The organism is Natronorubrum halalkaliphilum, assembly GCF_009834785.1.
Classification (GTDB): Archaea; Halobacteriota; Halobacteria; order Halobacteriales; family Natrialbaceae; genus Natronorubrum; species Natronorubrum halalkaliphilum.
The window spans coordinates 1-57,671 of the sequence record NZ_WUYX01000022.1 but is presented as its reverse complement, the minus strand read 5'-3'; the positions used below and the strand labels follow the sequence as shown (position 1 = coordinate 57,671).

The following is a 57,671-nucleotide window of genomic DNA, read 5'->3' as shown; positions in this document are numbered from 1 at the left end:
GGCTATCTAACAACTACAGCCGTGTATTCCCGAAACCAGCTAGATACCGTCTTCGGCATCTAACACCCTCCGTTGTCGAGTTGTAAGGGATCGCCAGGAATTTCTATCGTCGAACTCCCTCGATGACCCAGACCCCCCGTTTTCGAGTTGTAAGACTTCGAGGAGCGTCACCACACCTGGTTCGATTCTCCCACCCGCCCCATTTTCGAGTTGTAAGTAACAGTGAGTCGCACTGAGTATAGAAGCAGATCTATATCGGCTGAATTTTTCGAATGATGCTTAGGGTGAAACGGTGTATCCCACACCCCCCGTTTTCGAGTAGTAAGCACCAGAATTGTCGCGAAAGGGTAACGCTCGTAGGAGTAGTTCACAAATGAGAGAAATGCCGGTTAACAAACATGATGGGTGGTGAAGTTCGTGTGGTGTACTCGAACCTTCTACCCTCCCCCTCCCCCCTTTTTCGAGTTGTAAGTCGCCGGGTGCAGACCACTTCAGACCCCATGGAGTGAGAATGAAGTTCACAAAATAGGACGTAGAGGCGATGAAACCTGTTAGTTCTCGAGATTGGGACCATGTACGAGATGAGGAGATTTTCTATACCCAGAGATTCTAATCTTCTAACTGGCCTAGAAGATTTATTTCTTCTGTCCCCATTACGGATATGGTTAGATAGCGGGCAGCATAAACTTTCGCATTTTTAGTTGCATCTTAGAGAAATGGATGTTCAGATCTTCTATCGTGTGTATCTGCCACAATCGGCTGTTTTGCAGCCCCCTCTTTCTGTTCACCCCCTCCCCGTCGTCACGAGTTTACAACTCGAAAAAGGGGGGAGGGGGTTCGTTAGGCCCAGTCCGTGATATCGACTACACGTGTTCCATTGAACTCGCGTCGGATGTCGTTCTAATTCCAGTCAAAGGGAGACAGTAGGATCTCGGCAGCTCGGACCAGCTGCGTCTCGTAGTACAATGCGTCGTAGGTGTCGATCTCTACGGGGCGAGGGCGACGTGGTCCCGTGAGGATTTCTCGTCGACGATGGCGTACTCGATATCCTGTCCAGGATGGACGGTGAGATTCTGGTCGCGAGCCCGTTTCAGGGCCGCCACATTCTGGGTGTTCTGCGTGTACCCCTCCAGCAGCTTGGAGACGCGATTCCGTTCCACGAGGTGCTAACCGTTCCAGCGTAGGGGGCACTTGATGGCGTCCCGTAGACAGTCAAGTACAGCGCCCGGAGATCGAGTCGTGTCGAGTCGTTCGAGACAGTCGCGCTAGACGTCCTCGATGAACGGAAGGGTTGAGCGCTGCCGGGCTTCGATGCCTCTGATCTGAGTAAATGGAGGCTGAGAAAGGAACTCTATCGATAGCGCTAGACGTGTAGTGGGGGAGGGGTTGGATTGCAGATGAGTCGCCGAATGTGTCGAGGAGCATGTCAGTTGCCAGACCCAAAGCTCACGTAGAACTCCCCACCCCGCAGCTTCTCCCAGAGGGGTTCATCATCCTCTTCAAACTTCCCGTAGTCAACGAAGTCCTGAATGTCTCTAACCGTGATGCCGTTCCCACGGTCATCCTCACTGCGCCACGCACGCGGGAGACTCACTAAGCGGAGCAGGTAGCGGTCTGTTGATTCCCGGATTTTCTTCGGTAACTCACCCGGCAATGGATCGGGACCTCGCCGGCGGGCCATCCGGAACTCGTTTCCGGTCAATTTGATGCGGCCATTGGTCGCTCGGTCCGGTGTAACGGCCTTGACTTCGACCCGTCTCATATGTTCCGGACCCCAGCCCGAGTTCGCTTCTTCGTCCATGCCGGCGAAGGGGTCGATATAATCGAATCCGGGCCCACGCTCGTCAGAAACGTCGAACAACAGGCGGAATGCAGTCCGATACGCTGATTCATCGGGGATTGTTGCCTGCCGAAGGACCACTTCCGGGCGTTCGCCCTCGATTGCTGGCTCATTTGTATCGATATCGGCGATGGCTTCAACCGCTTTCATCCGCCAGATATCGGCGCTCCGCCATCGAGTGAGTTCCTCGAGGATTCGCTCTCGTGTCGATTGGTCTTGTGTCCGGAACTGGTTCCACGTACGCGCCAGACACAGCAGTTCGGCTTCACGCCCTCGGTCGTCAGCAATCTCTGCGTTTGATGTCGGGGTGCTAGATGAACTTGATCCAATACTGGGAGCGCCCCCATCGTCAGGTGCATCTTCCAGTGTGAGAGATGAGTTAACCGCATCATCCAGCTCGGTATCCGACGCTGACACCCACTGCATTGTGAGCTCCCGTCGCTTGGCGTGGCTCGTAGGTCCACCGCCGCCACCAGTGTCCTCACGATACCCGTTCAGTGCGTCAGTAACAGTCGCGAGCGACTCGGTGGGGTTCTCGAGTGCCGTCGTGAACGCCCTGAGGAGCTTATTGGTGTCATCGTCCTCACTGAGTGAGGCGGCGAACGTTTTGTGGCGGGTTGCGTGCCACTCGGCGACGGTCGTTATGATGGACTCGAGAACGGGCCCGTCACTCTGTTTTGGGAGTTCGATCAGCAAGCGGTCCCTGAGCGCTGTCGCCACGCGGTCGCCGTCGGGAATGCCCTCTATGACTGGTGTCAGTGGCTCCGGTGGCGCTGTTGGGTTGGCAGCTGCATCGACGGCGAGGGCGATAGCGGTTTTTGAATCCGATTCGCTATCGGTGTACGTCGCCCAGAAGGCGTCAATTTTGGCGACAGCGGTGAGGTACTTTCGGAGGGACTCGACGTCGCTGTCGGTCGGCCAGGAGTCGAGTTCATCCCAAACTTGGTGGTCTCTCAAGTCCTCGCGGTGAAGCTCTGAGGCGTTCTGGAGTGCTGTAGAAACATGTTGGAGTCGTGCGTAGTTCTCCTCCATCGCTGCGGCCGCAATACATTGCCGGGTGGCCGGCTCGGCAAGCCCCGCAGTCGTGAATGCCTCCACCCATGCATTGACGACCGTGTCCTCAGTCCCGTTCGGTGCGTTCGCCATTTTCTCCAGTGTCGATTCGACGTCGTCGTCCGGATTGATATGGAACTCCGGTGGGCTTGCCGTCTCGTCGATGTTCGAAAGTAGTGTTCTCAGTGCCGCTTGAACCAGCTCGAATCGCTGTTCTCGAAGCTCAGAGAGTTCTGCGCGGACATTCTCTTTCTGTTCGGCGTAATCGTAATCGAGCGCGTCATCCGGCTTGATGAGTATGTTCTCGAAGACATCCCTAAGCGAATATTGGTCGATGACTTGGGCAAGGCCATCTGCTGCGAGGTATAGCGGGATCAGCGTCGAATCGTCACTGTGCTCGTCGATTGCGCTCCGATAGATGGCGATCTGATTTGGCTTTTCCTCATCAGTGGTTGGCGGTGACCACTGCGTCGACCGCCTTGAACTCGTGCCGTCGGTGCTCTCGATGATCCCGATTGGATTGTCGACGACCGCATTGAGCTGGTTGTAGACCGCCCGATGGTTTGCCTCAGATACATTTGCATCGTATGCGGCTAGCAGATAGATTATCCGGGGCTCCAGTGTCGATTTGAGGTCCTTAATCGCTTCTTGTTCTTGGGGTGTTGGTTCAAACTCGTCCTCGGAAACTCCGAGATCCGGCTGTTCTGTCTTTGTTTGAATTCCAAATGGCGGTGTCGGGCCGTCGGGGGCACCGCCAAACAGGTATGCAATGGCTCGTGCCTCTCGACTGGGCCGTTCGACGATCGCGATGGAATCGTCACTGGCGAACTGTTCGCGTGCGTGCTGCGGGATTTGCTGCGTGTAGACTCGTAGCTCAGGCTCCTCGACCTGTGGGATGTCCTCCTCAACGTGGAGGATAAGCGAGTTGTCGGCCCATCGGACTGGGAGTCGAACGCCAGTATGCCAGATATCCCGCCGAAGCCACTGGCGCTTGGGTTCCTCATCAGTGAGTTTTCGACTGACCTGCGAGGTCGCCGTGAGCCGCCGTAGCAATCCATAGGTGGGCACTGTATTCGACTGGGAATCCCATGTGGATTCCATCGCCGAAAGCGCTTGATGGTCGTATGTGCGGTGTGTATCGGCAACCGCACGGCTGGATAAGAACTCGTTGAGTCGATCGGCCGCTTGGGCTGGGGTGAGTTCATCCAGCGGCCGTGCGCCAAGCTTTGTCGGCAGCGATGCGATTTCGACGCCCGGCAGTTCTCCATCCGCATCGAACCGCGACTCGATGCTTGCGATAATTTCGTCGAGGTTGAGTCGTGGCAGATAGCTGGCCGCACCGCGTTGCTCGTCGGCGGTGATTAGTGGCCTTGCTGTGTGGAGGTCCTCTGGCCTCAACCCACCGGGCGGTTCCGCAGGATCGTCATCTGTATCTGGTTCCGTGACCGGCCAGAGTGCCGCATCCTGTAGTTGGACGACCCCGAGCGCCGGAATCGTGGCGTCGTGTGTATTCGGTTGGTGGCTGTAATGCGTACCGTCACAGTACCACGCAGTGTCTGTGATGGTCGACGTGAGTTCTGGCCAGATGAGCGCCGTCGCATCCCGAACTGCCTCCCGATGACCCCGGTCAGCGTCTGGATCGAGTTCCGTGAGATGCCACCACGTTGGGATCGCCAGATCCTTGTTGTACTCCCACTCCTCAATATCGCAGTCTAACCAATCTTCTTGACAGCTGCTCGAGTGGCCGGCACTGAACGCTGGATGGTGTTCTGAGCGCCAACTAATTGTTTGGTACCGCTCCAGTAGGTCTTCGGATGGGGAAATCGGTGGATTGGCTTCGAACTCGGGATCGGCATCTGTGAGGGACTGCACTTCCGAGAGTGATAACGCGCCCGTGCGACGGTCGTCGGTGCCACGGCCAGGGAAGAGCCATCCCCAATCGATGTGGGGGCCGACCTGCACGCCCAGATGCAACAAGAAGTAGAGTTCCCACCGCTTGCGTTCCGCGCCCGAGAGGTCCATCTGTGCATGGATGGCTTCCCACTGCTCGTCACTGGGCGGCGCGAGGGTTGGGGTGTCCGTGGGTTCGAAGTCCTGGCGGCACTCGATTGCTGCGGCCCAGCGTCGGAACTTCGCGCCCGGCTCGGCCTCACTATCATCAGTCCCGCCAAATGGATACTCGACGCCATTTTCACTTGCGAGCGAATCCGAAACGTCGCTGAATCGCTCCGCCCATTCGGGGCCGAACACCAGTCGCTCGGCTGGGAGTTGGTTGCCGTCGTCGGTCGGAAGCGGGGTCGTCTGCACGTATCGTCGCTCGAGAAACGCGTCGTAGTCCGTTGGGGTACCGGTGAGTGTATCATACGCGAAGACTTCCTCGACGTCGTCGAACTGCTTGTTGTGGAACGGCTGGGGGGTCACCCACTCGGCAGTTTGCCCGGCTGTCGATTGCTTGTATAGATCGGCAAGGTAGCCGACGACGTCTGGGTCGCCATTTTCGTCGCCCGAGAACCCACCCGCTTCGGCGCCGACACGGCGATAGAAGGCCGCTTGCCCTTCCAGCTCTCGGGTCCCCCAGCGTCGGTTATGCCGCTTGAGCGGGCCGACCCACTCGTTTTGATACGGAATGATATAGACCGGCAATTGTTGCGGTGGAGTGGGGAGTTCCGCCATGGATTGTTGTGACTCACCGGGTTCCTGGCGGCGGAAGACGATGCGTTCACTCCGTTGGCGGGATCCATCATCGGATTGCCCCTCGCTGGGCCTCGCGCGAACTAACCGGGTTACGGTTGTCTCCTCCGCCTCAGCAGTCGATGTGCCCTCCTTGTGTTTCTCTGCCGGCAATAGGGGGACACCATGTCTACCGAGTCGGGTTGCTGCATCGACTTCTGCGTCGTTTTCATCGTCGCCATCCGCATCTGCGCCGTGATCGGCTAGGGCCTCCGCTATGGCCTCGAAGTACAGCTCTGCATGGGCTGGATGCTCGACAGTCACATGCCACGCATCGAACCCATCATCCGGTGTGGTTGTACCGGCTTGCTCCCAGAAGTCACAGAGGACCGTCACAAGGTCATCTTCCGATGCATCTGCTGCAATCGTCTCGATAAGCGTGGTCAACCCGATTTGGGAAAGGAACCCGTTGAACCGGGATTGGTCACTCGGTGCCGATTCAGGGAGGTTGGCTTTCCACGCTTCCCCATTCGCGATGACCTCTGCAGCAGGAATCGGCGGCGCGGCATCCCGCCCACGCAACGCCTCGAAGGCTTCCAACCGCGTCGGGTCGAGCAATGTCGCCGTCGGTTGCAACGGTTCCTGGGAATCAGTCGGGACGATCGCGGTGTCTTGAAGCCGACTGAGGGTGTCAGCGATTCCATTTGCGAGCGATGTCTCGGCGTCAGTCTCGGCGACGTCGACGGGAGCAACAACCCACGGCATCCACGATTGATATCCTGACGGTGGAGCGTGAGTTGCCTCGTCGCTTTGGATGAGATCTTCGCTTACGGTCGCGATGAGCGTCGGGAGCTCCTTGAGGAGCGTCTGGTTTTTCTCGGCAGTCACGAGATGTTGGCGATCGAAACTCACTTCGAAGGGAGCATGAATTACGAACGGGAACGGCGTCGAAGCATCCGAAATCGGGTAGTAAAGGTGGAGAGGTTCTGGCGTTGGTTCCCAATCGGCTGCCTCGGGACGCGGCTGTTCCAGCAGGATATCCATCGTTGCCGATTCGGCGTCGATGTCGCGGTCCTCATCCGTCAACCACTCATGGACGTCTGGGGTCAGTGTCTGTGAGTATCGAAGGAACTCTCGCTCGTGGGTGGTCGTGCCGACAGTAGTGGTCGTTTCTTCCGTGACTGCATGCGGAATTCGGGAGAGTCCGGGGTCGTCACCGATGGACGACTGGTGGGCACTGTCGGTCTCGATAGTCACCTCCCGGCGGTCGCCAATCTCAAGGAAACCGGTTTCCTCGGTATCATTGCCCTCGAGTTTGAGGAAGTCGATTTCGTCGAGTTCCTCAAGGAGGACCAGCGTTGACGCAGAGAGGTCGGTACACTCATCCCAGAATTGCGCTTGGGGTGTCTTGTCGCTGGACAGTCCGCCAACGTTTGCGCTTCGCCGGTTGGTCTCGAAGGCGTCGACGATATCGCGACCACTTTCGGCGAGTGCGTTTTGAACAGAATCGAGCAACCCGGTCCATTCCGGGTCATCATAATCGAGCCGGACGACCGTCTGGTAGGTGTCGGCATGGTCCTCGAGCCATTTATTGTCCGGCGTCGCGGTTGACGAAGCGGATTGACCAGTCTCGAGGAGGGCGTCAACGAGCCGGCTTGTTGCATCCGACTCCTCGTGGTCGGTATTAGTGAGGAAGGGGTACCGGAACAAAGAGAGTCGGGGCAAATCGGTGAGGAACTCGCTTGGCGTCGGCGGCGCCTGCTCCTCGGTCGACTCCCGCTCAGCGATGGTGTCGATATCCGGCGTTGATGGGAGTCTCGACCGTGCCTCTGCATCTAGGATATCGTCGAGAATGGATTGATATGACTCAATGACGGAACTCTCGACATCGAGCTCATTTCTGAGCTCCGTCTTGAGGTAGTGGTCGTACCCTGCTAACAGCATCTGGCCCGCGTGATAGCGAGAGAACTGTGCCGAGAGCTGATCGTCATTGACGACCGAATGGACGGAAAACCGCTCGCTCAGTTGGAGTAACGATTTGAGGCCAACCCCTTTCTCACCGATCGAGTCGCTGTTGTCGAGTTTTTCCGATCGGCCGAGTCCGGTGACCGCCTCGAACACATCATCATCGTGGAGTTCAAACGGTCGACCAGTGTTCGCGATGAGTAAGGATTCTGGGCCGACGATAACAGCCATTCGTCCGTCATCGCCGGGTCCGTCGCGAATCGCGTCCCGCGCATTCTGGATGAGTTCCAAAACTGTCCGACTCTCGTGCGTGGAGGCGACGACTTGATTGCCGACGCCAAGGTCCGTCTCCTTGCTCCACCGGCTTTCGTTCGTTAACGCACCGAGGAGATCTTGGTGTTCAGTACGACATGATTCTGCGACCGTCTGCTTTGGGGACCCTGAGCCACTCACTGAAACTCTAAACCTGTAGCCTGTGCGGTCTTTCTCCATTTAAATAAAAGGTAGGATCGATACGTCTTGTTGTACGAGGCCGGCTCCATGCTTATTCAAATCATTAAATGAGGGGCTCTGCTCTTCGAGGAGGTCACAGTAGATGTCCTTCTCGCCTCGGTCGTCATATTAAATGATGCCGTAGATTTCATTGGCGGGCAATATCTATCCAGCGTGAGACGGTGGCTACGTGGTTCAGACATCACTACAACCACGAACAACGGAATCAAGCTCTCAACGGACGAACGCCAACTGAGGAGGTGCTGAACCAGACAGTAACTTTCACTCCCGTAGTTCAGGAGTCACAGCGTTGATCACCTTTCGTTGAATCCAAGATTCACTGATTCATTGATCACCGTCTTCCTTTGCCAGTTCGCGAATCTTTTCCTTCGTCTCTTCGCGGTGCTCGCCGAATGCCACTTCGAAAATCCCACGATAGAAGTGCTTGTTCTTCTCGAGCGTGATGTCCTCCCGCTTCAACTGTTTTTTCAGCCGCGTGAATGTAACCTCAATATCCTCGCTCTGGTCCGGTTCAACGTATATCGTGGCCGAGTCCCAGTCCTCCCGGATGTTCAACGGCTCATCGTCTGTTTCCTCTGCCTTCTCATTTGAGGATTCAGTATCCGCTGTGCCAGTAGCCCCCTGCTGCCCTGATTGTTCCTCAGTAGCAGCCGCAGGTTCGTGGTCTTGACTCTCTGCTTCCGACGTCGTCTCCATCGTCTCGTCATCGGTCGCGGCTTTCTCGTCGTCTGCTTCCTCAGACGGATCCTCAAATCGCTCGTCCATTCCCCGGGGCATTCTTACGCCTCCACCTGCGTTTTGTCGAACGCTCGTTCCATCGTCTCCGCAACCTCCAGAAAGAGGTCGCGCTCTACTTGCTGGTCGTTCGCGTCTTCCCACCCGAAAATATCTCGTCCGTTGTCCCACGCACGCTGGATCGCTACTCGCATCGGGAGTTTGAAAATCGGTGCCATCGACGCGAAGGACTCGTCGAAGGAGTTGAGGAATTTCTGTGACTGACCGTCGTCCCGGTACATATTCGCCAGGAGTCCGACGATTGCGATCTCGATCTGCTGGTTGTCCTCGATGGACTCCAGCTGGTCCCACAGGTCGTCAAGTGCATCCCGTGATGTTGCTTGGGTCTGTGCAGCCAAGAAGACGTTCTGAGCCGCAATGAACGCCGCGTCCGTCAGGACTGAGAGGTCAGGGGGGCAATCGACTACGATAAAATCGTAGTTATATCCATCGTCAACCATCTCTTCGAGGGCGAGTTTCAGCGAGAGACGGGCATTTGCATCGTCCATCCAGTCTCGAGCAAGGCCCATGTCCTTGTGACTGGGAATCAGGTCGAAGTTCAGATGGTCGTACTCGTCGGCTTCGATCACGATCTCTGAAAGACTAGTATCGTGCGTGCGCGGATTGTCGACGAGTACGTCAAGCAGATTCTCGTCATCGGTGACTAGTGTGTTGGGGAGTTCGTTCTTTGGGCTTGATGGGTCATTGTCGTCGCCCGGACCCAGTCCAAGTCCTTTTGTCATGTCGGCTTGCGGGTCCATATCGATCGCAAGCACATCGTGGTCGCGAGTGGCCAGCGCCGCGGCACTGTTGATCGTCGCGGTTGTCTTTCCCGTCCCGCCTTTCTGGTTGCCGAAGGCGATCGTAGGGATGCCAGTTGATGGTGTGACGCCCCATCCATGAGGTGATTCGGTCATAGTTAGATCATTGAATCAATGACTCATAAATCCATGTCAGACACTTAGTTGTGTTTCTCTCAATCTGATTATGGAGGATATCGTTATCTGAGTGGCTGAGAGTTATGATTCTCTCTTTTCCGAGAACTGTCTTTGATTCATTAACTCACAAACTCATTGATTCACAATGTCTCGATTTCATTGATTCATTGGTTCAATAATTTCGTGAGACGGGTCTGGTGTTCCTGAGTCCTCTATTCAATGATTCAGGTACTCACTGTTTCTGTGACTCAATGATTCCATGAGTCGATGAATCGACTCCCCCCATGGTACCAGTTGCTACCGTGGATCGTGGATTCATTGACTCATAACTTCCAGAAGTCATCACTTCATTGAATCTGTGACTCTGTGACTCATTGATTCAATCACCAACCGAGGACAGACATTTGGAATGGCTCGATAGATGGGTAACATCAAGTTCTCTCTCCAAAGGCTGCGTTAAGTTGATCCTGCATGAACTCTCGTCGGACTTGACGAGAACGCGAGTCAGATAGGTAATTTTGCATCACTACCTGAGGATCGCTACTACCTTGCTCTGCAGCGATTTCGTTGATACCTTCGAGAACGCCTTCGAGGGCTACTGTATAGGTGTCGTACCAGAATCGCCGGCAGAGCTGTGGGCTTGGTCGTTCGCCCTGGATCCGGCCAGGAAGATCTGCCTCCGATGCAAGATTCTGGAACCAATTCCGGATTGTATCTCGGGTCACGTACGGCATTTCTCCCTGCGAAGATGGGAACAAGTATCCAGTCCACGTATCGTCTTCGGCTATCTCGTCGATTCGGGAGTCGAGCACGTCCATTCCGTACAGGAGAGACACCTCACCGGGCCCGTTCTTGCGGCTCTCGAACGTGATGAAGGGGATGTCGTCTCCGGGAACATCACGGTGGAACTGTGAGACGTGGAGTGCGGCGACCTCACTCGCTCGAAGTCCCCAGCCAGCTAGTGCTACTACGAGCAGCTGTTCTTGTGTTGTCTCCGACGTCTGCATTAGCTTCCGAATATGGTTTGCTGAAAGGGAAGGTGTCGGGGATTCCTCTACTTCCCACTTGAATTCGTCGTAGAGGCCGCTGGCAGGGTTCATCGAGGTAACTCGCCGACCGACCAGATGCTGATACCAGGCGTCGACGACGCGCCGCACACGCTGGAGAGTCTGGGCACTGTACTTGTCCTCGGTTCCCTCGTTCAACCAGTCGAACGCTGCATAGACCGCATCAACGGCTTCGTAGGCTGGATTCTCTTGACCTCGTAGAATTGGTGTAAGGAGGTCGCCCGTTCCATTTGCCTCTTGGTAAGCACGGACGTAGAGATTCAGCCGCGTTCGCATTGCTTCGATGGACGACGATGCCAGACTGTACCGTGATTTTCGTCGGTTGAGGAACTGTTCGAGGGCGTCGATTGTTGCCTCGTCCGTTGTTGCCCATGTGTAGCCTTCTTTATTGTCTCCAAGCCCGAGGTCTTTATTCCAGAACTCCCCGAATGAGCGGTCATGATGGCGGCGGAGAGCTGCAAGGAATGACCGTGCATCGTGATTCTGAAACCACTGGTGGGTCGGTTTCTCGCTTGTTGGATCGAAACCCTCTGTTTCGAGACAGGGTGCGATCTCGTCCCAGTACAGGTCCGCGAAGTCCTCGAGCGAACACGAGGTCCATCGGACACCATCGAATGATAGCGCCTGCTCAACGTTGCTCTCGCTCTCCTGTTCGGCATCTGATCGACTCATTGTAACGATCTCTGGGAGATTCGACCATCCGAAATTGGATTGATGTAGAATTCGGATAGGAGCCTGGTCACGGTCCAGTATGATTGTTCTAAGAGTGGCATTTTGGAGCAGTTCAGCAGTTCAGTTGGATTCTTTATTAGTTTGTGGGTTTTGCTGACCGGAAGAGTCTGCTAAACCCACGACAATTTGGGTGAGAAAATGCGCTAACCGAATAAACTGTATGGCGCAATACCTTTTTCGCAGGCTGATTCCCCAGATTCACCTGAATATATCTATAAACAAGAGGGGTTCAATAGAGCTGTTTCAGCATATCAGCAACGATTAACTGTCAGCCACTCTAATTAGATTGAAAATGAACTCTCCTCCCCCTACACTCTGCGAAGACGATTTCTATCAGACACTCGTTGAAAATGCTGCCGAGGGGATGTTGACTATCGACCAGGAGAGTAAAATCGTCTATTCGAATCCAGCGGTCGAAGAGATTCTTGGATACTCTCAAGAGGAGTTGATTGGGAGTTCGAAGATGAAGATTATCCCCGAGCGGCTAGAATCTGTCCACGCTGCGGCTCTTGACGCATATGTCGATACTGGCGAGCGCAATATTGACTGGGACGGAATGGAATTGCCTGCACTTCACAAAGAGGGACACGAAGTACCGACACTGATCAGCCTTCGCGAACATGAACACAACGGTGACCAGTATTTTACAGGCATTATACGGGATATTACCGAGCAACAAAGGCGAGAAGAACAACTCCAGGAACAACGGGATCGGCTGAACGAATTCGCAGATATTCTCACCCACGATATTCGTACCCCTCTCTCTGTCGCCCAAGGCTATACTGAGGTCGCACAAGAAAATCACAATAGTCCAGAACTCGACGAAGTTTCCGAGTCACTTGATCGAATTGATACCTTAGTCGATACTGTCCTTGAACTTTCGAAATCGGGGCAGTTAATTGGAGAAACTGAACCTATTGATATCGAAGCGTATATTCACAAATCCTGGGATAGCGTCGAAACTCAAGAGGATACGTTACAGATCGATGATGAACTGGGGCAAATAGTTGCTGATACAAGCAGGTTCCAAGAACTGTTGGAGAATTTGTTCCGGAACGCAGTTGACCACAGTGATGAGGCTGTCAGAATCTCTGTGGGGAGCCTTGCTGAAGAACCAGGAATATATGTTGCAGATGATGGCCCTGGAATTCCGAGTTCAGTTCATACAGACGTATTCGAACACGGATATTCGACAAATCAAGCGGGAACCGGCTATGGCCTCTCGATTGTACAACAAGTCGTGCAGGGTCACGGGTGGGAGATCGATATCACAGAGAGTGCTGAAGGTGGTGCCCGATTCGAGATTAAGTGGTAGCAATACTGGTCCCGATCGGCATTCACTGCTTAGCCGCACATGTGACGGATATTTATTGTGATTGAATTTCAATCAGGGAGACATGACCTCAACCTCGCCTCATCTAACACTCGAGGATGCCTTAGATGAGCATGCACTTCTCTCCGACATCGAAGACGGCGTGACAGTACTCCACATCGAAGATGATTCGAGCTTTGCTGATCTTGTTTCGACGTTCTTAGAGCGTGAGCGCGAGTTCTTCGATATCCACACAGAGACAAATCCAGTGGAGGGTGTGGAACTTGCCAAGGAGGGGGAAGCAGACTGTATTGTCTGTGATTACGACATGCCGGAGATGGATGGGTTGGACGTTCTCGAAGCCATCAGATCGGACATCCCTGAACTCCCGTTTATTCTGTTTACTGGGAAAGGGAGTGAAGAGATAGCAAGCGAAGCGATTTCCGCTGGCGTTACCGAATATCTTCAGAAAAGGGGTGGCACAGAGCAATACGAGGTCCTCGCCAATCGCATCGAACAGGCTGTTGCTCGACGCCGAGCAGAACGGCAGGTCACGCGAGGATTCCGTGCTATCGAAACGGCACACGACGGAATCAGTCTGCTCGATCCTGATGGTAAATTCATGTACGTTAACGAGGCGTACGCAGAGATTGTTGGGTACGAGCGAACAGAATTAGTCGGGCAACATTGGGATATTCTGTATCCAGAGAAAGAAGAGAAGCAAGTCCACGAAGAAATACTTCCCGGAGCAAGAGACGAGGAGTGGGTCGGCGAGACAGATTACATCCGCAAGGACGGGAAGGCGATCACTGTCGATCACCGACTGGTGTACACCAAAGAGGACACGCTGGTCTGTGCGATATCTGCGACCGATGATATCGAAACAGTCCGCGACGAACTCTCACTGAAAGAGCATTCAATGGACGAGGCACCGATCGGGATCACTATCACGAATCCAACACGGCCTGACAACCCAATCATTTACGCGAACAGTGGGTTCACCGAATTAACAGGCTATGCTAGAGAAGAGGTTCTTGGTCGCAACTGTCGATTCCTACAGGGAGACCGAACACAGCCGGGACCAATCACCGAGCTAGATCGGGCTATTGACGCTGAAGAGCCAGTGAGTGTGGAACTCCGGAACTACCGCCAGGATGGGGAGTTATTCTGGAATCGTGTCACGGTTGCTCCCTTGACAGACGAGGACGGGGACGTGGAGTATTTTGTGGGGTTCCAAGAAGATGTAACAGCCCGCCGAGGACTGTTAGAAGAGTTCGGCGCACTCGCGGACGTACTCTCACACGATATGCAAAACCCGCTTCAAACGGTTCGTGGACGAGTGAGGTTAGCGCTGGACACTGGAGATGTAGACCATGTCGAGGAAGCTCTCCCCTCCTTGGATCGAATGGAGCAACTGGTCGATGATGTCGCCAATGCACTAGAATCGGGTACAATCGTTGGCGAACACCATCCAATCGACCTAGAAGAACTTGTCGAGACGACGTGGGAGTCATTAGACCGACACGGTGAAACCGGGTCCCTCAAAATCGATGACGCGCCGATGGTCCACGGCAATCCGGAAGCAGTCCGGCGAATGTTCGATAATTTGCTCGGAAACTCGCTAGAACACGGAGAGGCACCGATCAACATTCGAGTTGGTGCCTCAGACGATGGAATCTTCCTCGAGGATAACGGGCCTGGTATCGCTGAGCCGAACCGAGAACAAGTGTTCGAGCAGGGCTTTTCAACGAAATCCCATAACGGTGGGACTGGAATGGGGATGGCGAGTGTCCGGCAGATCGTCTTAGCTCATGACTGGCGGATCGATATCACTGAGAGTGACGAACTCGGTGGTGTGAGGTTCGAAATTCAGACCCGCCAGTAATGATGTCCAACAGTACTTCAGGTGGGCTAGACGACGAGGCTTCCCAGCTGTACGGGCAGTAGGAAGCTGCCGACTTTCACAGATACGCTACTATGCCAACATCTATTGTGTCATCGACACAAAAATTCGGACATGGACGACGACAGTGATGAAGACACGCTACAAGAAGCGCTAGACCGGGCACAAGATGTAATGTTGCCAGCGGATGATTCTGATGAACTCCAGCCAAATTATCCAGCTGACTACACTCCCGAAGAGCGTGTTGAACACGTTCTTCGAGGAGAGTACCCCCGGTGGCGAAGTGTAGAATGGATTACAGCGGCTGCTGATACGGATTCGGACGTCTGCTGGTCTGTTATCCAGGATCGACTCGGTGAAGGGGAAGTCGAAATTTCTTCGGAGGGTGTCCGGCGGAACCGATATCACGTCTACTTTGAGAAGGTAGAAAAGGCCACAGAGCGTGCTCGTGAGCGTCCACGTCGGCTATTGTGAACTCGGTCGCTGGCACGACACGCCACCTCTCCGTCCAGTAAGGAGAACGTCTCATGGGTCCGTTCTCGAGGTCACTTCTCAGTGCTGCAGGGTCGCCAATATACCTTTCCGGAGGCGATCTGTTTTGATTCCAGTTCACCCAGAAAGACAAGATCTTCCAGCTTGTTTCGGGCAGTGTTGCGGTGACAGGAGAATTCAGCTGCAAGTGCCGGGGCATCGAATGGCTCACAGCGGTCTTGCTGGTTCTCAAAAAACTCTAGGACATCATCGGTAGTAATTCGCGGCTTCGGACCGCCAGACATTATCTTGATACAGACTCCGCCAACGAAAGCTATCGATGAAGGGGGAATATACAATGTGCATTTACACAATAACCATTAGAAACGGTGCATAGGGCCTGTATAACAGGTCTTTTGTAAGTCAACCCCTAAATTAGGATGACAGGATTATGACTCGACGAGAAAACCAACAGACAACAGCGGATTCTGTAATCTACAGTATTGTCGAGGAAATCAGCGCAGTGACTGATACACCAGTTGAGGACGTTAAACCGTTGCACAACTCTGTAGATGCGGATGCACTCAAACGATTAGTAAATCGATCCCATTCCGAATTTCGGCTTGAATTTCCTCATAATGGGCTACAAGTAGTTGTGGAGTGCACTCCAGATACCGAAATCACAGTTCTAGAGGAGTAATGTGTCTCAGAATCCGTGACTTGTCTCGAAGTGGGAATCAGGAACTCCCATGGGAACTCTCACGGTCCACCAGGTAACACCACGGTCTTCAGGCCATGGAGAACCCCAAGCCCTTGTCTAATCTGCAACTGAGTTGCATTCTCATCGCAAACTATCCAATATGATTCTCAATCAATGTGTATTCAGTAACGTATTTGGTCCTACTTCCCGAGTTCACATCTAATATCGATGGTGGGTCAAAAAATCAACGTCGTACTGAAGATACTGTCCCGACCACGGAATCGCATCATACTCCAGCATCTCCAAGATGTCTCTGTCACTTCGCCACAAGATCTGGCCCGCCATATTACTGAAAATCATCCTGATAGTACAGCCGTTGATGCAGAAGTGATCCGGATCCAGCATGATCATCTACCGCTCTTGGCAGATCACGGTTTAATTGCGTATGATCAGGATATGGGAACTGTTCGGGATGAATCCGGTGAGTTAACTGATCACGTTCTTAGATCAATTGATAAGCTAACTGTAGCGAACTCTATTGATTGACATCCTCCTCCGCGTGAACAGCGCGGCTTCCAGTACCGGAATTGAGGTATTGACTGTGGGGTCGTGGGTCGGTTCGACAGGTGGAGACGGATGAAATCGCCCAGTACATTCACATGGCCCAACTAACAAGAGTGGTTTATGTCTGATCTCTCAATGGACGACAACACTTCTGTGCGGGCAGTAGACAGCGATGAGGAGGTTACTGACGACATTGATGCTGGAATGCTTCTCCATAATGTGTTGGATGGTCTCGAGGCACCGACGATGATTGTTGGCACTGATGGCACAGTAACGCACATCAATCGACAAGCAGTCGAACTCTTCGAGACGGCAGATCAAGACGCAATCGATTCCAAACCGGCTGCAGTCCACGGTGGGGAGTCACTCATCGATCAGGTGCTCGAGACAGAAGACGAAATTCAGCAACGCGAGGAGACATTTGTTGTGGCTGGTGAGGAAGTACACGTCAGCCGGACGGTGATCCCGTTCCAGAACGCAGATGGAGAGTTGGCTGGTGGGATGGAAACTGTCCGTGATATTACCACAAAAGTCCGAGAACGCGAACGGAAAGAGCAACTCGAAGCCTACCAGACAGCGGTCGTTGATCACCTTGCAACAAGCCTCGAACAGTTGGCGGATGGTGATTTGACGATCGATCCGACTGTTCCGGATCCACCGGAAGACTTCGACGAGATGCAGGACGTCTACGAGGAATTTTCTGCAATGGGAGCATCACTTGATCAGGCAATCGACAATATTCAGGAGGTGGTCGATCGACTCGAGTCACTTGGTGACGATCTTGCGGCCTCAAGTGAACAGCTGAGTGCGAATAGTGAAGAGGTAACGAACTCCATCGAGGAGATCAACTCGACCGGAGACGAGTTAGCGGATGGCGCTGCTGATCTGACAGCACAGACGGATACAATCGACCAAACGATCTCTGACCTTTCTGCCTCAATTGAGCAAATTACTGCGACTGCACAGCAGATCGATGCGACATCGGAACGCGCGGGTGAACTGGCAACAGACGGTGTCGAAAAGGCCGCGAATGCTGTAAATAGGATCGATGACGCCACAGATTCCGCTCAAGAGATTACGTCTGAAATCGAAGAACTCGAGTCACGAATGGAAGAGGTCGGTGATATTCTCGAGGTGATCACGGACATCGCAGACCAGACGAATCTGCTCGCACTCAACGCCTCTATTGAGGCTGCGCATGCCGGCAACGAAGGTGATGGGTTTGCTGTTGTCGCAAACGAGGTCAAGAGTCTCGCGGAGGAATCACAGGAACACGCCGATGAAATCGAAGCAATCGTTTCGAATGTTCAGAATCAGACGACTGAAGTTGCAAACGGTATTCGCGAGGCGAACGAAGAAATAGAGACCGGCGCAGAGGCGGTTGACCAGGTTGTTGACCAACTTTCTGAAATTGAGACATCTATCGAGGCTACCAGCCAGGGTGCAGACGAAGTCAGTGATGCGGTCGAACAACAGGCCGTGAACGCAACTGAAGTAAGCGACCTCGTTGGCGACACGTCCTCACTCAGTGAGGAGGTGACTGCGTCTGTTGAGGAGGTGTCTGCTGCTGTCGATCAGCAGGCGACTGCGATGGAAGAGGTAGCACATCTCGCTGAAAATCTCAGCCAAACCAGTGACGATCTCTACCGTCGGTTGGACCAGTTCAAACTCGATGAGACAGAGTCAGCAACGCTTTAGTCTGTCAAGAAAGGACTAATATCACAGCTGAGGACTTGTCAATAGTGCATCGGACAGGACACTATGGGGCTGCGCTCATCTTTTATGCGCCACTTGGATTACTGATTACCCTTCTCATCAATCTCGAGTTTGCTTTCGTTGGCGGTGCTGGGGCCGTTGCATTGTCGATGATCCCAGATTGGGATATGAAGATTCCGGGCATCAAGCATCGTGGTATCACTCATACCATTCATTTTGCCGTCTTTGTTAGCGCGCTCGTTGGGCTTGGCGGATTCGTCCTTGGTGTGCAGTCAACACTTGCTGCTGGACTCGTCCTTGGTGGGTTTGCATTTGCCGTCAGTACTGTTTCTCTTGGGTCTCATATCGCTGCTGACGCGCTTACTCCCGCTGGTGTCGAGCCGTTTCTGGATGACCGCCACTACTCCTACGACATTGCTCGAGCAGCGAATCCGATTGCAAACTATGGGCTCCTTGCCTTTGGCGTCCTCGTAACTGGTCTTGCAGTACTCACAGCAGGTGTGCTTGGATTGTAGCTTTAGGACTATCAGCGACTATATCGATTGATCACGTAGACGACTGTTCCAGCGACAACACCGACTGGAATTGCCAGTCCAAGTAATGGGAGAAAGAGATCGGAAAGGCTGAACAGTTCACCACCAGTTTCAGTTGCTCCGTTAGCACCGGTGTCAGCTGTAGACTCAGAGCCACCGGAGCCACTGCTTGGAAGGAAGAGATACGTGAGTAATCCACCGACAACGGTCATTGTGAGGTAGCCGGTGAACCCACTCGCAACGGCAGTGATGACCGCTTTCCGTGTCTGTTCGATCCGACGCTGGATGTAGATGCCGGCAAGTGCTCCAACAAGGGGGCCGCTGAAAACCATCATGAGAACTACAAAAAACATGAACGTGAGCCCAACCAACTCCCCAAGGAGTGAATCACCCATGAATCGCAGCCATAGTATGGCTGTTAACCCAAACCCAAGTCCGACTGCTGCAAAGATACCGTTTGTCTGTTTGAGCAACTGCTGCACGGAGTTTTCTGAGAGGACTGCTGTAATGTCGGCTGCAGACGCAGCTGGCCGTTCCTCGCCACCACCCACTTGCTTTGAGGGCTGATTGGTAGTCGTTGTGTTTGCTGAGGTTTCGAGATCTGATTGGTCAAGAACAGTAATATCGTAGTTCGACGTTGCCTTTTGAGCTTTCTCTGAAAGTCCAACCGTGGTCGCAATGAAGGTCTTATCGATTTCGTCTTCTTGGTTTTGGCGGCGTTTGAGTAAGTATTTGACGTGATTCGGCGTTACCTGCGAGTTTGGCCCAGTAATCACTAACGCAAGTCCTTGCTCTGGTGTAGTTGACTGCCTTCCGTGCAGGATCGAGACTCCATCCTGAATCTGCTGGAGTTCAGTCTCCCAACCCTGGGTTGTGAAGTGTTCACGGACAGTCCGAAGAAACTCCTGCCCAGACATTAGAGCGTTTGAGACACCGTTTTGGTGACGTCTTGTTCCACCATAATCAGTTGTCGTAGTCTTCGATTGGATCGTAGTCGGTGTTAGTTGAGTTCCCGCCCCGCAAGAGAGCAATGGCTACAAGCACGATAACGACAAGCACTACAATGATCGTTGAGCGTCTCATTTCAATTCGAATATTAGCCAATGATTCTACATAAAGGATATGGCCACTGTGTCGGGCAATTTCCCCTCTTTGATCACCGGTAAGGAAACCTTCATTGAATCTGATTCATGAATACAGTTCCACTAATGCCGACGTGTCAAAACTGCGGCAGCCATGTTACTGCTCGTTTTCGCCGTGTCTTTGGAGACAACAACGGGGATATCCATGGATGTCGGGAGTGCATGAAAACAACTGAGATCAGTAATGAGGACGGATTACACACTAACTGCAACTGCTGATCAAGCTGGTGCTGGCGGATGTTGAGCTGTGTCTATCCAGAACGCCTCGATCGCTTCTGCAAGTGTTTCGTATTCAGTTGGAGATGATGGCTTCGTCAGATAGGCATTTGCTGATCGCTCATAACTCCGAATGATATCGTCTGGATCATGAGAGCTAGAGAGAACCAATACCGGCGGTGCTGGATGGTTACAGTCGTCTTCGAGGGTTGATAAGAACTCATGGCCACTAACCCGAGGCAAGTTTAAATCAAGAAATACGAGGTCTGGAAACGGATCTTCACCCGACCGTTCGCATTCTTGGAGGTAGTCGACAGCAATACCCCCGTCTTTTGCAGTGTGAAATCGGACGTCGCTCTGTATGGAACGAAATGCTTCCTTTGTAAGGCGGATATCTCCGGGATTGTCTTCAACGATCAAGACATCCACAGGCTCATTCGGCGTCTGATCAGTTGCGTCCATCAGTCCTCTATGGGTACTCTTGGCCTCTAACCCTATTCCCAAAACACGTTGGAATGATGGGTGGTCGCAAAGAGTACAACACTACCCAAGATCTCAAAGCAGTGAGGGCGGTGGTAGTGGACTCACGCAAAGGACGCAAGTTGTGTTACTCTATCTCAATTTCGAACCGAGCTCCTCCCTCTTCACTAGCTGTGAGATCGATACACCAGCCGTGTCCATCGACAATTGTTTCGACGATAGAAAGACCATAGCCTGTACTCTCTGCGAGTGTTGTATACCCCGAGTCGAAAACATCGGTACGTTCATCGGGTGGAATCCCATTACCTGTATCTTCGACGTAGAATCCAGTTCCATCGTCTAGCAACCCGACCGTTACTGTGACATCATCACCGCCGTGCTCTATGGCATTACGAAACAGGTTCTCGAAGAGCTGTTGCAGACGGTCTGGATCTGCCTCAATCGTTTGTTCACATGCTATTTCAAGACTTGCGTCGGCTGTCTCGACATACGACCATGCGTTCTCGGCAACCGACTCAAGAGCAATCGGGCGTGTATTCTGGATTTCTCTCCCTTCCTGGGCGAGCCAAAGTAAGTCCTCGATGATCTCTTCCATTCGCTGGTGAGACAGTGCAATTTCATCCAGATGATCGAGATCACCGGTTTCCTGCGCAAGTTCGAGATGTCCGTTGGCAACGTTAAGCGGATTACGGAGATCGTGAGAAACGACACTTGCAAATTCCTCGAGGCGACTATTTTGCTCCTCGAGTTGCTGTTCTCGCCCGATGCGGTCCAGGACTGCCGTCAGAATCGACGAAACGACTTTTGCAAGCAGTTCGTCGTCATCGTCGAATGCGCCGGGTGTTTTTGACCCAATCAGGATGATACCGTGATCTCCAAGTGGAAGGATAATCTCGCTTCGAATAACTGTCTCTGGATTGTAGACTGCCTCAGCAGTTCGAACATCATCGTATTGTTGTGGAACACCACTTTCGTATACTGCCCAAGCAATTCCATCACCGGGTCCAAACGTCGGGTGGGTTGAAATCGCATCTTTGGACCGATCTGAGACAGTTACTGACTCGAGTGCATTACTTCCCTCGTCGTAAAGATACACGCCATGCAAGTCAAAATCGAGGAGTTGGGTCAAGTTGTCGCTAACATGTGAGCAGGCCTCCACCCGCGTATCTGCCTCAATCCACTCTGTGGCTGCTTGATACAGTTGTTTAAGTTGGTTTTCTTTGCGTTTCCGCTCGGTGACTTCGACATTGACAGCAACAAATCGACTGATCGTGCCGTGCTCGTCAGTGATGGGCGCAATCGTCTGGTTGACAACGTATCGAGTACCATCTTTTCGCTGGTTAATGATCTCGTTTTGCCAGGTATCACCATCGAGAATCGTTCGCCACAGTTGCTGATAGTACGCATAGCCGTGTTCTCCCGATTTGAGGAGCCGAGGTGTTTTTCCGACAGCTTCAGAACGTGTGTATCCGGTTACGTCTTCGAAGCTTTCGTTCACATACGTGATTTCAGCATCAGTGTCAGTGATATAGATCGAATGACCAGCATGTTCGACCGCTTTGCGGAATGACTCGAGTCGTTCCTGGCGTTCTTTCTCCGCAGTCGTATCGCGAGCGTGCAGTACGAGGTGTCTCTTGCCCTTGAACTGGATTGGTTGGATGTTCAGTTCCGTCCAGAACTGAGTTCCATCTTTCGTCTTACAGCGCCAGTCGACGCCTTGTGAACTTTCGTTGTGAGCCTCCTCGAGGAGAGTATTCACTGGTGTCTCTGATGGTGGCTGCGTTTCAGCAGTTAACGATTCAAGCGAGTGTTGTTGAAACTCAGTTTTTGTATAGCCCCAATATTCACAGGCAGTTGTATTGACAGCTGTAATTGCTGTACGTGCTTGATCGTACACAAGAATTGCATGTGGGGCGCTATCGAGCAATTCGACTACAGATTCGTCACCACGGTGTGCTGTGATTTCGTCTCCAATTCGGGCTATTGTACTCTTCGAGTAGATTTCTGCAAGTGGAAAATAATCAGTAACATCTGCAGCGATCGCATCGCCGGCAATTGTACCTAAATCTCCTTCGACAAACAGAAAGAATGGCACGTCCGGATTCTCTTGGCGAACTGTCTCAAGGAGATCGACCCCAGTCTCCTTAGGAAGATTCTGCCGACTCAGAATACAATCAACAGACGCTGTCTCGAGGATCGTCGTTGCTTCGGCTAGACTCGTCGCACTTATCGTTTCTATGTCATCAATCTCCTGTGGATGTCGTGAAAAGAGCGTGTGAAGACTGTCATCAGTGACAACCTGACCCTCAACAACGAGTACTTGTTTTGTCATATATCACCTTAAGAGTATTGGATGACTCGATCCATGTCAGCATAGAGGCTCGCTACTTTCATAACCAAAATATGAATTCCAGTCCAATAATGACTCTGATTGGGTTTGATTAGGGTCCGTTTCATTCCTCGCCAGATTGGAGTAGAACAACAGTGACTCGGTTTCCGCCTGACTCCCGTTCCGTATACGAAACGAGACCACCAGACATCGTTACCAGCCAGTTGACCAGCCAAAGGCCAAGCCCTGATCCATGATGGACTGGGGATTCTTTGTCCCCCAGAAGACGGGTACGGTCCAACTCAGAAATTAGTGGGTTCGAATCCTCAACGTGCACTTTAATCGCGTCCCGTTCGATTCCCTTTTCCGAGAACACAACAGATTCTTGCTCAGCAGTCACAGTAGCCGTTTGATCGGCCTTCGACGAGTGTTTGACTGCATTTTGGAGGAGTTCACGAAATGCAGCTGCGATTTGTTCTTGGGCCACCACAGTCCGATCTGATAGACCCTCGAGTTGCAGATCGACGTCTTCAGCGGATACTGAGAGCTGATTGAGAACTCGATCAAATACTGTAGAAAGTGAAACCGGTTCTGGTTCAAAGGAGGTGGATGTCAGTAGTGCCTCGATCTGTCGCGCCTTTTCACTGCTAGCAAGCAAATTTGTGGCAGGCTGTTTCACTCCAGAGATCGTATCCGGATCGACATCCTGCTGCTCTTTTAACTCGGTAAGATGGCCGAGTAAGATGTTTAATTCGTTTCGTATATTGTGGAGAAGGATACGGTGAAGGACTTCGATTCTCCGCTCGGATTCAACGCGGTCTGTCACATCGTTCTGGAACCCAACGAAGTACGCAAGGTCGCCACCTGAATCCGTAATTGGGGCGATTTGCATATGGTTCCAGAACGGGGTTCCGTCAGATCGATAGTTGAGGATATCTGTTTCGACGGTTGTCCGACTCTCAATTGCGTCACGGACCTTCTCGACTGGGTCATCCGCTGTGAGTGGTCCTTGTAGGAACCGCGGATTTCGACCGATTGCATCGTCTTCGTCGTATCCCGTCACCTCACAAAAGTGATTATTAACGTAGGTAATCGGCATCTCATCCTGCGATGGATTTGAAATGATAATCCCCATCGGAGCTTCATCCATCGCCTTTGTTTTCCACTCGAGTTCCTGCTCTCGTCGTTTCCGCTCCGTAATATCCGTAATTAGCCCTTCAAGATACTCGATTGATCCATCTGAATTCGTAACTCCACGTCCTCGTTCGATGACCCACTTTGTCGTCCCTTCACGATCACGGAGTCGGTATGTGATTTCGTACTTATCACCATCCTCGAGTGCTGTTTGAACAGAGTCCCAAACGGTCTCGCGATCATCAGGATGGATGATCTCTCGCCAAGATATCTCGTGAGATTCTAATTCTGTCGCAGAGTATCCAATGAAGTCCTCGACATTCCCCATAACATGTTCTAGTGCCCACTCGGGATTATTTTCAGCGCGAAAAACCAGTCCCTGTAGATTGCTTGCTAGCGTCTCGAATTGGCGTTCTCGCTGGAGTCGCTGTGAAATATCACGAACGACACAGACATGGCCGCCAGTGTCTAGTTGGGTCAGCGACAGTTCTTCAGGGAATCGCTCACCAGTCACTCGTTGGCCATGACTCCGGCCAGCCCAGGTGCCGGCTCGCTCTAACTCGGGAAGAATCTCGTCGTGAAAGCGTTGGGCCTCGTCGTCTGGATACAACTCTTCCCAGTGGGTTCCAATGAGGTCATCCTGCTCATAGCCGTATAGATCCGCATAGGCATCATTGACGTAGAGATAGCGATTGTCCTCGGCAAGAATACCAATCCCTTCTGTTGCCGTTTCCAATGCCTGATATACCCGGTCGCGGTCACGACGAGAATGATACTGCTCAACGACGTTTGTAATTCTGTTAAGAAGGAGTGTAGCCTGCTTTTCTCCAGCCGTTTTTTGCACGTAATCCGTTGCACCGGCCGAGATCGCTTCACTGGCGACTGATTCACTTCCACTCCCCGTAAACAGGATAAATGGCAACTCGGCGTATTCGGCTCGAACTCTCTCGAGAAATTCAAGCCCATCTGTCTCCGGTAACTCATACTCGCTGACAATACAATCGATTTGCTCGTCTAGCGTCTGTAATCGTTGGATGGCGTCCGCTGCTCGTTGCTCAGTTATCACCTCAATATCAACTTCATTTTGTAGCGTTGCCGAAGGTATATGCGCTGAAAGAGTAGAATCTGGGTCCACATGGAGAATGTGGAGGTGAGTCATATCTCTCGTTTTAGAATACAGTTGGATAAGTATTTCCGCCCGGTTGAATGGCAGTCACTGTTTGTCATTCAGTGAAAGTAACAACCTATATGTGTTTCAAGCAACTAATTCTGTTGCTGGGCTGAATGCCACCCTCCAGGCACGCCGAGCAAGTGTCAGAGGCACGGACGGAACGGCAGAAATATTCCTTTTGCTGAACGAAGAGTGTACCCGAGCCAGTGGCTACTTTGATGGGTCCTTGTTACTGGTCTCGGCGTCGGACGTCTTATCATCAGTATCAGTGTCTGACTGGTGTTCCAACAGCTCAAACGGGCCACGAATGAGGTCGATCATCCGTCGAGCAACTCACCAACGTACTGATTTTCCCACTCTCGTCGTGCTTCAATCTCGCGCTGGCCACGTCGGGTAACGCTGTAGAAGTTCGTCCGACGATCTGCTTCCCCTTTCTCGACGAGACCTTTATCGACGAGCGTATCGAGGTTCGGATAGAGTCGCCCATGGTGAATTTCTTTCTCGTAGTAATCCTCGAGTTCGTCTTTGATCGCGAGTCCATGGGGATCATCCTGTCCGGCAATTGTATAAAGAAGGTCCCGTTGAAACCCAGTAAGATCGTACATAGACACTAATTGAGGGTGTTAGTTGTTAAAAACGTCGATATTCCTAGGTGAATAGCTCAGGGCACCGGAGACAGATTACCCCCAGCCATTTCGTCGATCTGGTCGATAACTCTCGTGATCAGACCATATGGATCATTGATACCACCACTTGGATCGTGATCAAGGACGGTTACCTCGAGAGCATCAGCGCTCTGGATATCACCCGTATTCACGTCGACGTTGAGAATCGATCGGGCGTAGATGATGAGCACGCGCTGGTCAGAGACGGTCAAAAATTCGATATCGAGTGCTGACAATGCCGATAGAAGGTCGACACTTGACGCCGCATGGTATTGTTTCTCTGCCTGTTCGCTATCAGCCATTAGTCTTTCCACTACATGCTACCCGAAAATTCTACGGATCAGTCGCTCGTTAACCAACAGACACCTCCTTGCGGCCGTCTGTTGGTTAATTCTCTGCGCCGGTGTCGGTCAACGGGTGAGGACTGCCTCTCAACCTGGGGTCTTCATTGGGCTCACCAGATCTTTTCAAACACGGCATGTGAGATATTTCCGTCTTTTCGAGGATCGAACCGGTCAGGTGCTTGCAAGCAAATCCTCAAAATTTTCGTTCTCATCGTATTGTTCGCGGTAGCGAAGTGCCCGTTCCCCAAGCGATGTAATTTCATAAAGCCCAGAGCGATCGGCAGGACCAACTTTCTGGACGAGTCCATAGTCTGAGAGTACTGGAAGACGGGTATTGATATTTTGCCGTGATTTGTTTGTATGATGCGCAAGATTCGTTGCTACGTTTCGACCAGTCTCCTCGAGTGCTTCAAGGATAAGAAAATCTGTTGGCTGTCGCAGTTTCATTCCAATCCCCAGTCATGAGTTGCGATGGTGACAAAATATCTTTGTTGGCCATTGTATACGATGGCGGTTATTTCCACAGACGAATCTGTGTAGAATTGTGTTTTTATTTCCCGGAAGCAGTGAAGGAGAGTCAGTACAAAAAGAGCCGGCGTCGGCCTTGTAGTTGACAGCTGGTAGCCACTGACTGTTCTGTCTTCAGTTATGATCGAACCCCAAACCCATCATCCGACCAGTAACAGCACAGCAACCGAGACAGCATTCGTTGTGTCGTTTTCGGAAAGCACAAACAATCAGGAACGGCGCATCCGGTACGTTAAACGCCAAGACAACTCGCAGTTCTGGCGCGTCGACGAATCGCGCCACGATGGCAGCTGGCAGGTCGAGACTGTCGAGCCGATCGAGAACCTGCAGTGCCAGCAGCCAGACATCACGGATGCCCTAGCCCCTAAGGCGGAATCGGCAGTATGACACACGCAAGATCGTGTCCACCGCGTGACGACCTCGTAGCAACACCCCATCATCCGACGACTCCCAACCACCCATATGGCGATCGAGCGGCTGTCTTGCTCGAGGCAAACGACCAGCATGCCCTGGCCGAGACACCGACCGCGATCTGCTGTCCGAACTGTGGCGAGGCCGTCACCGTCTACGAGCAGGGGCTTCCAACAGTCGTCCCGCATCTCGACATTGCCTGTGGCCAATGCGACGTTGAGTTGCGCGTCTGGTGTGTTGTCGCGGTCGATGCTGCGTATCTCTCAATTGTCGAGCCCTCGACGCTGACAGCGATGGTCCAACGGTTCTGGGACGACTGGCTCTGGGGTGGCATTACGAACAGCAAAGGCGAGCCGCGCAACGACGAGTACACGAGCCGGTTAGCAGAGAAAGCCTCAGCCTTTGGCTGGGACTGGGACGTCTCCTGTCCGCTGTGTCGGCGCTCACTGACGACTCTCAACCACGACGGCGCGATTGCAAACGGGAGCCTCGACTACCACCATTGGTCCCATAATCCCGATCAGGGGATCTGTCTCTGCCGTGAATGTCACGACATCATCGGCTTCGATACCTACGATACCGAACTCGAGGATCGCGCTGAAGCCTGGGGGTTTGACTCGCGGCATGATCTCCAGATTATTCGGCTTGGGCTTCGCCACGCTGCTGTTACTGGGCGGCCACTCGAGTCGTGGCATGCCCCAGCGCTTGTCGACCGGTACAATCTCCCCCAGTCGGTCGAGCGAATCGACGGACTGATCCGATCCATCTGTACCGACGACCAACTCTGCGATGCGTTCATCGACTCGCGGCTTGTTGCTGGAATTGAGTCTTCTACTAAATAGCCAACTCTACAATTACGGCCGATATTAGTTGAGATTCAGTAGATATATTCTCACATGTAGGATTCATACGGCAAAATCGTCGGAATAGGGATGGATTTTAACTAATTTGAAAGCATACAACAGCTATGTTACTATCGGGTGATTCAGATCGTTGGTGAGAACAGCGGTGGAATCAGGACTAAACTGGATCAAGGACAACGTTTGGCGGGTCATACTGGTTGTGAGTGATGTCTTCGTGAACGTACAGCCACAGGAAGAAGTCCTCAATACTTGCATGCCAGTTGGTGTGCTTAATACCAAGATGGCGACGGATTCGATGAACAGGAACACTGTTGCGCGCCATTCTAATACCACCGGTTGCTCGCAGATCACTTGCTCGCACTAACGGGACTGGCTGATTGAAATTGGGATGCCCTGGAATAGTTTGTTCTCTTTCTGTAAGCTCGGCCTTCTCTGCTGTCTTCATTATTGCGCTTTGATATAGCATGGAACTTCTGCCAGAGAGTGATCGGTTCGACTGAAACCACAAGGTATGACCGGGGAGCTGTGTATCAATCTTTCTTCCACCACTAGACCACGACTCAGGAAGTCGAAACTCCCATCTCTTTCCTGATACTGTCTGTTCTGCTGGAACAGTGACGATGACATCGTGACGCCGCTCTTCAACCCACTCGCTTTCGAGATCATTGAATAACTGACCCGTGAGCCCAGTGAACATTGCGAGAAGCACAGCTAACTTCCAGGCCGAGTTCTGGAGCTCAGTAGCGGTAGTATGGAGCTTTTTGAATTCCGAGGAGCTGAGGGGTCTTCGGTTTCTTGGTAGAAGTCCAGCCTGAACGACAGCCCGCCACCAACTCCCAAATCTATATTGATATGTCGAAGCGCCAAAGCCGGTTTTACTGGCTGATTCTTGCGGTGGTGCGACATCATCACCATCCGAAGCCTCCCGGAGCGCAGTAAGTAGCTGTCTGTCAGAGACATTCTGTTCCCTGTTCGGGCTATAGCCCGCAGCTCTTACGGCAGCATTCCAGCTCCCGAATCGATCTTTGTAAGGACCTACACTGAATTTTCCGTTTGAGTTCATCTCTGACATTGTTGGTTGTTTGTCCCCACTGAGTCGGCGCATTTCGTCGAGGAGTTCATCTTCAGTGCAGTGGTCGTTTGGGGTGTAGCCGGCAGTCTTTAGAGCGGCATTCCAACTCCCGAAACGGCGCCGGTAGATACTAGGCCAGAATTGTCCATCTGACTTCATATCTGACGTTTCCGGTGCTGAGTCTCCACCTACCCGCTGCATCTCCTCAAGGAGTTCCTTCTCAGTAGGTGAGCTGTTCGGGATGTACCCGGCGGCCCTCACAGCGGCATTCCAGGATCCAAACCTGCTCTCGTAAGGAGTTCTACTAAATTTTCCGTCTGACTTCATATCTGTGATTGACGGTGCTGAGTCCCCACCGAGTCGGCGTAACTCATCGAGGAGTTCTTGTTCACTGATTCGTTTCATTGACTCAGTACATGTGTGTTTCTTCCTGTTTGTCGATCTCTCCATTTGCGAACGAAATGTAGGGGGCCATACTCTGAGCTGTTTTGTGGCCGGTTTTTTTGATGGCTTTGTCAGGATTCGTGTCGGTACGCATCAACTGTGTACAGAACGTTGCACGGAGATCGTGGGAGATAATATCCGGTATCTCGTTCCCCTTGTCATCTGTTCCAAAATTCTTGATTTGTACCGTTTCACGGTCATTGGAATTGTCGATAGGGTCTTTTATTTCCAATTCCTGGCGGAGCCGATCTTCGCGGAACTGGGCACTAATCTCGGTGTAAGCACCAATGTCACGGTACCATTTGTTGAGGGTACCCTTGGAAACGCCGTCCCCACCGATCATCTTTTCACCGTGCATGGCATCGTCAGGGGCGTGGGTTCCTGTATGTGCAAAATAACGTCTAACCATATCTTTGAGAGGGAAATATTCACGCTCCTTGGTGACTGGGTTCGTCCAAGTGTCGTCGATAAGGATTTCACGGCCTTCGCCAGCTGGAGTCTTCGGTTCAAACTCGCCGTGGCCTAGCATGTTGCAGTCGCCGCACGGTTCATGAGTTCCATACTTTCGACAGGGATCGCTAGCCGGCACTTTCAGGTAGAGCGTGGGCTCTCCGTCTCGTGTTGGTTTCCAACGAAACCAATTGGTATGAACATGGCCTATAGTGTCAGGTCGAACACCTGTTCCGACGTGAAGGACTCCTGAAAGCCCTTTGTCAAAATTAGGGTAGTCAGCTGCACCTCTGACGAAGGCCACGTGGCGAGATTTGTAGAGCGGGATCGCGGTACGTCGGGGCATTTGGCTATTATTAATGTAGTAACAACTTATGTCTTACCAAGAATGTAAGGTAATTCTTATAATGTATATGGCATTATTTTAAAAAGGATCTTTATATTGCGGAGGAAAGTTCGCGGAATCTCCACATTATCATCGAAAACGTAGAGTCCTCGTTTCATTTTAGTCAGTTTTCTTATGTTGGTCTCAGCACGGTTATTTCACTCGATTTATTTGAGTTTTTACATTCCACCTTCTCTTCCATCAATCAACTCTTGTTGAATACGAGTCCCAATCCGGACAGAGAGTGATCCAGTTATAATCGCTGTACGAACGTTTTTGTCAGCTCCCGGTTCGGAGCTGACTTGGACGGACCAGTAGCTAATCGTGAGTGCGCTTGTCACGGAACAACCCAGTCAGTCGATGGAATCAGGCGGTCGATCACCTCCGGTAGCCGGCTCAGATGCCAACCTATCAATGTCGTTGAGCGAGTCTGCCGGATCGGAAGTGAGCTCACATGGGGAGTTGCGGAAATCCCACGTATAGATTGTTTTTCTACGTGCTATTTCTTCAACTTCGTTTGCCCCCTCAGCTCCGTCAAGCTCGACTGGCTCGAGTTCGACATCGCCGTGGTCATTGATCCTGTGGAGGCCGTCATCGTACCAAACATACCCTCGCCCATCGCTTTCTCGCTGCAGGTAGCCGTGGTCGGCGAGGTCGTTCAGGATGTTGAACACCTGTCGCTTGCCCACGTTGACGATTGGGTGTTCGGCGATTTCGGCGGTCTGCCAGCTGTGGAGGTCGGTGGCGGCTTTGATTACTTGCTGTTCACCCTCGCTCCGGGTCCGGATAACGCGCCCCTCAGCAGCAATCACGGGCTCGACCCACTCTGGGAGCGTATCGGTGTGCACGTAGACGACCGCCCCCTCCCCGTCGCGCCCGAAGCGCATAACGCTTTGTAGCGTCGTGTGTTCTCGCATGTGCTGGAGGACGTCGTCGCCGAACTCGCCGTAGGAGAGCTCAGCCCCCTTCTCGTCGTTTCGCTCGACGGCTTCGCCGGCGTAGGCACCCCACTTCTGGATGAACCGGTCCCCGTAATGGGTCGATCCGATAACCGCCCCGACACGCTTGTGCTTGAACTCGTTGCTGCCGAGGACGTTGCCGTACCACCTCACCTGGTCGGCAGGGCCCTCGAGCACTTCACCGGTGTTGTCATTGTAGGAGAGCACCCCCTCGCACTTGTACTCCTGAAGAGCGGTCATCGATGTAATCACGCTGGGATCCTCGTCGTGGCGCTCGGTGATTGCCTCTAAGAGGGCAGCGTCGTCGTTGACGGCGACGTGGTCCGCCGAGTTGTACGGCTTGACGTACTCCGACGTTCGCACCAGATTGAGGTCTAGGGCGTCCCGGAGGTAGTCCCGCCGCTCGTCGTCGGTCAGAATCTGGCGGTGGTTAAGTCGCTCGCCGAGCACCAGCTCCCACATTGATTTAGTCGGCGTCCCGTCGAGCGCGACCACGCCGCGGGCGTAGGAGAGGTCTGGTGGAGCAAGGACGCGGACGGTACCCTCTTCGCGGTCGTGAAGGCCGACACGTGAATCGTCGTTGTCGTGGCCGTCGGCAGCGAACTCGGCGCGCTCAAGCCCGTTCCCAAGATTGTTCTCCGCGGCAGCCAACAAGGTGAACGCAGCTAGCGGAGCAGCGGCGTTCGCAGCGTCGTCCTTAAGGACTGCTCGCCCGTCTGGGTCGATTCTGTGATCGAGAAGTTCGGTGAGTGCGTTGGCTCGTCGGGCGTCGTCGTCGCGCCCCTCGAGCAACTCGGTGTAGTCGTCAAACGGGATCGCGTCGTGACTCTGCAGGTAGTAGGTGACGGCGCCTTCGATGCCATGGTCAAGGGTCCGTTCGTAGGCTCCGCCGGGGAACTCGTCGAATACCACGGTCCGGCCGTGGACGACCTTGTCTTCGCGATGGGCGTGTGTGTAGTGGCCGATGAGGACGTTAATCTGTAGATCTTCATCTGGGTCCGCGCTCCCGTCTGTCTCGGGGTCAAAGTCCCACTTGCGAGCATAGGGGCAGTCAACGTGGTTCTCATCATGGCCAACTTGGCACGGGAGCGGTCGATCGAGGATGTCCTCGGCGTATTTGTGGATGTCTTGGGGAGTTGCACCGCGGTTGTACCAGTCGAGGACAGTTTCCTTCCAATCCTCGCCGTGTTCGCCGCTAGCGGTCGGACAGTCGCGGGTGAACGCTGGAAGGATCTTGTAGGTAAGACCGTGTTCTCGGCACCACTCGGCGATTTGGTCGTACTGTTCTTTTCGCCCTCGGCCGGTCAGATAAGTGATCGGCTCACTAGTTCGTGCGGCGGCCTCGATCGAGCCGAAGGACTTCCCACCGGTCGGGAGGACCTCAACGAGCCGGCGGTCGCCTCGTTTGTAACCGTCTGCAATCGTCTCGACAGTGCGCTCTCGGACATCATCGACGTCGAGTGTGTCTTGCTCCGGAAGCTCTCCATGAGCCGCTCGAGCGCCTGCAGCCTCCCAGTCCCAGGCAGTCACGGGTGGGAGGATATCCTCACTGGGGAGGACAGTTGTAGGCTCGGTTGCTTGCTGCCCCACCGATCGATCGAGTTCTGGAATCGGTGCGCCGCGATCGCGAGCGGCCTCGACGGCATTCCACCACTCAGCGCCGGTGAGGCGGTCCCATGGGTTGGAAATAATGTCCTCCTCAACGGCGATCAGCCCGAGGACACCGAAGGCCTCATTTTCTTTGTGGTCGTGGAACACGCCTTCGCCATTGTAGTGGAGGCTCTCACCGCTCGCAGACGCGCGATAGCTGGGATCCCACGTACTCCACCCGGTTGACTCTTCACCTGTTTGTCGGGTTCGTAGACGAACATCGGACGGCTCCAAGTTGTCGACCGTAGCGAGGACATCCCGGATGTCGGCGGTAGTTTCGTCGGCACTAGTCGAATCGGGGTTATAGCCCTTGAGTTCGGGGCGTTCTCGGTCGGTGTCGTGCTCGACCGACTCCTGATCCTCGTACCCATTGACTTTGAGAATTGTCCGAAGCACGTCGGTGTCCCACTTGGCCACCTCTAGGGGCGTCTCCTCAACGTGTTCCCCGGTCGCGACGTTGACATGCTTGTTGGCGTAGATCTCCACCGTCGGTACATCGTCATTCTTGCCCCACGGGTCACTATCGAGAGCGAACGTTGCTTGCTCCGTTCCGTCGATAGGCAGTTCCCCACGGTAGTAGGCGTGAACGCCGGATCCAGAGGTCGATACGTCGGCGTAGGTCGCCCCGAGGTGTTCAAGGATCGCCACGAACGCCGGATGCACCTCGCCCGTTTCAGGACAACGAATGTCGTCGCCGTCGACGAACGCATACGGGTCGTCCTCGAGTTGGATGAACACGCGCCCGTCAAGGCGGGGGTCATCCTCGGCGATTGCGACCGTTTCACCGTCGACGTAGTTCTCCTCGAGCCCCCACTTCCAACGGGCGTCTTCGTCAGGGTCAGCTTCCGGGTGGTCGTAATCTCCCCAAGGAGCGAATGGTAGCTTATCCTGGCGCCCCATCCACTGCTCGCGCTTGTGGAGCGTAGGCGGCCAGGTGTCGCTGTTCGTCTCAGTGAAATCAACGTCCTCCCATCTATCGGCAAGTTCGTTAGCACATTCTGCTAACGTCGACGGATCCACATTGTCTTCGTCGACGCAATCAGTACTGTTTGGTGTTGCGCTGTTGTTCGGCGGAATCGTGGGCGTAGTAGACTCAGCAGTCTGTCTGACATAATCACCCCAGTCATTAGGATTGAGCTCAAATCTGCCGAGAATCTCGCTCACGCCAGCGTTGGGGTGGTGGCTGAGATAGCGGTCAATCTGTCTTTTGAGGCCAATTCTTTCGTCTATCTGCTGTCGTTGTTGTCGGTCAGTGTTTGGCATATCGTTGGTTTTGCAATCGACTTCTACCGTCCGAAGGCACCACCAATGACAGCGCAGCCGCTCCTCAAGTGTAGCGGAGCGCTGAAGCCGTTGAGTGGAGAATTACTACCTATATTAAGGGATTGGGCGGCAACAGGGCCACACTGTGATTCTCCCAGAGAGTTGGACTCTTAGCCTTACGTGTGGTGTTTGCGGATTCGTTGATTGTTTATTGATGTCTGAGTCTGTCTGTACGGTGTTCTCTTCCGCACCATGATTTCTATGCAGGCCTATGATCTAAATGTACATACTGGACTATTATATCTTATGGGTGCATTTATGTCCAAGGAGTACGGAAAGGTTTGTATGGCAGAAGACGATGTACGAAAAAGAGCTGAATGGACTACCCAAGCCGATGAGGTTATTATGGAATGGCTGCGAGGGGCAGGAATCCACTCATCATCTGCAATTGGCCATGCATTAAATGATATCTGTGATGGCATCGATTATAGTCGGCCACACATCTCTCGAAGGTGTAAAAACTTGAGTGAATATGGCCTTTTAGATAGAAATTACAAAAATTACAATCTAAATGAGCAGGGAGAACAGTTCCTTGACGGTGAATTAGATGCTTCAACGCTGGAAAAGACACAGTTGGATGATTAACTCACGGTCCGAACCCACAGTGAGAAGCCGTTGAACTGGTAGTGACTGGTATCTGTTTCGACGAGACCACGGTCTCGGAGTCGCTAGAGTACTCAATTGGCGATGTTTCGATAGTTGTCATCTGAGAAGGGGTTTGCGACGAATTCAAATGATATTACAGAAAGCCGGTTCCTACTCCAAATTAACCAACAGAACTTTGGATTGGGGACACGTGTTGGTTAACACGGGGATCGCTGATGTCCTACGAACCACCAACCCCACCGGCTGACCTCGCTACGGAGTTCGTTAACAGCCTCAACGAATCCTCCCCAGAACGGCTTCAGGACATTGCCCGCTACGCCGAAGCGTTGGCCGAACACAAGGAACGCGAAATTCGTCTCGAGGAAAAGTCTGATGAGGACGACATCGAGGACCGACCAGACGATCTTCCGGACGACGTTCCAGCAAAGGCGACGATCACGATCAAAGAGATCAACGACAATCGCTACTACTACTGGCAGTGGAGAGACGGGGACAAGGTAACCTCGAAGTACAAGGGCCCGGTTAACCCGGATGAATGAGTTCGACTGGGAAAAGACCCACACTACGTTTCTGTCGTAACTAATGATGAGTGAAGGGGAAAGAACGAGCAATCAGAACCGACTCATCGAGGATCTGAACGTCGTCCGCGAAACAGTCACTCGAAGACGGCTGTTCCTACAGGTTTCGATCGAGCCAGTCCAGAAATTGCTGGAAATCTTTCATCCCAGCTTGATCACCGATTCGCTTGAGCGTTCCCGTACTGATCTCGTCGTGACGGGGCACGACAACCGTTCGTGCATCTGAATCATGATCTTCGGGAGGGTTCCAGCGAAGAATGAAGTGGTCGCCATTAACGCGATCGACGTAGAACGGCCCATGGTTGACTAAGACGGTCATCACATCGTCGCCAGAATACGTACCCCTCGCCATCCTGAGTGTACTTACTTAAGCGCGTCTGGGAGTGTGTCTCCCGACTTGTTGTTTTCTGGGTTGATCCCAATCTCACGGAGTTCTTCGTTGGTTGGCTCCCGACCGTCTCCTTTATGGAGTTCAACGGCTTCGTCGAGGTTTTCCAATGCCTCTACGCGCGTCCCCCCCTGGCTGGTGACACCTGTTTCTTCGTCGGTTGCGACCCACCACTCATCTTCCTCGGTGAGCGTGATCCTCGTTCGGATTTCTGGGGCGTCTTTCCGATCGGTGTCGGTACTCATTAGATTCGTATACACGGAGCGGGTGGATAAGAGTTCGGTCACCTCACCTCAGTCTATGATGTCCCGGGCAGCAACCGATTCGTACCGTCAAGTGGCATCCTCCGCGCCCTGAAAGGCACGGCTTCCCGTACCGCAGGTGGGATATTTGCCGGTCTACGACTCGAGGACTTTGCTGCGTTCTGCGAACGAGAAAACGTCGATCACGTTGGGACCCTCGCATCGAACGATCTTCGAGAGTACGGCTTATACCTCCGTGAGAAGCACATCGACAACAGGATCGCCGGTTCGACGGCAAACAGCTACTTCACGTACGTCCGGGCATTCCGCATCTCTACTGATCGTTGCGAACGATTCTATGACACGCTCCAAGTTCCAAAACCCAACTCTCCCTTAAGTGCTTCTGGTCATAAGGTGAAGCTATGACGGGAAGTCGGGTTCTCTGGGTTCGCTACCAAGGTCGAATAGAGATATCGTAAGTCATGGTCCAAATCGCGAGACCTTCCGGTACATCCGCTTCCATCGTCGGAAGGCCGTTTTCGCAGACTTGATCCCGGCAAGCACTTCAGCGAGCGTCGAGGGTTCGGCTTCGGCGTCCGTAATCGCCGTCGGTGCAACTGCGTTCCTCGAGTGAACGGCGTCGTGACATGATTTACACACCGTGACGAGGTTCTCGAGGCGGTGAACCCCACCGCGTGACTTTGGAACGATATGGTGGGCGTGCAATTCGACGTCACCATACGGGCCGCCTCGGCGACGGCAGTTTTGACACTGGTGGTCGTCCCGGGCATACACTTGCCGTCGACGGCGATCCCAATCAGGCGGGTAGTCCTGTGTCGATTGGCGAACGACCCCCGCTGGAGTCTGGTTCTCTTCAACGGTGACAGGGGCATCGAGGACGTCCGCCAGATCGACGTCGTCGGGATCAACTGTCTCACCCTCAGTAGAGAGGTCCAGCTCGACGACATCCTGCAGGTCGTCAACACTCTCGAGGTCGGCAGGGTCGACACCGATCTCTTCAAGCAACTCACGAACTGTGGTGGAATCGTCGTCACCAACCTGTCCATCCTCGGCGTGAGCGCCGGTGGAACCGCTAGACGGTTCGTCGGTCATGGTCCTCTGGTTGCTTCACCGTTTACGATTTCTGTCGTCTTCATACACTCCCGGCATCCGTGTACGTCGCCGTCGTTATCGCCGAAAACTCGCTCAAATCGCGCCGTAACGTGTGATCCACAGTTTTGACATTCAGGCATGGTTGTCTTTCCAGACACTCGCAGTGTCCGCTTGTTCGAGTCGGTCGTCCTCCTCAGTGAAGTATTGTGATTATTTGTACATACAAGTAGCCCATCACGAATGGCTGCGCCAGCGTCGTCTCTCTGAGCAGATTGGTGGGTTACATTGGACACCTCTCGCCGCCATTATCTAGACAGTGTCGAACCTAGGATACAATGGGAAGGTACCTGAGGTACGACATTAGCAATGGATCTAATACTTGTTGGTATGACAGTCGAAAAGGAAGATTTTTCTACACCAATCCATAGGTTCTATCTGCGGATGACAGGGCTTAGCGAAGATGCGAAGACACACCTAGAACAGGCTCTCCAAGCGGAAGATTCCAGCGAGAAAGATTTCCACATCCGGAACGTTCTACAGGCTCACGTCGACACGGATGTGGATTTAGACGACTAGTTGCCTTCGCAAGCCCGCTCCATGTATTCCCTGTCTTCCAAGCAAATCCGACTAGAGTCAACTGTAACGACCTCGCCAGCATATTCGAACTGAACCACAACGTCAGAACCATTGCCTACCAGAGAATCCAAGGCATCCGGTTCTACAGATTCGTAAATTGGCTCCAATTCTTCGTGATGGACTCCTTTGTGGTCAGCAACAGCTTGGACAACAGCGATGGCTGTGGATTCGTCGCTGTCAATTTGGTATTTCATTGTGAGTGGGGAAAGTGGAGGATTCCCCCATCCCCCGGCGAAACTTATCGCGTGATAGGTATAACGGTGTCGGATAAATCAACTCTCCTACTATTTATGTACATATCAAACATAATGTCTAAAAAAGTGCTTTTGGCCATCTTACGTTGCCATTCGCACGATGACGAAGAAGACTGTGAAGGTGCGTGGTCGGAAGGGCACGGCAACGATGGATATCTCTATCCCTGCATCTGTGACCAGAGAACATGATATCGAGCGAGGAGATGTATTTGCAATTGAAACTGAAGAGGATAACAAGGGAAGGACGGTGCTGAAATACACTTGTGTCTATGATGGGGACTAGATCAGCGTTCTAATTCAGATCTAAAACAAAATTCCTCTGTTACGTACCGAGAAATATTGCGCCGCCGTCAACGCATTCCCCTAAATACCGAAGAGCGTGATTGTTTGTCGGGCAGTCGCGGAGACGTGTTTGAACTGTTATATGACGATTTATTTCAGTAGCTACTATATCCACCGTTAGAAAATCATCCAAAATCCTCTGCCACTCAAATCTGGCTCTGAATCAATTACGTCTCGCAGATCAGTGTTTTACGCTCGGTCGCCGTTATTACCAGATATGCCGTTCATCGTCAGTTGGCACACGCTTCTCGAGGAACTCGAGGATCTCCCCGACGATGCAGAGCTCGTCACACCGTTGTCACACAAACGGTTCCAGATCGGTGACATCCAAGAGCACCGTGTCATCATCGAATTCGCCGAGAGCAACGAGAAACGACCACTCCAACGAGAACAGTTCGAGACACTGTTCCAGCGGATCAAAGGCAGCGACGGACGATTCAATCTCGATCGGCTTCCACCCGACGGGGATCCATACCCTGCGGTACTCAGCCTTCATCCCCGCTTCGAGATCAACGAAGACGCCGGCGTGATCATCGAAACCGACGAACCGACTACCAGCTCCCGAGTTGATGCTGACTCGACTCCAGCGTCCACCGACCGTACCGAACCGGATCTGGATGTTTACGCTGATACGCTCCTCCTCGTTGATGCACTCGAGCGCTACGATGTAACAGCCCCTGAAGAACTGGAGACAGATACGCTCGTCAACCTCTATACGCTACTGTCGGACGTCCAGCGCAACGCGAACAACCTCCGCCAGACGGTCGCCGATGTGTTGCTGGGACGGCTCCATCACGATCGGCCTGTCAGCGGTCCCTACGGCTCCGTTCAACGGACGACACGTCGAAATCGGTCACTCAAAGACGACGACGAGGTCCTTGAGACGCTCGAAGACGCGGGCATCGATCGCGAGCGGGTGATGGGAGTCGATCGCAGCAAGGTCGATGACGCCCTGGAGGTCACAGAACTGTCCGAATCCGATGTCTACGAGGTCGACGAAAGCGAGTACGTTCGAAAGGCCGACGTCGACGAAGAAGTGAAAGAGACGCGCCTCCAGGGACTGAAAGACCAACTCGCCGCAACCGACGGTGACGAGGCGGAGGAACTTCGCGAAGAGATCGAAGATCTCGAGGATCGCATCGACGAACTCACGAGCTTCCGAACTGGCGCAGAAGTTGGAGAGTGAGTCCAACTGACTTTCCGGTAGATTGGAATATTCCGATGTCATCGATTGCACCCTCGTCGTTGCACCCCTGTAGCAGTAGTCTTGGATTTGAGAACGATTTTCAGATCCGTTCAATCAGCACTGTCTGTGACGAAATATAGCAGTTAAAATCAGGACTACTGCTAGACACTTCCAGTTCGACTTAGACTAAGTAAAGGTTATAACACTCCCATCAAGTGATAGGTATATCCAGATGACTCAGAAAACAATTGGACAGAACACTGGCCAATCTGGTCGAGTCAATTTATCCGGACCTGAACTTAAGAAATTTGATGCAGATATTGGCGACTCAATTAAGATCGACGTTGCTGAGTCGAAGGGTATCGCCAAGGCGATTATTGAGAACAGTTCGGAAAGCGAGTTCGTAATCGTGTCCAAACCAGAATCCGGGTTATCAATGGAGGACAACGATGAGTAGCGAGTGTCCTTCTCTCTTCGAGAATTGCCAGCCGCGAGACGATGTCTTAGATGGCTCGCTCCAGGAGGAACAGTTCGCCGCGAAACTCTCGACTGTCGTCCACAACCCTGAGAAAGCAGCACCGGTCTACCGAGACCCCGACTCATTTTACGATATGACCTACCCCACGGAGGGGCTCCGTACGCTGCTCTCCAATCTTACAGGCCGTTTCTTAGCGACGACAGAGTACAACCCGGAATCATATACTTCGAGTATTCTCTGTCTCGACACGCGATTCGGTGGTGGGAAAACGCATGACCTCATCGCTTCTTACCATCTTGCTGAGAACCCCGTAGATATTGATAATCTCTCTCACTACCTATTGGACGGTGACGAGGAGCTTGCGGCCGACTATCAAGATGCGGTGACAGAGGACCTCGACATCGCAACGGGAGTCTTCATCGGAACAAAGGCTGATAGCAAGGATGCCCGACACGCCGACGATGACCCGAATGCTCCGAACACTCGGACAATGTGGGGGGAGCTCGCGTACCAACTCTACGGACTCGAGGGCTACGAGTATCTCAAGGACTACGATCAAGACCAGGACGCTCCCGGTGAGGGGACGCTCTCGAAACTCTTCGCTCAATACGATCAGCCAGCTCTCATTCTGATCGACGAAATCGCCGACTACATGAACAAAGCCGCGGGCACACCTGTCGGCGACAAGACGCTCGCCGATCAGACGCTTTCGTTCGTGATGGCGCTCCTCGAAGCGGCTGCCGAATCAGAGCACGTTACGGTCGTCTACTCCATCGCGGATACGGCGTTTGGTGAGCAGGCTGACCGGGTTCGTGATGGAGTCCGTGATCACATAGAGGAGGTCAACGAGATCGGCCGGCGGCAGCACAAGACGGTCACGCCGACCGACGAAAACGAGATTGGACAGGTCCTCCAGCACCGACTCTTCTCGGAAGTCCCAGATAATGCCGCCCGCGAATCCGCTGACTCATACTTCCAATTCTATGACCAGGAAGACCGGCAGTATCCACAGGAAGCCACCGACGCTGGCTACGTGGATGTCCTTGCTCGCGAATACCCCTTCCATCCCTCCTTAATCGACGCTCTCACGGACAAGATCGATACTATCCCTCGGTTCCAGCGCACTCGTGACGCCCTCCGCTTACTTGCACGAGCTGTCTACTACCTCTGGAATCACCAGCCCGACAGTTACGACCGCCACTGGATTCGCATCTACGACCTCACAGTCGCTGATGACGATCCTGGCGGTGGGATTCAGACGATCCTTCGTGAGCGCCTATTCGACTTCGTGGATCTCGGTCCCGCAGTGACCGCCGACATTTACGACGACGATGGTACCGCTCACGCCCAGCTTGAGGACCGAAAATGGACCGAAAACGGCCTACCGCCTCTCGGTACCCATCTGACGACGACAGTTCTCTGGCACAGCCTCGCATACGGTGAACAAGCCGCAGGTCTAACTCACGCCGATCTGAACCTCGCTATCGGCCATCCCGATCTGAATTTTGACGACTACGATGCCGCACTATCCGCACTCCGGGGTGACGATATGGACGTCGCGTGTTACTTCCTCTACGAGGAAGAGCGGCTCCGGTTCAAGCAAGAACCAAACCTGATTCGGATAATCGACCAGCGGATCGAGTCTACCCCCGAAGCGAGCGCTCATTCGCGTTTCGAGAACCGCCTCACTTCGAAGGAAATCGGCGATGGTGGCTTCCAACCGGTGGAGTTCCCTGAATCGCCAGCGGACTTGCCAGATACACCGGATACGACGAAGCTCGCGGTGATGCATCCGGATACCGCTGCTGTCGAAGACGGCGGCGATACGCCGCCGAACCGGGTGACTCAGCTCTACGAGCAGCAAGCCGCAAAACACGACGGAGAGACGGAGACGCGAATCTACAAGAACTACGCTCTGTTCCTCGCCCCTGACGCTGATCGAATGGATGCTGCAATCGACGAGGCTCGGCGTCTCGAGGCTATAGAGGCCCTGCTTGATAGCCCTGAACAGAAAGCCGACCTCTCCTCGGAACAAATCGAGGAGCTCCGAGAACGGAGCGACGAGGCACAGCTGATGCTCGGAGAACTCGTTCGGAACGTCTACCGGCACCTCTACTATCCTGACCGGGATGGGCTTACCCACATCACCATTGGTGCGACCGAATCCAATGGCGGGACGACACTGGTCGATGCTGTCCAGACAACGCTCGAGGATAAGATCGTGAAACGCGACGCTGGCGCTCGTGGGTCCGCTCACGTGCAACAGAAACTCTGGCAGCAGACCCAGGACGCTATGTCCACCGAAGCGCTGGTCAACCAGTACGCGAAGAAACCGGGGCTGGACTACCTCTTCAGCACTAAACCTATTCGAGAGACTGTCTCCTCTCTCGTTAGCGACCATGGGTACGCATACTGGGATGGCGGGTCTGGGACAGCGTACTGGGCCGGGACGACAGAGCCGTCGACGTGGCCACACCCGGAACCGTTCGGGGAATCTCCCGATGTCGAGACCTCGATTCGGGACAGCGATGTCCAAATCGGGAGTTCCTTCGTCGTTTACCGAGATATCGACGCGCTCGTCGACGACCACCTCGATGAAATCGACCGGCCAGAACAGACGGTTGCAACCTGTGCTGAGTGTGGGGCGGAGGTTGAAAACCCAGAAGGCAGCGAACCCTACTACTGTGAGGAACACCAGTCCGATACGACCTGTAGTTCCTGTGGCAAAGAGGTCGCTAGCGAGCAGCTGCTGGACGAACGGGGTCGATGCCAGGAATGCCAACCTGAGGAATCCTGGGAGGCGAGCAAGAAGATGATGTCCGCTTCGCGGGCATTCTCGGAAGTCCGCCGAGATGCGGAATCGAAGGCCGGGACTGACCGGACGCCGCTGCTTGAAGAGGTAACCATCCAAGTCGGTGGGGAGGATCCCTTCCAGGCGGCCAAGTTCGTCAGTCAGCGCCCCGGATTCAAAGCCCGTGAGGACGCGGTGACGGTCCGAATGCAGTACGAAACGCGGACGGACGACGGGACGTACAGCGCGGAATTCACAGGCTCACCGAGCCGATTCCGGGACGTGATCGACCAGCCCGGCTCGTTCGGCGATGATCGAGAGACTATCCAGTTCCGCTTCCAGTTTGACGAGCCCGAACCGATTACTGACGAGGGCGACGACCTCTTGGCCGCACTCGACAACGATCTTGATGCGGGCAACATCGACGTCCGGGTCGAAGGGCGTGGCCCGATTCGGACGAGCTCGGAGGTGACGGTCTGATGGCGAGTCGCGGTTCGGAATTTGGGACCTCACCCGCCGAGGGAACAGAGGAGGATCGGCTGGTCCGCTACGGGACGAGTATGTTCGGTGGCCGCCCAACGTTCACGCTCGTCCGACGAGAGACAGACGGTGGCGGAGAGTGGACGCTCCACGAACTACTCCCTCGCGAACAGGCTGAAGCCCGCCGTGATCGCCTGGAGCGGGATGGTCGTTCGTTGAGTATCACACCAGTCGAGGATCTCGTCTCGGACATCGCTGGAGACGACCTCCTTTCCAAGTTCGATGGCTGGACGTGGGATGAGTGGGCCGGCGCAAAGGTCGCACGGCTTGACCCGACCCGCGTCCGTGCGCTTCAGGACGTCGTCCGGGAGGCGATCGAAGGCACGCCAGGAGATTCATCAAAAGTTCTCACTGGGGGATCTGGATTCGTGCTCCTACCCGAGACGGCAGGTGTCCGGCTTGCTGTTGCCTTCCGTGGCGTGAAGCCGATCCAGCGTATCGACCGGATGCGGTCGCTGGCTCGAGGCGTTGCACGGATGAGCGATGAGGAGTGTTACTACTGGTACGCGAAGTGTCGGTCTCCGTCGAGTCCGAACGGCGAAAAGGCCCTTCGAGTGTTGCTGACGGACCATATCAAGTGATTTTCCATGACTCAAAATAACCCTGATATCGATGAGCAATCCGAATTAGATCAGCTTGCTATTGAGGGGAAGCTCCCGCTCAAGGCAGTTGGAATCGAGAATCTAAAAGAGGCTAACCCCCAACATATGCCGCCTCACCGGTATCTCCATCCCTGGTTTGCGCGGCGACCAACTCCCGCCTCCCGACTTGCCGTCCTAGCTTCTGTCCTACCTTCGGGAGTTGATGCTGACGATCTGCTTCGGTGGATACAGATTGGCCCATCTCAAGGAACAGACGGCGAGAGTATTGTAGAATACGTCGCACGAAAGAAGAGTAATGAGGATGAACGGGATGGAACACTACAAGACCACTACGATTACCCCCGCCCATTCACTCAATCACCGAGTGAGAACGAACGAAATGAGATTCACCAACTTCTTCGGCAACAATGGGACGGAGAACTACCTACCGTTCTAGATCCAACAGCTGGTGGCGGTGTAATTCCATTTGAAGCACTCCGGTACGATCTCCCCACGATTGCAAACGAATTGAATCCCATCCCTTCGCTAATGCTCAAGGTTATGAATGAGTACGCGCCGAGGGTGGGTTCTCTGCAGAGCGAATTGAACCGATGGAGTGACAAAGTTGATGAGGTCGCTTCAGAGCGGCTTGATGAGTACTTCCCTAGTGAGAACGACCGCCGTAGTCCATCCCATTATGCTTGTACATATACCGTCACTTGTCCTGACTGTGGATTCGAAATACCTCTAGTGAAGAAGTGGTGGCTTCAGAAACAGTCGTCGACAAGCGGCGTTGCTTCCCGCCCGCGTCTAAATGAAGAAACGAAAAGTGTCGAGTACGACTGTGTACGGCTTCCTGATAAGGTATCGAAAAACGAGTTCAACCCTCAGAATGGCCCTCATTCCCGAAGTGGCGCAGAATGTCTGAATTGTCCTGTCGTGATGGAGTCAGATGATATCCGTACAGCGTTTAAGAATGGCGAGTATGACACGACAGTCTACGGTGTCAAGTATGTCAACGATGGCTCTGGCTCTGGATGGCGAGCTCCGACCAAGGAAGATTACAAAGCCTGTGAAAAAGCGTCTGAGCGTACGGAATCTGATTTCCGACTGAATACAATTCTCACTCAAGATCGGTACATCGGTGATGAGGATCGAGCTGGCCCGTACGGAGTCACTAAATGGCGAGATGCGTTTACTGATCGGCAACTCGTCACTCATTATGAGTATCTTCGAGCCTTTGAGGAAGTGGAAGACGAAATCCGCGAAAGCCACTCAGAGAAGGAGGCAGAAGCTATCCTCACGATTCTCTCTCTTGTATCCAGTAAGGCAATTGACCGAAATACACGGTTTGCACCACTCGACACTGGAAAAGGATACCCCGCAAATGCTCTTGGCGGGAAGCACTTCACACTCCAGTGGTCGTTCGTTGATAACAACCTGTGTGCAGGAAATCAATCATGGAAAGATAACTTCAATCGTGTCCGCGACTCCTACGAGGAGCTTGTGTCATATCTTCAAGATATCGAAGATCCCGAATCGGAGGTTCTAGTCGGTGACGCAGCCGACTTGGATATTGAAACTAACACCGTCCAAGCGGTTGTTATTGACCCGCCATACTACGACAGCATCATCTATTCCGAACTTTCGGACATTTGCTACGTTTGGTTGAAAGAATACCTTGGGGACACTTTCCCCGAGATGTTCACTGGTGAACTCTCAGATAAAGACGACGAGGCTGTGGCGAATGTCGCTGAATACAAGGAAGTCGCAGATAGCTCTAAGTCCAAACAGGAGTTCGCTTCTGAAGATTATGAAGATAAAATGGCAGGTATTTTTCAGGAACTCTACAGAGTGCTTGAGCCTGGTGGAGTAATGACCGTCATGTTCACGCATAAGGAGTCCAGCGCGTGGGATACTCTCACTAAATCACTTATCAGATCTGGATTCACTGTAACTTCGACACATCCCATCACGAGTGAAATGCCACAGAGGACCGATACCCGGGGTGGCGGGTCAGCCGACAGCACGTTACTCCTCACGGGCCGCAAACCCGTTGATGCGAATCAGCACGAGACGGACTCGATCCCGACCCTTTGGAGTGATGTTCGTACAGATACACGAGACGTTGCTAAGGATGCTGCCCGCGAACTCCTTAATTCGGGTCTTTCACTTACAAAAACGGACGTGATTATCTCTGCATTCGGGCCAACGTTGAAAGTCTACGCTGATGCCTATCCAGTTGTTGATGACCAAGATAATGAGGTTCCACCCCGCCGCGCTCTTGAAGAAGCCCGTGAAGCAGTGACACGGGTCCTTGTTGAGGAGTATCTTGAGGGTGAAGGACTCGGAGACTTGGACGACATTACAGAGTGGTATATTCTTTCCTGGCTGGTTCACGAGTCCGATACTTTCCATTACGATGATGGCCATCAGCTGGGCCTCGGTGTTGGTGTTGATATCGACGATATCAAACGCTCTACGAAAATCTGGGGGAAGAAACGTGGCGACATTCAGCTAAAGACCCACGACGACCGCGTCCAAGATATCATCCTCCCACCCGAAGAAAGGTCCAATCGGACGCCGGTGGACCCGGAAGCGCTATCCTACACTATCGCCCTCGATGCGGTTCACGCGGCGATGCACGTTTACGAGAAACAGGGCGAGGACGTCGCAATCGATTGGCTCAAAGAGCGCAACTTCGACACAGATGCAGGGTTCAAGGCAACACTGAAAGCCCTCCTGCAAGTTCTTCCCCAGCGGAGTTCAGAATGGGAAGCCGCTCGCGACCTCGCCATAGGCCGGACCCACGACGCGCTCGGCCTCGAGTTCACCCCGACCGATTTCGCTGATGTCTCAAAAGATAGGTCCGAACAGACTGAACTCGGTGACCACGCCTAGTTCGAAATCTCTCCAACATGACTAATCTACGTGACCGCGAGTGGCAGTCCATCTACGAGAGCAGGCCCGAGCAGGGACGCGCCCATCTCGTCAAGGACTTCTACGAGCCCGCACTGGAACGCAGCCAGCAATACGACCGGATTGCGGGCTACTTCTCCAGCACGGCACTCGCGGCTGCTGCCAACGGCATTCACGCCCTCGTCGAGAACGATGGTGAAATGCGACTCATCGTTGGCACCGAACTCTACGAGTCAGACCGTCCGGTTCTAGAGACGCTCACCGACCGCCTCGAGGAAAACCTCGAGGACCTCGATGACGAACGCCTGGATGCGAACCTCCGTATTCTCGCGCGTCTCCTCCGCGAGGGACGGATCCACATCAAGGTCGCCTATCCACGCTCTCCCTCTCACGACTGGGAGATCTTCCATCCGAAAGTTGGACTCTTCCACGATAGCGATGGAAACACGATTTCGTTCGAAGGCAGCGTCAACGAGACTGTCGGCGGCTGGGCTCGCAACTACGAGCGCTTCAAGGTTCACCGCTCGTGGGTTTCTGAGCAGGCGGACTACGTCACCGGCGACGAGGAGACCTTCGAGCGACTGTGGAGTGATGAACACCCCTTCGTCGAAGTGTATGATCTCCCCGATGCAATCGAAGAGGACATTATCGATTGGAAGGCCCCCGACACCGAGAACGATCTCCAGGAAGCGATTCAGATCGCGAATGGTACAGCTCCCCCGACGGAGCGCGACAAAGCGAACATCATTCAGGATGGACCGCTGTCGCCCGGTGGGCTCGCACTGGCCGAGGAAGCGAGCACGATCACGCCGTGGCCCCATCAACGAGTTGTCTCGGACACACTCGTCAATACGTATCCACAGAGCTTCCTGCTGTGTGACGAGGTGGGACTCGGGAAGACGATCGAGGCCGGCCTCACACTCTCCCGGCTTGGCCTTACTGGCGAGCTTGAAACTGGGCTGTTGCTGGTTCCGGCGAGTCTGCAGCGGCAGTGGCAGGAAGAGCTCTGGGAGAAGTTCAACATCAATGCCGTCCGGTTCGACCGGGACACAGCAGGCGATCACGTATTCCGGGACGTCCGCGGTCGCGACCACTATCCACCATCGGCAACGGACCTCGACCTAACCGGAGAGCGCGAATGGGCGGACAGCCCCATCTGGCGGTTCCTCTACGAACAACAGTCGACTGATACCGACGCAACGTCGCCGCTGGATGGGCCGACGGTCGTCATAATGTCGTGGCACACAGCTCGTCTCGACGACCGGTGGGATCAGGTCGCTCCCTTAGACCGGGTATCCGACCGGTCTCGGGACGTCATCCCGGCAAGCTGTCGCGGACGTGACCACGATACGGAAGACCGGATGGGTGTGTGGGACGCCGTCATCGTCGACGAGGCGCACAACGCCCGGCGCGGCAGTAATTTCTACGCTCTTCTCGAACAGCTTCGCGACTATACGCACGCCTACTACCTCCTGACTGCTACCCCGATGCAATTGCACGCTGGCGAACTCTACGATCTGATGCAGTTGTTGGATCTTCCGGGTGGTTGGGATAACCGGGATATCTTCATGGAGTTCTTTGAAACCCGGGACGGGCTGTCGCAGGCCCTCAACGAGGTTCTCGACACCCCTAGTTCGGAGTCCGACGAGGCGGAGGCTTCCTGGAGCACGCAAGCCACGCTTGATGGATTGGAACACCAAGACCGGCTCCCGACGGATCGAACATTCTCCTCAAAAGTCTTCCAGCACCTTGCAGACGAACTCGATATCAATGAGGACGGACAGGACCGTGCCATCGCCAAAGAGCGTGTGCTGACCGCGTGCCGGCTTGCACGAGCCTATGGAGACGCCTACGACGGCTATCTTGACCACGTCGACGACGCGATGGCAGATTATGACATCGACCGCTTCGAGGCGAGCGAGGATACGAAACTCAAACGGCTCCTCTATCCTGAAGACGCCGACGAGTGGTTGATGGCGTCCCGCAGCGACCGACAGGACGCACTTGACGAACTTTCGCCGGGTGGTTGGCGAGTCATCCGCGATATTCTCGCGGAGTCTACACCCGTCGACGCGCTCATCCACCGGAATACACGGGATACACTCCGAAAGTACGAGGCGGTCGGTCTCCTCGATACGACCGTTCCGAACCGGAACCCGGAACAACGGAAAATCGAACTCACCGAGGAGACACGGGCGGTCTACGATCAGATCGACGAGTACACACGTGAGTTCTACAAGCGAGCCCAGCAGACTGACGAAGCCCAAACACGCGCCATCGGGTTCGTGATGACCACGTACCGGCAGCGACTCACGTCGAGTGTCTATGCAATCAGCCAGAGCCTGAAACACCGGCTTGAGACACTTCGGGCGCAACGGACCGTGCTTGCCGGTCGGGAGCGCGCTCGCGATCGGGATTATGGTGATGTGGAACAGGTCGTCCTCGAAACGCTACAAAACGCGGACCTCGACGACGGGGACGTTCTGGATGAACTCGACGCTAGTAGCGACGACTTGGACCTCTCTGAACTCATCCCGAGCGTGACTGAAGAGGGGAAACAGCTTATCGAGGAAGAAATCGAGGCTCTGGAAGCGTTCGTTAATGACTTAGACTTGGTTGATTCTGACCCGAAGATCCAGAAGCTGTACGACGACCTCGACGAACTGGACCGTGCTGGCCATAACCGGGTGATTGTCTTCACGCAGTACGCGGACACAATGGACTTCATCCGGGACAGTCTCGCGGATCTTCTCGGAGCGACTATTGCGACGTACTCCGGTCGTGGCGGCGAGCTGTATGACCCCGATTCTGAAATGTGGGAGCACGTCGGGAAAGAGCGCGTGAAGCGCGAATTCTCACGTGACGATGGGCAGGTCGATATCCTCGTCTGTACCGACTCCGCGAGTGAGGGTCTAAACCTTCAGGAATGTGGAGCGCTCATCAACTACGACTTGCCGTGGAACCCGATGAGGGTTGAACAGCGTATCGGTCGGATTGACCGCATCGGTCAACGGTTCGACGAGATTCGCATTCTCAACTACAGCTACGAGGATACGGTTGAGACGGACATCTATGATCGCCTTGACGACCGAATTGGTCTCTTCGAAAACGTCGTCGGTGAGATGCAACCCATACTCTCCGGCGTCAGCCAACAGATCCGGAATGCGACCTTGAACGCGGACAGCGGTGACGACCAGGCTGCGGTCGAATCAGCTGACCGTGAGTTCTCTGAAGAACTCGAAGAACGCGATCAGGGCGACCGCGTTGATGTTGGTGAGTCACTCGAGGACGTCGACGACCTCGTCGCTCAGGACGTCGTCGACGAAGCAAAACTTGATGCGTGGCAGTCCTACAGTCACCCAGATCTCGTCGATGTCGGCGAGGAGGAATACGAGTATGAACCTCCGTTCGAGACACCGAGTCTCCAGTCAGTGTTGGTCGATAACGACGCGCTTTCCGAGGCCGATGTCGAATTCACCCCGGTTCAGGAGATTGACTTCGAATACGATGATGAGGAGTTCGACTTTGCGGACAGTACATATCGTCTCTCAGTAGGTGACGCACCGATTGGGGTCCCAGCGGGGGATGGGGAACAGACGATTGCACAGGCTATTGCGACTGCCGCTGATGAAGTGGCAGTGACGTTCTCGGCTGTGTGTGCTGACGAGTTCCCATCGGTTCAGCATCTTGCGCCAGGCCATCCACTCCTAGGACAGCTCCTCACAGTACTGCAGGATGTGAGTGAGGAGCCGTCGCGATTCCAACAAAGAATCGTGACCCGACCCGATCAAGACCAGGAGCCAATAGTGTGTGCGTGGGGGCGGGACGGCGTGTTTACCCGGATTGCAGGCGATGGGACAGTGACTGAAAATGGACCGATGGATTCCCTTCCGACGTGGTGCGATCAATTCCTCGATAACCGAGAGAAGTCAACAAAGCAACCACAGTAGCTGGGTAGTTTTGTAAGCATGGACTTCCCAGATGAACCAATAGATGCCAAACACTGCTCTTGAAGCAAATCTCCGCGCTGTCGGGGACGGTGCGAGACTGGAACAGTTAGCTGTTGACTTGCTTGGTAGAGAAGGATACGATGTCGATCCAACCGGCGTGAGGGGTCCAGATGGAGGGAGAGATGCACTTCTTGAGCGCTTGGGAAAATCTGGCGTGCTCCACTGTAGCGTGACCTCGAGTAATATCGAGGAGAAGATTCGTTCAGATGCAGAGTCAGCTTCTGACTACCCGGAAGAGTTCGATTTCTTCATATTTGCGACCACCACGGAGATTGCCGGCGTCAAACGGGACCGATTAGAGAACGAATTGGCGGATACGTACGGCTGGCGCGTCCAGATCAAGGATTTTGCCCGATTGAGAAAAGATCTGATGGATGTCGACAACCACGATCTCGTACAAGAACATCTCCATGTCGACCCTCTGAATGCTCTTGATGATCCAGAACAGGATATCGACGAATTATATGAGGCCCAACTCGACCGATTACGGGATCGGCAGCCACGCCACGGTGAAATAGTAGATGAAGAACCGATTGTGGCTGTCCATGTCATTCCCGTTGAGTCGGTTTCGGATCCTCCTAGAATGATCGCAACCGATCTCCCTGACCCGCCAAAATTTCGCTCACGGTCGGCTGGTACCGAGGGTTTCGGTGATTTTGTGATTACGGCTCCTTATACGGAGTTGTCAGAAGGAGGATTTTCTGAATACGTCTGTTTAGACGGCAATGGATGGGTAGAAGCTGTGACAACCAAGCTGACTATGGAGCGGAAGGGAAGGCACGGGATAGCGTGGTTCATCGATAAGGAAATCGTCTCTCTAATGGATAGCCTCCGAGAAATGTACCAGACTGCGGGCATCTACCCGCCGTTGTACGTTTATATCACGATAATCGATGCAGAGAACTATCCGATTGAAAAACCGCAGTCAGTTTTCGGACCAGATACTACCCGTCCGATCAACGAGAATGTCTTCCAATTGAAGCGGGTGAAGATTGAAGATTTGGACTCTAACATCGCGTTGGCCCTCCGCGAACCACTTTATCAGCTCTGGAACCGTATTGGCTGGCGAAACGGTTCGATACACTATTCGAAAAATGAGGATGATTCTATTGAGTGGGATCCATATGAATCATAAACGAGCCTGTTGAGCCGCGTATCCATACAAATTCCAACGTGTCATAGAATACGTCTCACCATCTCTACCTAGCCGTTATGCAGTACGCATTTCGCGTGTACTCTGTGAATCTCGCCAGTCGTAGGTTTTATTCAAGAGAAGGACAGTGGACAATGGTTGTTGAGAACCATTGTATGACACGCTCTACATATCTATCAGGCTCTATTTCTGAATAAAGAAACTGTGCTACTATCTACTGCTACTTTGTGAATCAGGCGTCTTCAGACTCGTCATCACCACGGGCGAAACTCGCCTGACTCTCACTGGAACCATCACTGTCGGTTGTGGGACCTTCGATGAGTTCCTCGAAGTCATCCACTTTCTCATATTGATCTTGGTAGACCAACGCGGCTTTTCCGAGCGGTGCAATCTCGTACAGTCCAGATCGGTCAGCCGGTCCAATCTTTTCAACGAGCCCGTAGTCCTCGAGCACCGGCAGTCGGGTGTTGATGTTTTTGCGGGACTTCCCGGTGTGAGCGGCAAGGTTCGTCGCAACATTCCGTCCTTTGTCTTCCAGTCCTTCAAGGATGAGAAAGTCGGTTGGTTGACGTAGTTTCACGGGTAGTACTCTGTATTGAGAAGGTAGTTATGGTGACAAGTAATGCCTTTCGGCCAGTGAAACAGGAATCTCCCGCTGTACTGTCACGGTGTAGAAGATGTCGTGTAGGTATCTGATGAGAGTTTCTCAAGTTCTGTTTCGGCGGCTCGTTGAAGGTCTTCTTCAGCAGTTGGTCCTGGACTCGAGTCAGATGCCACAAGAGCAGCAGAGACCGCGTCTCGATCGGCTTCACACACCCGTTCAAGGGCATCTTCGGATATTTGGCTCTTCTCGTCGGAAACCTTATTTGGATACTTTGCTCGAGCAATTTTATTATCCAAGATCTGCTTTGGCATAGTTTCAATATCGAAATCGGCAGTCTCACAGAGTTTTGAGATCTGGTCAGCAGCGCGGTCGACCCAGTTATCCGGCGACGAATCACAGTCAGTTACTGCCGCAGATGAATCCGGGTCAAAGTTGGCGTATGCAACGATTTCTTCTGCTAACTCAGGTTGTTCTTCTGCAAGCCGAACAAGATTCAGTCGGAGGTCCTCACGCTTGGTTTTGACTGGGTAGTTATCAACAACAGCGGCAACAGTTCGACGTGCCGTTGCAGGTGAGACAGACTCATTCAAAATCTCCTCACAGACAGCTGATTTTTCGATTCCAATACGCCCGTTCGACGCTGCGGCTTGCTTCCCGAGCTCGAGAACGACGCGACGAGCACGGGCCTCTGGGTCGCCCTTGAGATACTCGACAGAAACCCAGCATTCCCACGGGTAGTCGTCCGGCCGATCTGGGAGTTCATCGACCGGCTTATAGAGCTTTGGTGTTTGTGGATGGCGACCAAGATTGAGCGTTTCAACGACTTGATTACGATATTTACGCATCGTTCGTTTCGTTGGTTCCCCGTCGCCAACAACTACTTCAATCGCTTCATCAAGGTCGTCACGACTGATTTGGTGACTTTCGCACGACATCTCGGTTTCGAGATAGTCGACAATCGCCTCGGTTTTTTCTTCGACTGTCCGCGGTTGTTTGTTGACACCATCCTGATCGTTGATGGTGTCCTCAGGGGGTTCATCCTCAGTATCATCGAGAGCAGTCGACAATCGATCAGCTAAATCGGCAACCCACTCATGGAAGGGGTTGGTTCGGTACTGACGGAGCGCACGTGCAAGTTCAACACCATACGAATTTTTCGACTCCGAAACTGCGTTTCGGAACCCGTCTTTTGAATAAGGGGCAATACGGACCCGGACTTCAGTTTTCGAGTCAGTAGTGAGGTCGTCACCCACCAAACTGTGTGGTATATCCGTTTCTTCTTCGGTGATGACGTCGTCGGCAAGAGTCTGTAGCTTCTTAACAGCGTCAGCAAAGCGGATATAGTCCTCTATTGCTTTCTCGACGTACCGGCCGAGAGAACCTTTGTACCCGCCAGTTACATCACGAACCCATTCTTTGAAGGGTTCCCATTCAGACGTCGGGACAAGCCAGCCAAGATGTTCCAGACCAGCACTCATGACGCAATCACCCCGGAAAGAACTTCGAAGAAACCACCCAAGATGGGTGATGTCAGATCATCATCACACACAGTATGGGAAGAAGGGTAAGGGGGTGTATTCCGTCGTGACGGAAGAAGCGAGTCGTGGCTAGATCGTGTTTCGGTTAGAGAGGTGCTCTCCCATGACTTTTCCCTCCAGCAACTTCCTATGGGGACGTTTGGAGCAGGCTTCATCACCGAAGAACCGCCCCGTACCTCACACAGGTTGGGTGGTGAGATACGCCAAACTATTGTTTTGGTATCTCCTCTATCGGTTAGAAGTTCAATTCCTGCTTCTAACCGACACTTAGATAGTGCTTTACTTCTAAAGTAAAGCCGTCGGCACAACGGGGATTCCCTTACCAAGAGTGTCCCGTTGATGTCGATGGATAGCTTCCTTTCCATTTCTGGTGTTAGTAGTACCGTCTGTCGCCGATCGATCGTATGTTCTGGTTGTCGGCAGGGAGTACTGTTGTTTTCCTATTCACACAAACTCCTATGAGATTACGTAATAATAAATAGTTCGGCGATGCAGATATACAACACATGGACTTAGATCGCCCCGCAGCATTGCTGACAGATGCACAACGAGAATATCTACGCGGTGAAAAGGAATTTAAGCGGCCTGTTCACGAGCGAAACCTCCGGTCACGGATTCGGGAGCGTCTTGTGGCAGCAACACACGATCTCACATTACTGTATAATGAGTTAGATCCAGAAGATCGAAAGATGGTGTATAGCGTTACGGGGTATGACTTAGCTGATCGTGTTGATGACGAACTTGAAAGGGATCCTGAGCTTGTTGGTGCAATTAGAAGTTCAATAGCGTTCTTTTATGAAGCCGCTCATGATTCTGGGAGAGATGCCGAATCAATCGTTGAAACGGCAGTTGGGCAGGTTGAACAGCGTCGTAACTCATCCACAATAGTTGATGTCAACCTCGAAGTCGAGAAGAGTCGGCTCGACTATCTTGCAGATCGCGGTCGCAGTAAAATGGAACAGATGGATGATCTTTCGAATGCCGAAGTGCGTGCGTTACTCGAAGCAGAAACGGAGGAGATCGATCCAGACGATGTTTCCATGTATCTCCGTAACAAATGGGAGTGGTCGATACATTCAGACGAGCAGACTGATGACTTTGACAACACTGAAGATGAAGACCGCTGAAATTCGTCGCGATTCCTGGTATCCCGTCACTGGTCCGGTCGGTATAATGAGTGACGGAAGTTATGGGCATGGGCTGAGATGGGCGAGTAATGGGAGGAGACCGGCGAGGCGATCTCGTTCGTCATCTGAGTGAGGCGGAGTTGGATCGTCTGCTGGACGAAGCAGACGATCCAAAGATAATCAAACGACTCACCTTTGTCAAACGTCTCTACAAGGGTGCAACGTACGAAGAAGCGGCCGACGACGTTGGGAAATCTGCGTCGACTGGAAGTCGCTGGGCACGTCGATGGAACGATGGCGGACTGGGTCAGTTGACACCGAACTTCGGGGGCGGAAGGCCCCCGAAGCTCGGTGACGAGGAACAAGAGCGTCTTCTAGAACGTCTCCGAGAGGGACAGCCTTGGAAAGCACAGGAAGTCCATCAGCTCTTAGACGAAGAGTTCGATGTTGAGTATCATCCGGATTACCTCGGTCGGTTCCTCCGGAATCTTGGACTATCTTACGCTAAACCACGTCCAAAACGCCCATCTCGGCCAGAAAACGCAGATGAAATCCTCGAAGAACGCGTCGCAGACGCGTTCGACGAGGAACCAGAGACAGCACATAACAAGCGTCCTGATGATGAGGACGAAGGCTGGGTCCTCGACGACGATATTTGTACAGATGGAGGAACTGTCGTCGGTTTTTGTGACGCTTCGCATCCGCAACCATACGACAATTCACATCGACTGTGGTACGTCGATGATCCGACACTGGAACGACCGCTGGTGAAGCTTGACGAACCAGCGGTCGGGTGCTATACGCTCAACGGGGAAAGTGTCCTGACGTTCCCTAAAGATCAATCGAAAGAGAACATCTGTGCCCTATTGGAGGAGGTCCGCGAGCAGAATCCGGGAACGCGGATTCTGCTCGTCTTGGATAACTTCTCGTCTCACATCTGTGAACACACGCGCAAGCGCGCACATCAACTCGGTATCGATCTCGTCTTTCTTCCGGTTGGCTCACCGAATCTCAACCCAATCGAGCAGGTCTGGAAAGTGCTCAAACGCAATGCCTCGCCAATCGTCGTGGCGAGCGAGAGCGCGTTCCGCACTCTCGCTCGCCGTCTCTTCAACACCCTTACTGATCGACTTGGATTTGCCAAGTCCTGGATCGACCAGTTCCTCAGTCCATATTTGCAAAAGTTATCTTGATCATTATACCGACACGAACCTCGCAGATGGGACGGGAAGTTCACATGAAAACCTCTTCGAAATCGTTAAAGAAAGCTTCTTTGACAGAAGATTCTAGCGACTCGAATTCGTCTTCATGGAATTTTCCGGCTCCCGCCCCGATGATGCCTGCGTGTTGTTCACCGAGAAAGATTAGGGCCTGCGTTGGTCTCACAGTAACTGTTGCTCCAGAGGCTGGAACATCTTCAACTGCGTATTCTTCTGTCGGGTCGCCATTAAGAACGATTGTCCAATCCCTCTCGTGTATTGTTGATGGAAATGTAGTCACAATTGGTTCATCGAGAGCCGTATCCTTGGTTGGAATGAACTCGCACAACTCAATAAACGAATTAACGGCTTTGGTCGCATCCATTTTGTTTTGCATCCGTACTGCTTCATTATAAATACTCACTCGCTCATATTATAGAGTTGATTATAGCTACGGTGTTTTTACGGTCACGCAATGACATCATATGGATTGTGCCGCTCACGAAACTCGAAACCGCCCTGACGAACGTGTACCCACAGGATTTAGAGAAACTCGCTGCTGACTTGCTCGCTGAGCGCGGGTATGATGTCGACCCGACCGGGACGAAAGGAACTGATGGAGGCGTCGATGCGTTGCTGTGCGACGGTGATCGAAACGGAATACTGCATGTTGCTCGAACACGCAGTGACCGAATCCGAGGGAAAGTCACTGATGACGCTTTGAAAGCTGCAGACCATGATCGAAAATACGACTTTTTCGTGTTTGTTACGACGGCAGATCCGTCCGGATCACTTCGCCGACGGTTAGAAGTGGAATTACAGGAGGAATATGGGTGGAAGGTCACGATTTGGGCGCGTGAGCAGCTTCGAAACGCATTAATGGCGAATCATCAACATCTTGCTCGGGAACATTTGAACGTTGAACCGAACGTCGAAGATAAAGAATACCAAGACGATGTCTTAGCACTCCGCAATAAGAGATTAGACTCAGTACCTCACAAAGTTCGGTACTGAAACCGCAACCTCAACGGTAAGCGACCGCCGCTGATCGTGAAGAGAGATGGTGAGT

43 protein-coding genes and 2 pseudogenes are annotated in these 57,671 nt (G+C 53.2%); 22 read left to right on the top strand and 23 right to left on the bottom strand.

Annotated features, from left to right (window positions below; translation table 11 throughout):
- Positions 1–903: 903 nt before the first annotated feature.
- The 5 genes and pseudogenes from GS429_RS22610 to GS429_RS06000 all read right to left on the bottom strand — a co-directional run.
- Positions 904–1,325 (bottom strand): annotated as a pseudogene (locus GS429_RS22610) (type B DNA-directed DNA polymerase); the annotation flags it as partial.
- 101 nt (positions 1,326–1,426) lie between these two features.
- A complete protein-coding gene (locus tag GS429_RS06015) occupies positions 1,427–8,020 on the bottom strand; it encodes a sacsin N-terminal ATP-binding-like domain-containing protein (protein WP_425438186.1) in 6,594 nt (2,197 codons plus the stop codon).
- Between the two features lie 345 nt (positions 8,021–8,365).
- On the bottom strand, positions 8,366–8,806 hold the full coding sequence (locus GS429_RS06010) for a DUF8160 family protein (protein WP_201293967.1): 441 nt from the start codon (positions 8,804–8,806) through the stop codon (positions 8,366–8,368).
- Positions 8,807–8,820: 14 nt separating this feature from the next.
- Positions 8,821–9,732, bottom strand: coding sequence for a ParA family protein (locus GS429_RS06005; protein ID WP_160063662.1), 912 nt, complete (start codon positions 9,730–9,732; stop codon positions 8,821–8,823).
- A gap of 452 nt (positions 9,733–10,184) precedes the next feature.
- The gene (locus tag GS429_RS06000) at positions 10,185–11,492 is read right to left on the bottom strand and encodes a tyrosine-type recombinase/integrase (RefSeq protein WP_160063660.1); all 1,308 of its coding nucleotides are present in this window, start codon (positions 11,490–11,492) and stop codon (positions 10,185–10,187) included.
- A gap of 352 nt (positions 11,493–11,844) precedes the next feature.
- On the opposite strand from GS429_RS06000, the gene GS429_RS05995 reads away from it, so the two are divergent.
- The 7 genes from GS429_RS05995 to GS429_RS05970 all read left to right on the top strand — a co-directional run bounded on the left by GS429_RS05995 (position 11,845) and on the right by GS429_RS05970 (position 18,733).
- Entirely contained in the window at positions 11,845–12,867 is a 1,023-nt protein-coding gene (locus GS429_RS05995) for a two-component system sensor histidine kinase NtrB (RefSeq protein ID WP_141466406.1), read from the top strand.
- 82 nt (positions 12,868–12,949) lie between these two features.
- Positions 12,950–14,749 carry a PAS domain-containing protein gene (locus tag GS429_RS05990; RefSeq protein ID WP_141466405.1) on the top strand — a complete coding sequence of 600 codons (1,800 nt, stop codon included), beginning with the start codon at positions 12,950–12,952 and terminating at the stop codon, positions 14,747–14,749.
- A 132-nt stretch (positions 14,750–14,881) separates the two neighbouring features.
- Positions 14,882–15,241 carry a hypothetical protein gene (locus tag GS429_RS05985; RefSeq protein WP_141466404.1) on the top strand — a complete coding sequence of 120 codons (360 nt, stop codon included), beginning with the start codon at positions 14,882–14,884 and terminating at the stop codon, positions 15,239–15,241.
- A 448-nt stretch (positions 15,242–15,689) separates the two neighbouring features.
- Positions 15,690–15,938: a HalOD1 output domain-containing protein gene (locus tag GS429_RS22605; RefSeq protein ID WP_160063658.1), complete on the top strand. Its 249-nt coding sequence runs from the start codon at positions 15,690–15,692 to the stop codon at positions 15,936–15,938.
- 228 nt (positions 15,939–16,166) lie between these two features.
- The gene (locus tag GS429_RS22600; RefSeq protein WP_425438185.1) at positions 16,167–16,484 is read left to right on the top strand and encodes a DUF7344 domain-containing protein; all 318 of its coding nucleotides are present in this window, start codon (positions 16,167–16,169) and stop codon (positions 16,482–16,484) included.
- 153 nt (positions 16,485–16,637) lie between these two features.
- Complete coding sequence (locus GS429_RS05975) at positions 16,638–18,200, top strand: methyl-accepting chemotaxis protein (protein ID WP_160063656.1); 1,563 nt, start codon at positions 16,638–16,640, stop codon at positions 18,198–18,200.
- Positions 18,201–18,244: 44 nt separating this feature from the next.
- On the top strand, positions 18,245–18,733 hold the full coding sequence (locus GS429_RS05970; protein ID WP_328821265.1) for a metal-dependent hydrolase: 489 nt from the start codon (positions 18,245–18,247) through the stop codon (positions 18,731–18,733).
- 11 nt (positions 18,734–18,744) lie between these two features.
- Here GS429_RS05970 and GS429_RS05965 read toward each other — a convergent pair whose 3' ends face one another.
- Positions 18,745–19,668: a hypothetical protein gene (locus tag GS429_RS05965; RefSeq protein ID WP_160063652.1), complete on the bottom strand. Its 924-nt coding sequence runs from the start codon at positions 19,666–19,668 to the stop codon at positions 18,745–18,747.
- A 273-nt stretch (positions 19,669–19,941) separates the two neighbouring features.
- Here GS429_RS05965 and GS429_RS22595 point away from each other — a divergent pair, with 273 nt between their 5' ends.
- Positions 19,942–20,112 (top strand): DUF7563 family protein, encoded by a 171-nt coding sequence (locus tag GS429_RS22595; protein ID WP_425438184.1) that lies wholly within the window; start codon positions 19,942–19,944, stop codon positions 20,110–20,112.
- Here GS429_RS22595 and GS429_RS05960 read toward each other — a convergent pair whose 3' ends face one another.
- The 6 genes and pseudogenes from GS429_RS05960 to GS429_RS05935 all read right to left on the bottom strand — a co-directional run.
- Entirely contained in the window at positions 20,113–20,571 is a 459-nt protein-coding gene (locus GS429_RS05960) for a response regulator (protein ID WP_160063650.1), read from the bottom strand. It abuts the gene before it with no gap.
- A 145-nt stretch (positions 20,572–20,716) separates the two neighbouring features.
- Positions 20,717–22,921 carry a PAS domain S-box protein gene (locus GS429_RS05955; RefSeq protein WP_160063648.1) on the bottom strand — a complete coding sequence of 735 codons (2,205 nt, stop codon included), beginning with the start codon at positions 22,919–22,921 and terminating at the stop codon, positions 20,717–20,719.
- A 121-nt stretch (positions 22,922–23,042) separates the two neighbouring features.
- Positions 23,043–25,211, bottom strand: a complete 2,169-nt coding sequence (locus tag GS429_RS05950; RefSeq protein ID WP_160063646.1) for a PAS domain S-box protein — start codon at positions 25,209–25,211, stop codon at positions 23,043–23,045.
- Positions 25,212–25,540: 329 nt separating this feature from the next.
- The gene (locus GS429_RS05945) at positions 25,541–25,828 is read right to left on the bottom strand and encodes a PadR family transcriptional regulator (RefSeq protein ID WP_141466402.1); all 288 of its coding nucleotides are present in this window, start codon (positions 25,826–25,828) and stop codon (positions 25,541–25,543) included.
- Between the two features lie 56 nt (positions 25,829–25,884).
- A complete protein-coding gene (locus GS429_RS05940; RefSeq protein ID WP_141466401.1) occupies positions 25,885–26,190 on the bottom strand; it encodes a hypothetical protein in 306 nt (101 codons plus the stop codon).
- A 225-nt stretch (positions 26,191–26,415) separates the two neighbouring features.
- A pseudogene (locus GS429_RS05935) lies at positions 26,416–26,679 on the bottom strand (winged helix-turn-helix transcriptional regulator); the annotation flags it as partial.
- Positions 26,680–27,143: 464 nt separating this feature from the next.
- Between GS429_RS05935 and GS429_RS05930 the strand changes: the two are divergent.
- Positions 27,144–28,013, top strand: a complete 870-nt coding sequence (locus GS429_RS05930; protein WP_141466399.1) for a hypothetical protein — start codon at positions 27,144–27,146, stop codon at positions 28,011–28,013.
- Between the two features lie 178 nt (positions 28,014–28,191).
- Here the strand turns inward: GS429_RS05930 and GS429_RS05925 are convergent, their stop codons facing one another.
- From GS429_RS05925 to GS429_RS05915, 3 genes are all read right to left on the bottom strand, one after another.
- Positions 28,192–29,511: a homing endonuclease associated repeat-containing protein gene (locus GS429_RS05925; protein WP_160063644.1), complete on the bottom strand. Its 1,320-nt coding sequence runs from the start codon at positions 29,509–29,511 to the stop codon at positions 28,192–28,194.
- A gap of 4 nt (positions 29,512–29,515) precedes the next feature.
- The gene (locus GS429_RS05920; protein WP_201293965.1) at positions 29,516–30,346 is read right to left on the bottom strand and encodes a site-specific integrase; all 831 of its coding nucleotides are present in this window, start codon (positions 30,344–30,346) and stop codon (positions 29,516–29,518) included.
- A gap of 392 nt (positions 30,347–30,738) precedes the next feature.
- Complete coding sequence (locus GS429_RS05915) at positions 30,739–34,158, bottom strand: hypothetical protein (protein WP_160063642.1); 3,420 nt, start codon at positions 34,156–34,158, stop codon at positions 30,739–30,741.
- Positions 34,159–34,602: 444 nt separating this feature from the next.
- Between GS429_RS05915 and GS429_RS05910 the strand changes: the two genes are divergently transcribed.
- Together GS429_RS05910 and GS429_RS05905 are read left to right on the top strand one after the other, a co-directional pair.
- Complete coding sequence (locus GS429_RS05910; protein WP_141466395.1) at positions 34,603–34,902, top strand: phage repressor protein; 300 nt, start codon at positions 34,603–34,605, stop codon at positions 34,900–34,902.
- A gap of 236 nt (positions 34,903–35,138) precedes the next feature.
- Complete coding sequence (locus GS429_RS05905) at positions 35,139–35,462, top strand: DUF6788 family protein (RefSeq protein ID WP_141466394.1); 324 nt, start codon at positions 35,139–35,141, stop codon at positions 35,460–35,462.
- 136 nt (positions 35,463–35,598) lie between these two features.
- Here GS429_RS05905 and GS429_RS05900 read toward each other — a convergent pair whose 3' ends face one another.
- The 5 genes from GS429_RS05900 to GS429_RS05885 all read right to left on the bottom strand — a co-directional run bounded on the left by GS429_RS05900 (position 35,599) and on the right by GS429_RS05885 (position 38,074).
- Positions 35,599–35,820 (bottom strand): type II toxin-antitoxin system HicA family toxin, encoded by a 222-nt coding sequence (locus tag GS429_RS05900; RefSeq protein ID WP_235920744.1) that lies wholly within the window; start codon positions 35,818–35,820, stop codon positions 35,599–35,601.
- A gap of 44 nt (positions 35,821–35,864) precedes the next feature.
- Positions 35,865–36,134, bottom strand: coding sequence for a type II toxin-antitoxin system HicB family antitoxin (locus GS429_RS05895; RefSeq protein ID WP_160063640.1), 270 nt, complete (start codon positions 36,132–36,134; stop codon positions 35,865–35,867).
- Between the two features lie 477 nt (positions 36,135–36,611).
- Positions 36,612–37,244, bottom strand: a complete 633-nt coding sequence (locus GS429_RS05890) for an HNH endonuclease (RefSeq protein WP_141466392.1) — start codon at positions 37,242–37,244, stop codon at positions 36,612–36,614.
- Complete coding sequence (locus GS429_RS22590) at positions 37,241–37,384, bottom strand: DUF7563 family protein (protein WP_425438187.1); 144 nt, start codon at positions 37,382–37,384, stop codon at positions 37,241–37,243. The genes GS429_RS05890 and GS429_RS22590 overlap by 4 nt, the downstream gene beginning before the upstream one ends.
- 432 nt (positions 37,385–37,816) lie before the next feature.
- The gene (locus GS429_RS05885; protein ID WP_141466390.1) at positions 37,817–38,074 is read right to left on the bottom strand and encodes a HalOD1 output domain-containing protein; all 258 of its coding nucleotides are present in this window, start codon (positions 38,072–38,074) and stop codon (positions 37,817–37,819) included.
- 160 nt (positions 38,075–38,234) lie between these two features.
- Between GS429_RS05885 and GS429_RS05880 the strand changes: the two genes are divergently transcribed.
- The 8 genes from GS429_RS05880 to GS429_RS05845 all read left to right on the top strand — a co-directional run bounded on the left by GS429_RS05880 (position 38,235) and on the right by GS429_RS05845 (position 52,116).
- Positions 38,235–38,417, top strand: a complete 183-nt coding sequence (locus GS429_RS05880) for a hypothetical protein (RefSeq protein ID WP_141466389.1) — start codon at positions 38,235–38,237, stop codon at positions 38,415–38,417.
- Positions 38,418–38,693: 276 nt separating this feature from the next.
- Complete coding sequence (locus GS429_RS05875) at positions 38,694–39,662, top strand: DUF7983 family protein (protein ID WP_160063638.1); 969 nt, start codon at positions 38,694–38,696, stop codon at positions 39,660–39,662.
- A gap of 232 nt (positions 39,663–39,894) precedes the next feature.
- Positions 39,895–40,119 carry a hypothetical protein gene (locus GS429_RS05870; RefSeq protein ID WP_160063636.1) on the top strand — a complete coding sequence of 75 codons (225 nt, stop codon included), beginning with the start codon at positions 39,895–39,897 and terminating at the stop codon, positions 40,117–40,119.
- Positions 40,120–40,630: 511 nt separating this feature from the next.
- Positions 40,631–43,411 (top strand): DUF499 domain-containing protein, encoded by a 2,781-nt coding sequence (locus GS429_RS05865; RefSeq protein WP_160063634.1) that lies wholly within the window; start codon positions 40,631–40,633, stop codon positions 43,409–43,411.
- A complete protein-coding gene (locus GS429_RS05860; RefSeq protein WP_160063632.1) occupies positions 43,411–44,052 on the top strand; it encodes a DUF7680 family protein in 642 nt (213 codons plus the stop codon). Before GS429_RS05865 ends, GS429_RS05860 begins: the two co-directional genes overlap by 1 nt.
- A gap of 6 nt (positions 44,053–44,058) precedes the next feature.
- The gene (locus GS429_RS05855) at positions 44,059–46,953 is read left to right on the top strand and encodes a DUF1156 domain-containing protein (protein ID WP_160063630.1); all 2,895 of its coding nucleotides are present in this window, start codon (positions 44,059–44,061) and stop codon (positions 46,951–46,953) included.
- Between the two features lie 17 nt (positions 46,954–46,970).
- Entirely contained in the window at positions 46,971–50,921 is a 3,951-nt protein-coding gene (locus GS429_RS05850; RefSeq protein ID WP_160063628.1) for a helicase-related protein, read from the top strand.
- Positions 50,922–50,964: 43 nt separating this feature from the next.
- Positions 50,965–52,116, top strand: a complete 1,152-nt coding sequence (locus GS429_RS05845; RefSeq protein ID WP_160063626.1) for a PDDEXK family nuclease — start codon at positions 50,965–50,967, stop codon at positions 52,114–52,116.
- Between the two features lie 250 nt (positions 52,117–52,366).
- On the opposite strand, the gene GS429_RS05840 is transcribed toward GS429_RS05845, so the two are convergent.
- A complete protein-coding gene (locus tag GS429_RS05840) occupies positions 52,367–52,714 on the bottom strand; it encodes a winged helix-turn-helix domain-containing protein (RefSeq protein WP_328821264.1) in 348 nt (115 codons plus the stop codon).
- An 83-nt stretch (positions 52,715–52,797) separates the two neighbouring features.
- On the bottom strand, positions 52,798–54,216 hold the full coding sequence (locus GS429_RS05835) for a hypothetical protein (protein WP_160063624.1): 1,419 nt from the start codon (positions 54,214–54,216) through the stop codon (positions 52,798–52,800).
- A 566-nt stretch (positions 54,217–54,782) separates the two neighbouring features.
- Here GS429_RS05835 and GS429_RS05830 point away from each other — a divergent pair.
- Both GS429_RS05830 and GS429_RS05825 read left to right on the top strand, forming a co-directional pair.
- On the top strand, positions 54,783–55,403 hold the full coding sequence (locus GS429_RS05830) for a DUF8102 family protein (protein WP_483870090.1): 621 nt from the start codon (positions 54,783–54,785) through the stop codon (positions 55,401–55,403).
- Between the two features lie 89 nt (positions 55,404–55,492).
- On the top strand, positions 55,493–56,596 hold the full coding sequence (locus GS429_RS05825) for an IS630 family transposase (RefSeq protein WP_160063619.1): 1,104 nt from the start codon (positions 55,493–55,495) through the stop codon (positions 56,594–56,596).
- A gap of 40 nt (positions 56,597–56,636) precedes the next feature.
- On the opposite strand, the gene GS429_RS05820 is transcribed toward GS429_RS05825, so the two are convergent.
- Positions 56,637–56,987, bottom strand: a complete 351-nt coding sequence (locus GS429_RS05820; RefSeq protein WP_160063617.1) for a hypothetical protein — start codon at positions 56,985–56,987, stop codon at positions 56,637–56,639.
- A gap of 71 nt (positions 56,988–57,058) precedes the next feature.
- On the opposite strand from GS429_RS05820, the gene GS429_RS22585 reads away from it, so the two are divergent.
- On the top strand, positions 57,059–57,616 hold the full coding sequence (locus GS429_RS22585) for a restriction endonuclease (RefSeq protein WP_425438183.1): 558 nt from the start codon (positions 57,059–57,061) through the stop codon (positions 57,614–57,616).
- Positions 57,617–57,671: the final 55 nt, after the last annotated feature.

Excerpts from the sequence above, each read along its gene's own strand:
- GS429_RS05825 (WP_160063619.1), top strand. The coding sequence starts at position 55,493 with ATGGGAGGAGACCGGCGAGGCGATCTCGTTCGTCATCTGAGTGAGGCG.
- GS429_RS05835 (WP_160063624.1), bottom strand. The coding sequence starts at position 54,216 with ATGAGTGCTGGTCTGGAACATCTTGGCTGGCTTGTCCCGACGTCTGAA.
- GS429_RS22595 (WP_425438184.1), top strand. The coding sequence starts at position 19,942 with ATGAATACAGTTCCACTAATGCCGACGTGTCAAAACTGCGGCAGCCAT.
- GS429_RS05995 (WP_141466406.1), top strand. The coding sequence starts at position 11,845 with ATGAACTCTCCTCCCCCTACACTCTGCGAAGACGATTTCTATCAGACA.
- GS429_RS06010 (WP_201293967.1), bottom strand. The coding sequence starts at position 8,806 with ATGGACGAGCGATTTGAGGATCCGTCTGAGGAAGCAGACGACGAGAAA.
- GS429_RS05855 (WP_160063630.1), top strand. The coding sequence starts at position 44,059 with ATGACTCAAAATAACCCTGATATCGATGAGCAATCCGAATTAGATCAG.
- GS429_RS05875 (WP_160063638.1), top strand. The coding sequence starts at position 38,694 with ATGCCGTTCATCGTCAGTTGGCACACGCTTCTCGAGGAACTCGAGGAT.
- GS429_RS06015 (WP_425438186.1), bottom strand. The coding sequence starts at position 8,020 with ATGGAGAAAGACCGCACAGGCTACAGGTTTAGAGTTTCAGTGAGTGGC.
- GS429_RS05895 (WP_160063640.1), bottom strand. The coding sequence starts at position 36,134 with ATGAGTACCGACACCGATCGGAAAGACGCCCCAGAAATCCGAACGAGG.
- GS429_RS05865 (WP_160063634.1), top strand. The coding sequence starts at position 40,631 with ATGTGGGGGGAGCTCGCGTACCAACTCTACGGACTCGAGGGCTACGAG.
- GS429_RS05905 (WP_141466394.1), top strand. The coding sequence starts at position 35,139 with ATGTCCTACGAACCACCAACCCCACCGGCTGACCTCGCTACGGAGTTC.
- GS429_RS05900 (WP_235920744.1), bottom strand. The coding sequence starts at position 35,820 with ATGACCGTCTTAGTCAACCATGGGCCGTTCTACGTCGATCGCGTTAAT.
- GS429_RS05820 (WP_160063617.1), bottom strand. The coding sequence starts at position 56,987 with ATGGATGCGACCAAAGCCGTTAATTCGTTTATTGAGTTGTGCGAGTTC.
- GS429_RS05880 (WP_141466389.1), top strand. The coding sequence starts at position 38,235 with ATGACGAAGAAGACTGTGAAGGTGCGTGGTCGGAAGGGCACGGCAACG.
- GS429_RS06000 (WP_160063660.1), bottom strand. The coding sequence starts at position 11,492 with ATGAGTCGATCAGATGCCGAACAGGAGAGCGAGAGCAACGTTGAGCAG.
- GS429_RS05965 (WP_160063652.1), bottom strand. The coding sequence starts at position 19,668 with ATGTCTGGGCAGGAGTTTCTTCGGACTGTCCGTGAACACTTCACAACC.
- GS429_RS05960 (WP_160063650.1), bottom strand. The coding sequence starts at position 20,571 with ATGGACGCAACTGATCAGACGCCGAATGAGCCTGTGGATGTCTTGATC.
- GS429_RS05910 (WP_141466395.1), top strand. The coding sequence starts at position 34,603 with ATGGCAGAAGACGATGTACGAAAAAGAGCTGAATGGACTACCCAAGCC.
- GS429_RS05860 (WP_160063632.1), top strand. The coding sequence starts at position 43,411 with ATGGCGAGTCGCGGTTCGGAATTTGGGACCTCACCCGCCGAGGGAACA.
- GS429_RS05920 (WP_201293965.1), bottom strand. The coding sequence starts at position 30,346 with ATGCCCCGACGTACCGCGATCCCGCTCTACAAATCTCGCCACGTGGCC.
- GS429_RS05955 (WP_160063648.1), bottom strand. The coding sequence starts at position 22,921 with ATGACAAAACAAGTACTCGTTGTTGAGGGTCAGGTTGTCACTGATGAC.
- GS429_RS05945 (WP_141466402.1), bottom strand. The coding sequence starts at position 25,828 with ATGTACGATCTTACTGGGTTTCAACGGGACCTTCTTTATACAATTGCC.
- GS429_RS05985 (WP_141466404.1), top strand. The coding sequence starts at position 14,882 with ATGGACGACGACAGTGATGAAGACACGCTACAAGAAGCGCTAGACCGG.
- GS429_RS05830 (WP_483870090.1), top strand. The coding sequence starts at position 54,783 with ATGGACTTAGATCGCCCCGCAGCATTGCTGACAGATGCACAACGAGAA.
- GS429_RS05930 (WP_141466399.1), top strand. The coding sequence starts at position 27,144 with ATGACACACGCAAGATCGTGTCCACCGCGTGACGACCTCGTAGCAACA.
- GS429_RS05850 (WP_160063628.1), top strand. The coding sequence starts at position 46,971 with ATGACTAATCTACGTGACCGCGAGTGGCAGTCCATCTACGAGAGCAGG.
- GS429_RS05950 (WP_160063646.1), bottom strand. The coding sequence starts at position 25,211 with ATGACTCACCTCCACATTCTCCATGTGGACCCAGATTCTACTCTTTCA.
- GS429_RS06005 (WP_160063662.1), bottom strand. The coding sequence starts at position 9,732 with ATGACCGAATCACCTCATGGATGGGGCGTCACACCATCAACTGGCATC.
- GS429_RS05890 (WP_141466392.1), bottom strand. The coding sequence starts at position 37,244 with ATGACCGACGAACCGTCTAGCGGTTCCACCGGCGCTCACGCCGAGGAT.
- GS429_RS05990 (WP_141466405.1), top strand. The coding sequence starts at position 12,950 with ATGACCTCAACCTCGCCTCATCTAACACTCGAGGATGCCTTAGATGAG.
- GS429_RS05885 (WP_141466390.1), bottom strand. The coding sequence starts at position 38,074 with ATGAAATACCAAATTGACAGCGACGAATCCACAGCCATCGCTGTTGTC.
- GS429_RS05925 (WP_160063644.1), bottom strand. The coding sequence starts at position 29,511 with ATGAAACGAATCAGTGAACAAGAACTCCTCGATGAGTTACGCCGACTC.
- GS429_RS22600 (WP_425438185.1), top strand. The coding sequence starts at position 16,167 with ATGGTGGGTCAAAAAATCAACGTCGTACTGAAGATACTGTCCCGACCA.
- GS429_RS22605 (WP_160063658.1), top strand. The coding sequence starts at position 15,690 with ATGACTCGACGAGAAAACCAACAGACAACAGCGGATTCTGTAATCTAC.
- GS429_RS05940 (WP_141466401.1), bottom strand. The coding sequence starts at position 26,190 with ATGGCTGATAGCGAACAGGCAGAGAAACAATACCATGCGGCGTCAAGT.
- GS429_RS05845 (WP_160063626.1), top strand. The coding sequence starts at position 50,965 with ATGCCAAACACTGCTCTTGAAGCAAATCTCCGCGCTGTCGGGGACGGT.
- GS429_RS05870 (WP_160063636.1), top strand. The coding sequence starts at position 39,895 with ATGACTCAGAAAACAATTGGACAGAACACTGGCCAATCTGGTCGAGTC.
- GS429_RS22590 (WP_425438187.1), bottom strand. The coding sequence starts at position 37,384 with ATGCCTGAATGTCAAAACTGTGGATCACACGTTACGGCGCGATTTGAG.
- GS429_RS05975 (WP_160063656.1), top strand. The coding sequence starts at position 16,638 with ATGGACGACAACACTTCTGTGCGGGCAGTAGACAGCGATGAGGAGGTT.